51 protein-coding genes (2 of these 51 only partly in view) are annotated in these 57,671 nt (G+C 63.2%); 17 read left to right on the top strand and 34 right to left on the bottom strand.

Translation table 11 applies throughout. The features are described 5' to 3' along the window. From tilS to ruvC, 12 genes are all read right to left on the bottom strand, one after another. Positions 1 to 757, bottom strand: partial view of a tRNA lysidine(34) synthetase TilS gene (tilS, locus tag GOW72_RS09545; RefSeq protein ID WP_244952370.1) — the 5' portion only. The gene continues 452 nt to the left of window position 1, outside the view; only the first 757 of its 1,209 coding nucleotides appear in the window; its start codon is at positions 755 to 757; the stop codon falls past the left edge of the window. Positions 758 to 798: 41 nt separating this feature from the next. Then, positions 799 to 1,629 carry a tol-pal system protein YbgF gene (gene ybgF / locus GOW72_RS09550; protein ID WP_170337885.1) on the bottom strand — a complete coding sequence of 277 codons (831 nt, stop codon included), beginning with the start codon at positions 1,627 to 1,629 and terminating at the stop codon, positions 799 to 801. Between the two features lie 4 nt (positions 1,630 to 1,633). Then, a complete protein-coding gene (gene pal, locus GOW72_RS09555) occupies positions 1,634 to 2,137 on the bottom strand; it encodes a peptidoglycan-associated lipoprotein Pal (RefSeq protein WP_093962774.1) in 504 nt (167 codons plus the stop codon). Positions 2,138 to 2,224: 87 nt separating this feature from the next. After that, the gene (gene tolB, locus GOW72_RS09560) at positions 2,225 to 3,544 is read right to left on the bottom strand and encodes a Tol-Pal system beta propeller repeat protein TolB (RefSeq protein ID WP_093962775.1); all 1,320 of its coding nucleotides are present in this window, start codon (positions 3,542 to 3,544) and stop codon (positions 2,225 to 2,227) included. Continuing rightward, a complete protein-coding gene (locus GOW72_RS09565; RefSeq protein WP_170366664.1) occupies positions 3,541 to 4,632 on the bottom strand; it encodes an energy transducer TonB in 1,092 nt (363 codons plus the stop codon). The genes tolB and GOW72_RS09565 overlap by 4 nt, the downstream gene beginning before the upstream one ends. A gap of 9 nt (positions 4,633 to 4,641) precedes the next feature. Continuing rightward, a complete protein-coding gene (tolR, locus tag GOW72_RS09570; protein WP_093962777.1) occupies positions 4,642 to 5,118 on the bottom strand; it encodes a protein TolR in 477 nt (158 codons plus the stop codon). Between the two features lies 1 nt (position 5,119). Continuing rightward, on the bottom strand, positions 5,120 to 5,815 hold the full coding sequence (gene tolQ / locus GOW72_RS09575; RefSeq protein WP_093962778.1) for a protein TolQ: 696 nt from the start codon (positions 5,813 to 5,815) through the stop codon (positions 5,120 to 5,122). Between the two features lie 108 nt (positions 5,816 to 5,923). Beyond that, positions 5,924 to 6,307 (bottom strand): tol-pal system-associated acyl-CoA thioesterase, encoded by a 384-nt coding sequence (ybgC, locus tag GOW72_RS09580; RefSeq protein WP_170366665.1) that lies wholly within the window; start codon positions 6,305 to 6,307, stop codon positions 5,924 to 5,926. Continuing rightward, a complete protein-coding gene (locus GOW72_RS09585; protein WP_170366667.1) occupies positions 6,304 to 6,927 on the bottom strand; it encodes a hypothetical protein in 624 nt (207 codons plus the stop codon). The genes ybgC and GOW72_RS09585 overlap by 4 nt, the downstream gene beginning before the upstream one ends. 62 nt (positions 6,928 to 6,989) lie before the next feature. Continuing rightward, positions 6,990 to 8,009 carry a Holliday junction branch migration DNA helicase RuvB gene (ruvB, locus tag GOW72_RS09590; protein WP_170366669.1) on the bottom strand — a complete coding sequence of 340 codons (1,020 nt, stop codon included), beginning with the start codon at positions 8,007 to 8,009 and terminating at the stop codon, positions 6,990 to 6,992. A gap of 4 nt (positions 8,010 to 8,013) precedes the next feature. Continuing rightward, positions 8,014 to 8,685: a Holliday junction branch migration protein RuvA gene (gene ruvA / locus GOW72_RS09595; RefSeq protein ID WP_170366670.1), complete on the bottom strand. Its 672-nt coding sequence runs from the start codon at positions 8,683 to 8,685 to the stop codon at positions 8,014 to 8,016. Then, positions 8,682 to 9,179, bottom strand: a complete 498-nt coding sequence (gene ruvC / locus GOW72_RS09600; protein ID WP_149775764.1) for a crossover junction endodeoxyribonuclease RuvC — start codon at positions 9,177 to 9,179, stop codon at positions 8,682 to 8,684. Before ruvC ends, ruvA begins: the two co-directional genes overlap by 4 nt. A gap of 333 nt (positions 9,180 to 9,512) precedes the next feature. Here ruvC and GOW72_RS09605 point away from each other — a divergent pair, with 333 nt between their 5' ends. Beyond that, complete coding sequence (locus GOW72_RS09605) at positions 9,513 to 9,734, top strand: DUF1127 domain-containing protein (RefSeq protein WP_093962786.1); 222 nt, start codon at positions 9,513 to 9,515, stop codon at positions 9,732 to 9,734. Between the two features lie 106 nt (positions 9,735 to 9,840). On the opposite strand, the gene GOW72_RS09610 is transcribed toward GOW72_RS09605, so the two are convergent. The 4 genes from GOW72_RS09610 to GOW72_RS09625 all read right to left on the bottom strand — a co-directional run bounded on the left by GOW72_RS09610 (position 9,841) and on the right by GOW72_RS09625 (position 14,736). Continuing rightward, entirely contained in the window at positions 9,841 to 10,185 is a 345-nt protein-coding gene (locus GOW72_RS09610; protein WP_170366671.1) for a hypothetical protein, read from the bottom strand. Positions 10,186 to 10,283: 98 nt separating this feature from the next. Then, positions 10,284 to 11,162 carry a 50S ribosomal protein L11 methyltransferase gene (locus GOW72_RS09615; RefSeq protein WP_170337869.1) on the bottom strand — a complete coding sequence of 293 codons (879 nt, stop codon included), beginning with the start codon at positions 11,160 to 11,162 and terminating at the stop codon, positions 10,284 to 10,286. A 68-nt stretch (positions 11,163 to 11,230) separates the two neighbouring features. Further along, positions 11,231 to 12,463, bottom strand: coding sequence for an MFS transporter (locus GOW72_RS09620; RefSeq protein WP_170337866.1), 1,233 nt, complete (start codon positions 12,461 to 12,463; stop codon positions 11,231 to 11,233). 77 nt (positions 12,464 to 12,540) lie between these two features. Then, positions 12,541 to 14,736 (bottom strand): primosomal protein N', encoded by a 2,196-nt coding sequence (locus GOW72_RS09625; RefSeq protein WP_170366672.1) that lies wholly within the window; start codon positions 14,734 to 14,736, stop codon positions 12,541 to 12,543. Between the two features lie 91 nt (positions 14,737 to 14,827). On the opposite strand from GOW72_RS09625, the gene fsa reads away from it, so the two are divergent. From fsa to GOW72_RS09645, 4 genes are all read left to right on the top strand, one after another. Then, a complete protein-coding gene (fsa, locus tag GOW72_RS09630; protein WP_170337507.1) occupies positions 14,828 to 15,481 on the top strand; it encodes a fructose-6-phosphate aldolase in 654 nt (217 codons plus the stop codon). Between the two features lie 205 nt (positions 15,482 to 15,686). Next, a complete protein-coding gene (locus GOW72_RS09635) occupies positions 15,687 to 16,394 on the top strand; it encodes a DUF484 family protein (protein WP_170358146.1) in 708 nt (235 codons plus the stop codon). Further along, positions 16,391 to 17,311 (top strand): tyrosine-type recombinase/integrase, encoded by a 921-nt coding sequence (locus GOW72_RS09640; RefSeq protein ID WP_170366673.1) that lies wholly within the window; start codon positions 16,391 to 16,393, stop codon positions 17,309 to 17,311. The genes GOW72_RS09635 and GOW72_RS09640 overlap by 4 nt, the downstream gene beginning before the upstream one ends. Before the next feature lie 92 nt (positions 17,312 to 17,403). Next, positions 17,404 to 18,099: a CDP-alcohol phosphatidyltransferase family protein gene (locus GOW72_RS09645; RefSeq protein ID WP_093962794.1), complete on the top strand. Its 696-nt coding sequence runs from the start codon at positions 17,404 to 17,406 to the stop codon at positions 18,097 to 18,099. Between the two features lie 30 nt (positions 18,100 to 18,129). Here GOW72_RS09645 and GOW72_RS09650 read toward each other — a convergent pair whose 3' ends face one another. From GOW72_RS09650 to GOW72_RS09685, 8 genes are all read right to left on the bottom strand, one after another. Further along, complete coding sequence (locus GOW72_RS09650) at positions 18,130 to 18,597, bottom strand: hypothetical protein (protein ID WP_170337856.1); 468 nt, start codon at positions 18,595 to 18,597, stop codon at positions 18,130 to 18,132. A gap of 76 nt (positions 18,598 to 18,673) precedes the next feature. Next, entirely contained in the window at positions 18,674 to 19,129 is a 456-nt protein-coding gene (locus tag GOW72_RS09655; RefSeq protein WP_170366674.1) for a methylated-DNA--[protein]-cysteine S-methyltransferase, read from the bottom strand. Between the two features lie 83 nt (positions 19,130 to 19,212). After that, positions 19,213 to 22,131: an isoleucine--tRNA ligase gene (gene ileS / locus GOW72_RS09660; RefSeq protein WP_170366675.1), complete on the bottom strand. Its 2,919-nt coding sequence runs from the start codon at positions 22,129 to 22,131 to the stop codon at positions 19,213 to 19,215. 166 nt (positions 22,132 to 22,297) lie between these two features. Continuing rightward, positions 22,298 to 25,024 (bottom strand): DUF2339 domain-containing protein, encoded by a 2,727-nt coding sequence (locus GOW72_RS09665; protein ID WP_170366676.1) that lies wholly within the window; start codon positions 25,022 to 25,024, stop codon positions 22,298 to 22,300. 107 nt (positions 25,025 to 25,131) lie between these two features. After that, entirely contained in the window at positions 25,132 to 25,842 is a 711-nt protein-coding gene (locus GOW72_RS09670) for a VIT1/CCC1 transporter family protein (RefSeq protein WP_170366677.1), read from the bottom strand. Between the two features lie 60 nt (positions 25,843 to 25,902). Continuing rightward, positions 25,903 to 26,892: a YcjF family protein gene (locus tag GOW72_RS09675; RefSeq protein ID WP_170366678.1), complete on the bottom strand. Its 990-nt coding sequence runs from the start codon at positions 26,890 to 26,892 to the stop codon at positions 25,903 to 25,905. Between the two features lie 3 nt (positions 26,893 to 26,895). After that, positions 26,896 to 27,339 (bottom strand): GNAT family N-acetyltransferase, encoded by a 444-nt coding sequence (locus GOW72_RS09680; protein WP_170366679.1) that lies wholly within the window; start codon positions 27,337 to 27,339, stop codon positions 26,896 to 26,898. Continuing rightward, positions 27,336 to 28,748 (bottom strand): YcjX family GTP-binding protein, encoded by a 1,413-nt coding sequence (locus GOW72_RS09685; protein WP_170366680.1) that lies wholly within the window; start codon positions 28,746 to 28,748, stop codon positions 27,336 to 27,338. Before GOW72_RS09685 ends, GOW72_RS09680 begins: the two co-directional genes overlap by 4 nt. Positions 28,749 to 28,860: 112 nt before the next feature. Here GOW72_RS09685 and truA point away from each other — a divergent pair, with 112 nt between their 5' ends. Then, positions 28,861 to 29,628, top strand: a complete 768-nt coding sequence (gene truA, locus GOW72_RS09690) for a tRNA pseudouridine(38-40) synthase TruA (RefSeq protein ID WP_170358129.1) — start codon at positions 28,861 to 28,863, stop codon at positions 29,626 to 29,628. 2 nt (positions 29,629 to 29,630) lie between these two features. Here truA and GOW72_RS09695 read toward each other — a convergent pair whose 3' ends face one another. The 4 genes from GOW72_RS09695 to GOW72_RS09710 form a co-directional block, all read right to left on the bottom strand. Then, positions 29,631 to 30,563 carry a nickel/cobalt transporter gene (locus tag GOW72_RS09695; protein ID WP_170366681.1) on the bottom strand — a complete coding sequence of 311 codons (933 nt, stop codon included), beginning with the start codon at positions 30,561 to 30,563 and terminating at the stop codon, positions 29,631 to 29,633. Then, complete coding sequence (locus tag GOW72_RS09700) at positions 30,548 to 31,195, bottom strand: DUF1007 family protein (protein ID WP_170366682.1); 648 nt, start codon at positions 31,193 to 31,195, stop codon at positions 30,548 to 30,550. The genes GOW72_RS09695 and GOW72_RS09700 overlap by 16 nt, the downstream gene beginning before the upstream one ends. Positions 31,196 to 31,263: 68 nt before the next feature. Beyond that, entirely contained in the window at positions 31,264 to 32,079 is an 816-nt protein-coding gene (locus GOW72_RS09705; RefSeq protein ID WP_244952371.1) for a thioesterase family protein, read from the bottom strand. A 1-nt stretch (position 32,080) separates the two neighbouring features. Next, the gene (locus GOW72_RS09710; protein WP_170366683.1) at positions 32,081 to 33,316 is read right to left on the bottom strand and encodes an acyl-CoA dehydrogenase family protein; all 1,236 of its coding nucleotides are present in this window, start codon (positions 33,314 to 33,316) and stop codon (positions 32,081 to 32,083) included. A 129-nt stretch (positions 33,317 to 33,445) separates the two neighbouring features. Here GOW72_RS09710 and GOW72_RS09715 point away from each other — a divergent pair, with 129 nt between their 5' ends. After that, a complete protein-coding gene (locus GOW72_RS09715; RefSeq protein WP_170366684.1) occupies positions 33,446 to 34,381 on the top strand; it encodes a 2-hydroxyacid dehydrogenase in 936 nt (311 codons plus the stop codon). A 7-nt stretch (positions 34,382 to 34,388) separates the two neighbouring features. Here the strand turns inward: GOW72_RS09715 and GOW72_RS09720 are convergent, their stop codons facing one another. After that, positions 34,389 to 34,745: a hypothetical protein gene (locus tag GOW72_RS09720; RefSeq protein ID WP_170366685.1), complete on the bottom strand. Its 357-nt coding sequence runs from the start codon at positions 34,743 to 34,745 to the stop codon at positions 34,389 to 34,391. Between the two features lie 177 nt (positions 34,746 to 34,922). On the opposite strand from GOW72_RS09720, the gene GOW72_RS09725 reads away from it, so the two are divergent. From GOW72_RS09725 to GOW72_RS09735, 3 genes are all read left to right on the top strand, one after another. Next, positions 34,923 to 35,756 carry a bifunctional allantoicase/(S)-ureidoglycine aminohydrolase gene (locus GOW72_RS09725; protein WP_170358122.1) on the top strand — a complete coding sequence of 278 codons (834 nt, stop codon included), beginning with the start codon at positions 34,923 to 34,925 and terminating at the stop codon, positions 35,754 to 35,756. 111 nt (positions 35,757 to 35,867) lie between these two features. Continuing rightward, positions 35,868 to 36,191 (top strand): hypothetical protein, encoded by a 324-nt coding sequence (locus tag GOW72_RS09730; protein ID WP_244952372.1) that lies wholly within the window; start codon positions 35,868 to 35,870, stop codon positions 36,189 to 36,191. A 54-nt stretch (positions 36,192 to 36,245) separates the two neighbouring features. Further along, the gene (locus GOW72_RS09735; RefSeq protein WP_170366686.1) at positions 36,246 to 37,235 is read left to right on the top strand and encodes a type I glyceraldehyde-3-phosphate dehydrogenase; all 990 of its coding nucleotides are present in this window, start codon (positions 36,246 to 36,248) and stop codon (positions 37,233 to 37,235) included. A gap of 40 nt (positions 37,236 to 37,275) precedes the next feature. On the opposite strand, the gene GOW72_RS09740 is transcribed toward GOW72_RS09735, so the two are convergent. From GOW72_RS09740 to puuE, 3 genes are all read right to left on the bottom strand, one after another. Continuing rightward, positions 37,276 to 38,703, bottom strand: coding sequence for a uracil-xanthine permease family protein (locus tag GOW72_RS09740; RefSeq protein WP_093962810.1), 1,428 nt, complete (start codon positions 38,701 to 38,703; stop codon positions 37,276 to 37,278). Positions 38,704 to 38,769: 66 nt separating this feature from the next. After that, a complete protein-coding gene (locus tag GOW72_RS09745) occupies positions 38,770 to 39,258 on the bottom strand; it encodes an ureidoglycolate lyase (protein ID WP_170366687.1) in 489 nt (162 codons plus the stop codon). Then, positions 39,255 to 40,673 carry an allantoinase PuuE gene (gene puuE, locus GOW72_RS09750; protein ID WP_170366688.1) on the bottom strand — a complete coding sequence of 473 codons (1,419 nt, stop codon included), beginning with the start codon at positions 40,671 to 40,673 and terminating at the stop codon, positions 39,255 to 39,257. Before puuE ends, GOW72_RS09745 begins: the two co-directional genes overlap by 4 nt. Before the next feature lie 202 nt (positions 40,674 to 40,875). Here puuE and uraH point away from each other — a divergent pair, with 202 nt between their 5' ends. Then, on the top strand, positions 40,876 to 41,232 hold the full coding sequence (gene uraH / locus GOW72_RS09755) for a hydroxyisourate hydrolase (protein ID WP_093963044.1): 357 nt from the start codon (positions 40,876 to 40,878) through the stop codon (positions 41,230 to 41,232). A gap of 4 nt (positions 41,233 to 41,236) precedes the next feature. Here the strand turns inward: uraH and GOW72_RS09760 are convergent, their stop codons facing one another. Continuing rightward, the gene (locus GOW72_RS09760) at positions 41,237 to 42,151 is read right to left on the bottom strand and encodes a LysR family transcriptional regulator (RefSeq protein ID WP_093963045.1); all 915 of its coding nucleotides are present in this window, start codon (positions 42,149 to 42,151) and stop codon (positions 41,237 to 41,239) included. Positions 42,152 to 42,246: 95 nt separating this feature from the next. Here GOW72_RS09760 and GOW72_RS09765 point away from each other — a divergent pair, with 95 nt between their 5' ends. The 3 genes from GOW72_RS09765 (at position 42,247) to GOW72_RS09775 (ending at position 49,517) form a co-directional block, all read left to right on the top strand. Beyond that, positions 42,247 to 43,470: a urate hydroxylase PuuD gene (locus GOW72_RS09765; RefSeq protein WP_170366689.1), complete on the top strand. Its 1,224-nt coding sequence runs from the start codon at positions 42,247 to 42,249 to the stop codon at positions 43,468 to 43,470. Between the two features lie 231 nt (positions 43,471 to 43,701). Then, positions 43,702 to 45,429 carry an autotransporter assembly complex protein TamA gene (locus tag GOW72_RS09770; RefSeq protein ID WP_244952373.1) on the top strand — a complete coding sequence of 576 codons (1,728 nt, stop codon included), beginning with the start codon at positions 43,702 to 43,704 and terminating at the stop codon, positions 45,427 to 45,429. 59 nt (positions 45,430 to 45,488) lie between these two features. Beyond that, the gene (locus GOW72_RS09775; RefSeq protein ID WP_342355367.1) at positions 45,489 to 49,517 is read left to right on the top strand and encodes a translocation/assembly module TamB domain-containing protein; all 4,029 of its coding nucleotides are present in this window, start codon (positions 45,489 to 45,491) and stop codon (positions 49,515 to 49,517) included. 20 nt (positions 49,518 to 49,537) lie between these two features. On the opposite strand, the gene dnaE is transcribed toward GOW72_RS09775, so the two are convergent. Continuing rightward, positions 49,538 to 53,038, bottom strand: coding sequence for a DNA polymerase III subunit alpha (gene dnaE, locus GOW72_RS09780; RefSeq protein ID WP_170366692.1), 3,501 nt, complete (start codon positions 53,036 to 53,038; stop codon positions 49,538 to 49,540). A gap of 345 nt (positions 53,039 to 53,383) precedes the next feature. On the opposite strand from dnaE, the gene xdhA reads away from it, so the two are divergent. The 3 genes in view from xdhA to xdhC are tightly spaced (each overlapping or abutting the next) and all read left to right on the top strand, a layout consistent with a single transcriptional unit that may run on beyond the window. Continuing rightward, positions 53,384 to 54,745 (top strand): xanthine dehydrogenase small subunit, encoded by a 1,362-nt coding sequence (gene xdhA / locus GOW72_RS09785; RefSeq protein WP_170366693.1) that lies wholly within the window; start codon positions 53,384 to 53,386, stop codon positions 54,743 to 54,745. After that, on the top strand, positions 54,742 to 57,144 hold the full coding sequence (gene xdhB, locus GOW72_RS09790) for a xanthine dehydrogenase molybdopterin binding subunit (RefSeq protein WP_170366694.1): 2,403 nt from the start codon (positions 54,742 to 54,744) through the stop codon (positions 57,142 to 57,144). Before xdhA ends, xdhB begins: the two co-directional genes overlap by 4 nt. Beyond that, positions 57,144 to 57,671, top strand: partial view of a xanthine dehydrogenase accessory protein XdhC gene (gene xdhC, locus GOW72_RS09795; protein ID WP_170366695.1) — the 5' portion only. Its footprint extends 408 nt past the window's final position; the window shows 528 of its 936 coding nt (coding positions 1–528); its start codon is at positions 57,144 to 57,146; its stop codon lies off the right edge, out of view. The genes xdhB and xdhC overlap by 1 nt, the downstream gene beginning before the upstream one ends.

Here is a 57,671-nt window from a genome sequence, read left to right on the forward strand (position 1 = left end):
GCCGACGCTGTATTTCCTCGGGTAGCGCGGCAAAACCGGCGCGATCCATACGCACCGCACAGGCTTTCTCTTTCGCAACACGGCGGGCGGATTCCTGCGCAAAATGCTCAAGCGCCCGGTTCGCACGCCCGAGGTTCGCGGCAACGCGGGACAAAGTTTCAGCCGTAATCCCCAAGCCGGACAGATGGCCCAACGCCTCGCGGGCCTTGATCCGGTCAAAGCGCAGGTCCTGATTCGAAGGGTCTTCAATCCATCGCACCCCCTCAGCCCGCAAGTAGTCCCGCAAAGCGGTGCGCGTTTCACCCAGCACAGGTCGCCATAGCGTGACCCCGTCCAGATCGCGCGCGAAAGACATGGCCGACAATCCGCGCACGCCAGCGGCGCGCCCAAGACGCATCAACACGGTTTCCGCCTGATCATCTGCGGTGTGGCCCAGAGCGACCACGGGAATGTCCTGCGACACCGCCCAGTCCCGCAGCAGGCCGTAGCGCGCCTGCCGTGCCTGATCCTGCAGGTTTCCCGATCGGTCCCATCCCGTCCATTTCAGAGTGACATGGGACACGCCCAAATGTGCACATGTCTCGGAAACACTGGCGGCCTCGGCGGCCGCATCCGGCCTCAGGCCGTGGTCGACAGTGGCCGCAAACAGCCGAACACCTTCATCCCGGGCGATCCGGACCAAAAGATGCAGCAATGCAAGCGAGTCGCTTCCACCGGACACGGCCACGCCCAGTCGCGACGGAAGCGTTTCGGGCAACAGTGCCCTGACGCGCTTCGGAAGGGTGCCGTCAGGTGAGCTCAAGAACAGCTCAGCGACGCCATTTCCTCGGTTGCCGTGGCCACAAAGGCCGACGACGGGAACCGGACGCCGACTTCTCCAAGCGTGATACAAGCCTGGTCAACCTGGCCCAACCGGCCCAATGCTGCCCCAAGTTCGTACAACGCCTCGGGGGCCACCGGCCCTTCGGAATCGCCAGTAAAGCTGGCAAGGAAAGCCCGGGCCGCTTCGCGGGTATCACCCAGCCCTTCCAGGGCCTGCCCTCGCCTCAGGTTGGCTTCGGGGGCCAGCGGGCTGCCGGGATACGCGCTGTCAAATTGCGCAAAAAGATCGGCCGCCGTCTGGAAATCTCCGTCCGCAAGGGCTTGCGACGCGGCATCAAAATCGGCTTGTTCACCTACGGCCAGTTCGACCTGATCGCCGTCGGCGGCATCGCCGGGCGTCGTCACCGGAGCGGTGATGGCCGCTGTGTCGCTATCTCCACCCAATGTCGGTGTGTCTTCGCCAGTGAACTCGCAACCGGGTTCCAGTTCGCAGAGACGGAACTCCAGATCTCCGATCCGGTTGGTTCCGTCCGTCACGACATTCTGAACACGCTGATTCAGCTGCTCGGTCTGCCGAGTCAGCCTCTGCAACTCGGCCTCGATGGCGTCAACGCGTTCCAGAATCGAACTGCCGGACAGGTTCGGCGCGGGCGAGCCTGTCGTGGAAAACTCGCGCTTGAGCCGTTGGATCTCGACATGCAGCACCGTCAGTTCCTGGCGAATATCGGCCAGAGTCTGCTGATCCTGCGCTTGCGCGCCGCTGGCAAGGGTCAAAGCCGCCGCCAGAACCAATCCCGCAATTCTCATCCTGTTACCCCGTTGTGGAACCGGTCAGCACGGTGACCGCGCGGCGGTTCTTGGAATAGCATTCCTCGGTGCTACAGATTTCGATCGGGCGCTCCTTGCCATAGCTGATCGTCTGCAGACGGTTTCCGGCCACACCGCGGGAAATCAGGTATTCCCGCGCGGCATTTGCCCTGCGGGCGCCCAGCGCAAGGTTGTATTCCCGCGTGCCCTGTTCATCCGCGTGACCTTCGATCGTGGCGACGTAGTCGGTATTGGCCAACAGCCACTGGGCCTGCCCCTGAAGGATCGTCTGCGCCTCGGGCGAGAGCGTGGACTGATCCACGGCAAACAGGACCCGGTCACCGATCGCCTGCTGGAAATAGGCGGGCGAACGTGGGTCGCTGGGAGAACCCGGGACGATTGCGCCGTTGCCGCCGGCACCACCGCCCAAAGCCGAGGGATCGTTGTTGGTACATGCGGCCACCAGCGCCAGCGCGCCCAGAGCCGCAAACTTGCTCAATACGTTCATTTCTGTTGCCTCTTGTCCCGTTTGTTTATTGACGTCTGTCTATCACAGCCAGCCTGCCTTGTGAACTTCGGCGCGACCGGCGGTCTCTTAATTCAACAGTGGCCCCCAGGACGGGTCACTGCCACCGTCCGGGGTGCGTACGGGGCGCAGGTTTCGGCCCGAAATGTCGACCGAGTACAGGGTCGAACGCCCGCTGGCGCCCTGGGTTTCCCGCGCAAACATTATGACCCGGCCATTGGGCGACCATGTGGGCCCCTCGTCCAGGAACGAGGCGGTCAACAGCCGCTCCTCGCTACCGTCCAGTCGCATCACGCCGATATGGAACCGGCCCTTGTTCTGCTTGGTAAAGGCCACCAGATCTCCGCGTGGTGACCAGACGGGCGTCCCATAGCGCCCTTGGCCAAAGCTGATGCGGGTTGCCTCACCGCCATTTGCCGGCATGATATACAACTGAGGGCTGCCTGACCGGTCGCTCTCGAACACGATCCGCGATCCGTCAGGCGAATAGCTGGGCGCGGTTTCAATTGCGGGCGTATTGGTCAGGCGCACGCTTTGCCCGGATGCCAGATCCATTTTCCACAGATCCGTATTGCCGCCCTGCGTCAGCGAGTAGACGATCGAGCGTCCATCAGGCGAAAAGCGCGGCGAGAAACTCATCGTACCTTCCTGAGTCTGCAATTCCTGCCGCTTGACCCGGCCAACATCCAGAACGTAAATCCGTGGCCGGCCGCTTTCATAGCTGGTGTAGAGCAGCCGATCGCCCGTTGGCGAAAAGCGCGGGGCCAGAACGATCGCGGCACTGTCGGTCAGGTACTGAACATTCGCCCCGTCATAGTCCATGATGGCCAGCCGCTTGCGGCGCTGATCCTTTGGGCCGGTTTCCGAGACAAAAGCCACGCGGCTGTCGAAATAGCCTCCCTCACCGGTAATGCGGCTGTAGACCTGATCAGCCACCTTGTGCGCCATTCGGCGCCAGCCCTCGGTTGTACCAGCAAATTGCAGGCCGTTGCCCAATTCCTGACCCGAGAATACATCCCAGACCCGGAACCGGACGGACAGGGTATTGCCCGAGACATTCACCGCGCCGGTGACCAGCGCATCGGCATTGATCGCCTTCCAATCCGCAAATTGGACCGGCGCTTCGAAACTGCTGACACGGCTGATGAATGCATCCGGCGAAATCTCACGGAACAGGCCGGTTCCGGTCAGGTCCTCGGCGATGACGCGGCTGATGTCAGCCGCAAACTGGCTGGCCGCCGGACTGTCCGGTACAAAGCTGGGCACCGCAAATGGCAAAGGTTCGATAATGCCTTCATCCAATTCCAGCCGAAGTGGGCCGGTTTGCGCAGACACGGGGGCCGACAGAAGGGTCAGGCCAACGAAGAGGCTGGTCAGAAGTTTCATCATTTGATCCGCATCCTCTCGGGATTGAAGGTGATCTCAATATCCTTCCAATGCTCGTATTTGTCAGCAGGAAGGTCATATCCTTTTGCTCCGCAGCGCAAAATCGCACGCCGGGCGGCCTCGTATGCCTGTTTTGCGGCCCCGTCCGAGCCGCCGGAGCTATCCAGAAGCTGCAGGCTGCCGGGAACGATCGAGCCGTCGCGGTTCAGTGAGAAACCGACCACCACAACGGTCTTGAGCGCATCGGTCGACAACGAGCCCACATTCCAGCACCGCGAAACAGCCAGACGCATCGCATCCTTTTCACCGCCGGTGAGAGGCGGGCCGGACGGCTCGGACGCACCGCCCAAGGCCTCGGCCAACGCGTCATTGATCGCGGCCTCGTCCGGTTCCGCAGCCTGTTCGGCCGGCTCAGCGGTCGCGGTCTGTTCGGTTTCCGCAGGCTTGGGCCGATTGGGCCGGACCCGGGGACGCGGCGAGCTTTGTGGCGACAGGTCCTTGGCTTCTTCCGCCTCGGTCACGATCTGGTCGGTGGCTTCCTCGGGCGCGGTCTGGTCTTGCTGCTCCTGCTGGATCTCAGCACCTTCATCCAGCGAAACCGCCGGTGTTTCGATATCGTCCGGCTTTGCGTCCAGTGGCGGAGGAGCGATGGGTTCGGGGGCGACCTTGTCCGCCGGGCGCGGCTGGGACTCGGGCAGCGCTGGCAAAACCGCAACCTCGGGTTCCGGTTCATCCAGTACCGGAGGCTGCTCGATCACTTCGGGTTCAGGTGGAGTCTCAACTGCCTCGGGTTGCGGCTCGGGCTCCGGTTCAGGTGGCGTGACCGGCTCGGGGCGCGGCTGTTCTTCGGCAGACGGCTCCGGCACTTCGGGCGCCGGGGGTTGTACGATCGGATCTTCCAATGCGTTGGGGGGCGTCGGAACTTCGGGCGCATCGCTTTGCGCCGTCAGGGCAGCGAATTGCTCAGCCGAAACCACCGACACCTCCTGCACAGCAAAAGGCAGCGGCTCGGACCGGAACGTGCCGCCGAACAGGGCCCATCCGATCAATGTCACATGGGCAATCGCCGAAATCTTGGTGCCGGTATCCACCGCGCAGCCTCACTCTCCGCCCGCGTCCAGCGCCGGCCCGCCAGTATCGGTGACAAGGCCCACATTCGAAAACCCGCCGGCATTCAACGCACCCATGACCTGCATGACCTGCGCATAAGGAATGGCGCCATCGGCCCGCAGGTAGACGCGGTCGCTGCTGCGCTCGGCAGCAATGGCGCGCAACTTGCCGATCAACTCGTCGCGGGTCACCTCGGTGGTCTGGATCTGAACCCGCCCGTCGGCTGTTAGCGTGACGGTCAACGGTTCCTCGTTGTCGCCCGGCAGAGCACTGGCGGCGGTTTTGGGCAGATCAACCTCGACCCCCACGGTCATCAGCGGGGCCGCGACCATGAAAATGATCAGCAGCACCAGCATCACGTCGACAAAGGGTGTGACGTTGATTTCACCCATCGGCTGCGCACGCCCACGCCGCCGTCCGCGGCGTCGTCCGTTGCCGCCAGACGATTGCTGGATCGCCGCACCCATGTCAGCTGTCCAACTGGCGAGACAGAATGGTTGCGAATTCGTCGGCAAAAGCCTCGTATCCGCCAACGATGCGATCGCTGTCCGCGCTAAGTTTGTTGTAGAAGATTACGGCCGGAATTGCGGCCAGCAGGCCAAGACCGGTCGCCAGCAAAGCTTCGGCGATGCCCGGTGCCACGACGGCCAGGTTTGTGTTCTGCTGTTCGGCGATTTCGATGAAGGCGTTCATGATGCCCCAAACCGTACCGAACAGGCCGATGAAGGGCGCAGTCGAACCCACGGTCGCAAGGATCGAAAGACCCTTTTGCAAACCCTCGGCCTCTTTGGCGATGGCCACATCCATAGAACGATCGATCCGGGCCTGCGCGCCGGCTATGAGTCCACCGTCGGCGCGGTGCGAGCGGCGCCACTCGATCATGCCGGCTGCGAAGATCTTTTCGGAACTGCCATCCGGCTGCGTTCCGATCTGTTCAAACAACTCGTCCAGCGGGTTGCCCGACCAGAACGCCTCGTCGAACACCTGCGCTTCGCGTCGCGCGCTGCGATAGGTGATGAGCTTTTGAATGATGATCGACCATGACCAGAAGGATGCGACCACAAGGATCAGCATCACCACTTTCACGATGAATGTCGCACGGGCGAACAGCCCCCACATGGAGAAATCGATCTCCTGCGCCAGCGCCAGCGTTTCAGCTTCCATGAACCTGCTCTTTGTTTTGCCTGACAGCCGTTGATTGGCCTTGTTTTGCCAAACGCTAGCGTAGTTAGGGGCAAATTGCCAACAGAACCACAGGGGCTGAGCAAATTGTTACAGCAATGCGCGAATCTCTGCCGGGAGCCGGATCGGCCGGCCATCCTGATTGACGCAAACGGCCGTCACGGTCGCGCGGAAGACTTCGGTCTCGCCGCGCCGGATGAGTTGAGCCATGGTCAGTCGCACGCCGGAGATCGCGACGACCTCGGTTTCGACCTGCAACTCGTCGTCGAACCGCGCAGACGCCAGATAGTCGGCCTCGACCCTCCGCACGACCCAGATGATACCAGCCTCGCGCATTGCGTTCTGGTCATTGCCCAGGTTGCGCACCCAATCCGACCGGGCGCGCTCGATATAGCGCAAATAGTTGGCGTGATAGACCACGCCTCCCATGTCGGTGTCCTCGTAATAGACGCGAATGGGAAAGACGTGTTTCATTGCGGACGCTCCATCCGGGCAAACAGGCGCAGAGCGTGCGACGGATCCTGCGCCACCGCCGGCAGAACCGGATCATAGGCGGCGCGGATCAGCCCGGCAATGTCAGGCCGAAGGATCGTTGTGTCGCCCGCCACGGCCAGGGGCGAGCGGTCGCGGAACGCCGTGTCGGACCACAGCAGAATGGTCTGAACGACCTGCGACAGGGCCAGGGTTTCAGCCGGCACCTTCGATAACTCGCGGTCCATCCGCAGAAGGACGAAGGCCGCCCGGATCGCGCCGTCTTCGTCGAAGCGGAAAATCCGGTACTGGTTCGCACCGGCGTCCTCCAGCCGTGCAACCAGCGGGACAAGGTCGGGAATCAGACGATCCAGGTCGGGAACCTCGGGCAACTCGCTCCACTCGCGAAAGAAGAACACCATGCAGTTGGCGCCCAGTTCGGGGTCGGTCTCGGCCATCTTGTGGTCGGCCAGCGCAACGACCGCCTCGAACGCGCCTTTGACCGTGGCCAGGGTTTCATCCGTGACCCCGAACACGATCGGCACGATGGGCCGTCCCCAACGTGCAAACAGGAACGCGCCATCGGATCGGGTAAACAACGCCTGGATCTCTTCGGGTGTCACGCCCTGCCCTTCGTCTTTGGAAAATTCTCTCGCCCCAGCCTTAAAGTCTGAGGCCGGCGGCTTCAACCAAACAGGTCGCTCTGTCCCTTGGGCGCGGGCATGCCGAGATGCGTCCAGGCCTTCTGCGCCAGCATCCGGCCGCGCGGCGTGCGTTGGATCAGGCCTTGTTGCAGCAGATATGGCTCGATCACTTCCTCCAGCGAGTCGCGGCTCTCGGACAAGGCGGCCGACAAGGTCTCGATCCCTACCGGGCCACCGCCATAATTTTCGGCGATCAGTTTCAGATAGCGGCGGTCGGCGCCGTCCAAGCCCAGATTATCGACGCCCAACCGCGTCAGCGCGCCATCGGCCAATTCGCGCGTGATGCGGCCGTCGCCCTCGACGATGGCGAAATCCACGACCCGCCGCAGCAGCCGCCCGGCGATACGGGGAGTGCCCCGCGACCGGCGCGCGATCTCGCGCGCACCGTCGTCATCGGCCGGCGCGCCCAGCTTGCGGGCATTGCGGGTGACGATCTCGTGCAATTCTTCCACGGTGTAGAATTGCAGCCGGGTGGGAATGCCGAACCGGTCGCGCAGAGGGGTGGTCAGCAGGCCCATCCGCGTGGTCGCCCCGACCAGGGTAAAGGGCTGCAGCTCGATCCGCACGGTGCGGGCCGCGGGGCCCTCGCCGATCACCAGATCCAGCTCGAAATCCTCCATCGCCGGGTACAGCACCTCTTCCACCGCCGGATTCAAGCGGTGAATCTCGTCGATGAACAGCACGTCGCGCTCTTCGAGGTTGGTCAGGATCGCCGCAAGGTCCCCGGCCTTGGCCAGAACCGGCCCAGAGGTCATGCGGAAGTTCACCCCAAGCTCGCGCGCCATGATCTGCGCCAGCGTCGTCTTGCCCAAGCCCGGAGGGCCGTGGAACAGCGTGTGGTCCATCGCCTCGTTCCGCTGGCGGGCCGACTGGATGAAGATGCGCAGATTGGCCCGCGCCTCGGCCTGGCCGATGAATTCGTCCAGCCCCTGCGGGCGCAAGGCGCGGTCGTTGTCCTCGGGCAGAGGCTGCGGGCGCAGGGTCGGGTCGGCATCAACCATTCATTCAGCCTTTCGGAGCCAGCAGTTTCAACGCCGCGCGGATCAATTCGGCCTCGCCGGCATCGGGCAGGTTGGCGGCGGCCTCTGCCACGGCCGAAGCGGCCTCGGACGGGCCATAGCCCAGGTTCGACAGCGCCGACAATGCACCGGCCGACGCCGCACCCGCACCGGGTTTCGGGGCCCGAATCGGGGCTGGCGCCGGGTCTGCGGGTTCAACCACCTCGGCCACGGGGCCGTCCATCGCCTCGGTCACCGTGCCGCCCATCGCCATGACGCCGGGCGCCTTGTCTTTCAGGTCCAGCACGATGCGCTGCGCGGTCTTGGGCCCGACGCCCTTGGCCGCCTTTACCGCGCCCCAATCGCCCAGCGCGATGGCCCGGCTGACCCCGTCCGGCCCCAGCGCGCCCAGAATGGCCAGCGACACCTTGGCCCCCACCCCCTGAACCGAGCAGAGCAGCCGGTGCCATTCTTTCTCGACCAGAGACAGAAAGCCATAAAGCTGCATCAGGTCCTCGCGCACCACCAGATCGGTGTACAGCGAGACCGCCTCGCCCACCCCAGGCAGGGCCGCCATGGTGCGGTCCGAGCAATAGACGATGTAGCCGACCCCGCGCACGTCGATCAGAAGGTGATCCGCCGCGCGGTAGTCGATGCGTCCGGTCAGTTTGCCGATCATGTGGCCACCTGCTTGATGCGCGCCTGCGGTGTCGCACCGTAGAACGCATGACAGATCGCGATCGCCAGCGCATCCGCGGCGTCGGCCCCCTTGGGCTGGCATCCCGGCAGTTGAAGTTTGACCATGTGCAGAATCTGTTCCTTCTCGGCGTGCCCCACGCCCACCACGGTTTTCTTGACCCGGTTGGGCGCGTATTCGCCCACCGGCAACCCAGCCTGAGCCAAGGTCAGCAACGCCACTCCGCGCGCCTGACCCAGCTTCAGCGTCCCGGCGCCGTCCTTGTTGACAAAGGTCTGTTCGATGGCTGCCTGGTCGGGCTGATGTTCGGCGATCACCTCGACGATCTGGTTGTGCAGCGACAAAAGCCGCTCGCCCAGATCATCCCCGTCGGATTTGCACAGGCCGTTGGCAACATGGCTCAGTCGGCTGCCATGTGATTCGATGACGCCCCACCCCAGGGTTCGCAGCCCCGGATCAATGCCCAGAATTCGCATGTTGTGCCTCGGCCTGCTCGGGTTTTCATTGTCTTTTCTCTCGATTAGCACGAAGCGTGAACATTTTCCAAGAAAATTGATCCGGCACCCAAATGCGACACGCCTGTTCCGTCCGCGACAACTCGGACGCATTGCGACCCTAGAAAGTCTGAAACCGACACATTCCCAAAGCAGTTTTCACCAATAATTTAAGGGACTTTCATCATTTTCGAAGCATTGCAAAAACTGCATAGGACACATGCAGTTTCAGCACTTGCAAGGTCAATCCGACATCACTAACTGGCCCGGGAATTCGACATTCAAACGTCAACACTGAACAGAAGGAAGCAGGATATGGCTGCAATTGACACAACCCGCGCCTCGATTGGCTCGTTTGGCCTTGTCGGCCGTATCGGCGCCTTTCTGGCATCCGTCGTGAACGCCGTTGTCGCCTGGAACGACGCACGCGTGACGCGCAATGCATTGAACGGTCTGAGCAACCGTGAACTGGAAGATATCGGCCTGTGCCGCGGTGACATCGACGAGGTCGCTGCTGGCCGCCGCCGTCTGTACTGAAACCACCCGCTCTCGCCCCTATCCTCCCTCGGGGCAGCACAGAAACACCGCGGACCGAGAGGTACGCGGTGTTTTTGTCTTTTGAAGGCTCTTTAGGAGAGAGAGTTCAGTAGAGAATCTTGTTCAGCTGTGTCGAAATGGCCTGCGACAATGGATCGATCTGCATGATCCACGCGCCCGCCTGTTCAACCGATGTCCCTTCGTTCAGGGCATCCACCCGATACTGGTATCCGGTCGGGCCGAGATTGGATAGCAGGAACGCTTTGAAAGCAAAAAATCCGCACAGGCACAGCAACAGAACCTTGGCCGGAACCGCCGAGCGTACCCGCTGGGGTTTCATGACGACCAGACCATCTTTGCGCATGGTCGCGCGATAGCCACGGCTCATCTTGTTGTGTTTCTTTGTCAGCCGATGAACGCGCTGATCGAATTCAAGTTGTTTTCCTGTCATGGCAGCCTCCAAAAACCGCCCCCCAAATTCATTGGATGACGGTAGAAAGAGAATGCGTCAAAACCGTGGCAAAAATCCACAAAACTCCTGCAAATGGTCTAATTTGCGCCCTGTTTGGTTAAGACTAGCGTCGTCCATTCACCAATCATTGACCGATCCATCGTATTGAACCCGTTTTGTGCATAAACCGATTCCACTTCGTCGGCCTGCTCGTTGAGGATTCCCGACAGGATCGCATGTCCGCCTCCGCGCAGATTCTGCGCGATCTCCGGCGCAAGGGCCACCAGCGGGCCCTTCAGAATGTTGGCAAAAATCAGATCGTAAGGCGCCACCGCCTGGAGGTCAGGATGGTCAAATCCGGCAGCCTCGACACAAAGGACGGCCCCGGCCATGCCGTTGGCCTTCAGGTTGGCCTCGGCTACGTCGACGGCGACCTGATCAATGTCGCTGGCCAGGATGTCACCTTCCCAGACCCGCGCCGCCGCCATCGCCAGCACCGCCGTACCGCAGCCGATATCGGCGACCTTGCTGGCCTCGAACCCAGTCTCAATCAGCTTGTCCAGCGCCTTCAGACATCCCAGCGTCGTTCCGTGGTGCCCAGTACCAAAGGCCATCGCCGCTTCGATCAGCAGCGGAATGCGCCCCTCGGGCAGCTTGTCGGCATCGTGGCTGCCATAGACGAAAAACCGCCCGGCCTCGACCGGGGCCAGCTCGCGCCGGACATGGGCGACCCAGTCGGTTTCCGGCAGTTCCGACACCACGAAGGGCTTGGCTTCGAAGGCCGCCGCCAGCAGGGCCAGGGCGGCCTCGTCGGGGCTTTCGGTGAAATAGCCGCCGACCTCCCACAGGCCCGAGCCGTCCTCGACCTCGAAGACGCCCACGCCGGTGGGTTCGGGATCCAGACGCTCCATCGCTTCGCCCAGGCTTTCGGCCGCGGCTTTGCCTTTCAGGGTGGTCAGGGCGGTGAATGTGGGCATGGGAACCTCCTGCAGAAACCGCCTTTGCGCCTAGGGCCGTCAGCCGCCGAGGTCAAGCGTCCCGGGTGTCATTCGGCCGGCGCGGGGGCGTATTTCGAAAAGATGGTCTCGTTCCCCGGCTCGGGGTGACGCGGGATCAGCAGCGACAGCGCCAGAGAGATCAGCGCCATGCCCGCCGCCAGGCCGAACACCGCCCCGGGCGACACGACCCACAGCAGCCCCAGAAGCGCCGGCAGGAACACCGCCGCGATGTGGTTGATGGTAAAGGCCACCGCCGCGGTCGGGGCAATATCCGCCGGATCGGCGATTTTCTGGAAATAGGTCTTGAGCGCCAGAGCCAGCGCGAACAGCACGTGGTCGATGACGTAGAGAATGGCCGCCAGCAGCACGCCCCAGCCAAACCAGTAGATGCCGCCATACGCCGCAAATACGATGGCAAGGCCCAGATACTCGAAGATCAGCGTACGCCGCTCGCCAAACACCGCGACGGCCTTGCCCAGCAAAGGGGCGGCGGCCATGTTGATGATCAGGTTGATGAGGTACAGGCTGGTCAAGTGATGCACTTCGAAGCCGAAGCGCTCGACCATCATGAACCCGGCGAACACGACAAAGATCTGCCGCCGCGCGCCCGCCATGAACTGCAGCGCGTAATACAGCCAGTAGCGGCGGCGCAGCACGATCTTCTTGGTCTGCGGTGTCGGCGCATCGAATTGCGGATAGGCGATCAGGCAGAACAGCGCCAGCACCGCGGTCAGCCCACCAGCCGCCATGAAGACCGTGTTGTAGGACAGATCGAACCGATCCCAGGTCAGCACGATCAGCCCATAGACCACCAGCGTCGAGGCCGACCCCATCGCCACCAGCCAGCCCAGCACCTGCGGGGCGCGGTCCTTGGGCAGCCATTGCAGCTGAAGCGACTGGTTCACCGTTTCGTAGTAATGAAACCCGATCGAGCTGAACAGGGTCACGAACAGCAGCCCGCCGAGGCTGGGAAACCAGGCCGTCACCGCCGTGGCGACGCCCAGCAGCATCAGCGAAATCATGGCCAGCACCTGCTCGCGCACGAAAATTATCACCGCGATCACGCCCACGGCCAGAAAGCCCGGGATTTCTCGCACCGTGTGTAGCAGGCCGATGTCTGCCCCGTCGAAATCCGCGACTTCGATCACGAAGTTGTTCAGCAGTGCGCTCCATGCGTTGAAGGCGATGGGCATGGTCAGCGCCATCACGAACAGCAACGTGACGGGGCGGCGCCAGAACGGCAGGCTCTGGGCCTGGGACAGGGGCATCGGTTTCAGCATGAGAGTTCTCTACGCCCAATCCGCCCGGCTGGCGAGAGGAAATCCCCCGTGCACATGGGGTCTGCGCTGATGCAGAGTCAGTAGAAGCTCTGCGGGTCGATATCGACGGTCAGGCGGATGTCTCCCTTCAGGCGCAGAGGTGCGATCCAGCGGGCGATGGCGTCCTGGATCGGTGCCCCCTTGGGCGCCTTGACCAGCAGCCTTACCCGGTGCCGCCCGCGGATACGGGCAATCGGTGCCGGGGCAGGCCCAAAGACCTGTGCCCCGATCTGCCGCAGCGGCGCGTCATTGCGCGCCAATACGTTGCCGATGTCAAAGACGGGCCCGACCTCGGGGCCGGACAGCACGATCCCCGCCATCCGGCCATAAGGCGGCACCCCGGCCGCCTGACGCCCGGCGGCCTCGGCACGCCAGAACCCTTCCTCATCCCCCGACAGGATCGCGCGGATCACCGGGTGTTCGGGCTGAAAAGTCTGCAGCAGCGCCGTCCCCGGCTTGTCGGCCCGCCCGGCCCGGCCCGCCACCTGCCGCATCAGTTGAAAGGTCCGCTCGGCAGCGCGCAGGTCGGACCCGTGCAGGCCCAGATCCGAGTCGATCACCCCGACCAGCGTCAGGTTCGGGAAATTGTGCCCCTTGGCCACCAGCTGCGTGCCGATGACGATATCTGCGTCACCCTCGGCAATCTCTTCGATCTTGGCCTTCAGCGCCCGGGCCGAGCCGAACAGGTCGGAACTGAGCATGGCGATGCGGGCGTCGGGAAAGGTCGCCTCGGCCTCTTCGGCCAGACGTTCGATGCCGGGGCCGACCGGGGCCAGCTTGCCCTCGACCCCGCAGGCGGGGCAGGCTTCGGGCATGGGCTTGGTCTCGCCGCACTGGTGGCACATCAGACGTTTGAGGAACCGGTGTTCGACCATGCGCGCATCGCAGTGGTCGCAGGCGATCTGTTCGCCGCAGGCCCGGCACAGCGTCACCGGCGCATATCCCCGGCGGTTGATGAACAGCAGCGACTGTTCGCCCTTCTCGATCCGCGCCTGCACCGCTTGGCGCAGACTGGGGGAAATCCAGGTGCCCGGCTGCATCTTCTCGGCACGCATGTCGATGGTCTTCATGTCCGGCAACACCGCCGCCCCAAAGCGCGAGGTCAGGTCCAACCGGTCGTACTTGCCGGCTTCGGCATTGGCCCAGCTTTCCAGCGAGGGCGTGGCGCTGGCCAAGATCACCCGCGACCCGCAGATCGCCGCCCGCAGAACCGCCATGTCGCGCGCATTGTAATGCACGCCGTCTTCCTGCTTGTACGAGGTGTCGTGTTCCTCATCCACCACGATCAGGCCCAGATCGCGGAACGGCAGAAACAGCGCCGACCGCGCGCCCACCACCATCTGCGCATCGCCCTGCCCGACCATGCGCCAGACACGGCGGCGTTCAGTCATCGTGGCACCGGAATGCCATTCGGCCGGGCGCGCGCCGAACCGCTCCTCGACCCGTGTCAGAAACTCGGCAGTCAGGGCAATCTCGGGCAGCAGCACCAACGCCTGCCGGCTCATGCGCAGCGCTTCGGCCACCGCTTCAAGGTAAACCTCGGTCTTGCCCGACCCGGTCACGCCCTTCAGCAGCGTTGTGCCATAGGTTCCGCTGCGCAGTGCGGCCCGCAACGTGTCGGCGGCAGCGGTCTGATCGGGGGTCAGCGCCTTGCCGGGCCGGTCCGGGTCCAGCGTCGGATAAGGCAGGTCGCGCGGGCTGTCCTCCTCGCGCACGGCGCCCTGCTTGACCAGACCTTTGACGACCGACGAGGTGACCCCGGCCATCTCGGCCAGTTCTTTCAGGGTAAAGGCCAGCCCGCCATAGTCACGCAGCACCTCCAGCACTCGGGCCCGGGCATCGGTCATGCGGTCAGGCGTGCCGCTGCCCAGCCGATAGATCTTGCGCATCGACAGCGGGTCGCCCAGCCCGGGCGCGCGGGTGGCCAGCCGCAGCATGGCCGGCATCGGCGTCAGCGTGTAGTCAGCCGCGCGCTGCAGGAACAGGCGCATCTCTTCGCGCATGGGCGCCACGTCCAGCACCCGGATGACCGAGCGGATCTTGCTGCGGTCGAAATCTCCGCGCCCCGCGCCCCAGACCACACCCAGAACCTTGCGCGGGCCCAGCGGCACCTCGACGAAGGCCCCCAGGAAACACCCCTCCTCGGGCGCCTTGTAATCCAACGTCCGGTCCAGCGGCTGGGTCGTCAGAACCGCCACCAGCTCACCTTGGTCGAAATGCACCGGGTCGCTCAATGCGCGCCTTTCTTCAGCAGGGGTTTCAGCACGGGTCTCTTTGAGGTAAAGGCATCCGCGAGCAAGGCCAACCCATCAAAGGACTGCCCCGATGAAATTCTTCGTAGACACAGCCGAAATCGACGCCATCGCCGAATTGAACGATCTGGGCATGGTGGACGGTGTCACCACCAACCCCTCGCTGATCCTGAAATCGGGTCGCGACATTCTGGAAGTGACCAAGGAAATCTGCGACCTGGTCGATGGCCCGGTTTCCGCCGAAGTCGTCGCCACCGAAGCCGAGGACATGATCGCCGAAGGCCGCAAGCTGGCGCAGATCGCACCGAACATCGCCGTCAAGGTGCCGCTGACCTGGGCCGGTCTGAAAACCTGCAAGACGCTCAGCGACGAAGGCCAGATGGTCAACGTCACCCTGTGCTTCTCGGTCAATCAGGCACTTCTGGCAGCCAAGGCCGGCGCGACCTTCATTTCGCCCTTCATCGGACGGCTGGACGACATCAACCTCGACGGTATGGACCTGATCGCCGACATCCGTCAGGTCTATGACAATTACGGGTTCGAAACCGAAATCCTCGCCGCCTCGATCCGCAGCGTGAACCATGTGGCCGACAGCGCCCGCATTGGCGCCGACGTGATCACCGCCCCGCCTGCCGTGATCAAGAAGCTGGCCGACCACCCGCTGACCGACAAGGGGCTCGAAGCCTTCCTGTCGGATTGGGCCAAGACCGGTCAGAAGATTCTGTGATCCGCTGATCCCAAGTACAACCGCGCGGCCCCGTCCGGGGCCGCGCCTGGCCCAACTGCAGGGGGCCTGATCTTTGATCAAATGCCTGCAGGCGGGAGCCCCGCCCCCACACACGGCGTCTAATCCACCTAAACGTGCATTTTTTCCAAGGCATTTCCGGGCACCCGTGCTATAACGCCCCCAACAAAAAAAGACCGGACAGGATATGAGCAGCAATCCCAAACTCGAGGACAACCTCCGCGCCGCGATTCTGGCCGAGCCGGACGCCGTGCTGGACGATAAGGATCTGATGCAGGCGCTGGTCGCCGCGAACGAACGCGCCCGCGGAGACAACATCATCGACCTGCGCGGAATCGCCATGCAACGGCTTGAGGCGCGGCTGGACCGGCTGGAGGATACACATCGCTCGGTCATCGCAGCCGCCTACGAGAACCTAGCCGGAACCAACCAGGTTCACCGCGCCATCCTGCGCCTACTCGAGCCAACGGAATTCGAGGATTTCCTGCGCGTGCTGGGTACGGAAGTTGCCGAAATCCTCCGCGTCGACCGCATCACGCTGGTCCTGGAAACGACGATGGTCCAGCAGGACCCAAGCATCGACCGGCTGGACGGTGTTCTGGCCGTGGCGGAACCGGGTTTCGTGCAATCCTACATGGACAACGCACCAAACCACCCCGCGCGCGAGGTTGTCCTGCGCGAAATTCGCCAGCCCAACCGCAGAGTGCACGGGGATCAGCTGGACCAGCTGCAATCTGAGGCATGTATGCAGCTGGATCTCGGCAAAGGACGTCTGCCGGGCATGATTGTCATGGGCGCGCGCGACCCAAGGCACTTCTCGCCTCAATTGGGCACTGACCTGCTGGCCTTTTTTGCAGGCGTATTCGAACGGTCGATGCGCCACTGGCTGTCGTGAGCCTGATCTCTCCAGCCTGCCGCGATGCGTTGCAGTTGTGGCTGGAGGGGTTGACCGCTTTGGCGGGCCGTTCGGAAAACACCATCAACGCCTATCGCGGGGATGTCTCGGATTTCCTGTCTTTCATGACTTTGCATCACAGCGAACGGCAGGGGCTGGCGGCGCTCGAGCGCATCACCGTTTCGGACATGCGGGCCTGGATGGCACAGCAACGCGAATCCGGCGTCGGGGCGCGGTCACTGGCGCGAAAACTGTCCGCCGTCAAAAGCTTCTATCGCTGGCTGGCCGAACGCGAGGGGTTCGAGCCCACCGCCGTACTGTCCACCCGCGCCCCGAAATACACCAAGAAACTGCCGCGCCCGCTGGCCGAAGACGCCGCCCGCGCCATGATCGAGACGGTCGAGCTGCAATCCGGATCAGATTGGGTTGCCGCCCGCGATGTTGCCGTCGTGACCCTGCTGTATGGCTGCGGCCTTCGCATTTCCGAAGCCCTGTCCCTGACCGGCGCGGATGCCCCCCTGCCCAACACGCTGAGAATTGTCGGCAAGGGTGACAAGGAAAGGATCGTTCCGGTCATCCCCGCCGCGCGCCAGGCGGTCGACCGATACCTTGAGTTGTGCCCACATCCCCAAAGCCCGACCGCACCATTGTTCCGCGGCGTACGAGGCAAAGCCCTGAGTCCGCGGGCAATTCAGGGCGTCATGGCCAAAGCGCGTATGCAATTGGGTCTTCCGGCAACGGCCACTCCACACGCGATGCGGCACAGCTTTGCCACCCATCTTCTGTCGGCCGGCGGAGACCTCCGGGCCATTCAGGAACTGCTGGGTCACGCGTCCCTTTCGACCACACAGGCCTATACCGCCGTCGAGACTGCGCGCCTCATGGAGGTGTACAACCGCGCGCACCCCAAAGCCTGAGACGCTGCGGAATTGCAGCAACCACATTTCGGCGCCGATACCGGGGGCTTTTTGCTTTGCATCTCGGGCGCGCATCGTACATGACACGGGTCATGACACTCAGATTCAAAGCCTTAGCCGTTCACCTGTTCACCGCGACCGGAGCCGTATTTGCGATGCTGGCCATGCTGGCCGCGGTCGAGGAAAAGTGGAGCCTGATGTTTCTGTGGCTGGTCGTTTCGTTCATCGTCGACGGAATCGACGGCCCCTTGGCCCGGCACTATCACGTCAAAAAGAACGCACCCGAGTTCGACGGTGTTCTGCTGGATCTGATCATCGACTATCTGACCTACGTCTTCATTCCGGCCTATGCGCTGTTCAAATCCGGGCTGATGGACGGCTGGACCGGCTGGTTCGCGATCATCGTCATCACATTCGCCAGCGCGATGTATTTCGCTGACACGCGGATGAAGACCAAGGACAATTCCTTTTCCGGTTTTCCGGGCTGCTGGAACATGGTCGTGGTGGTGATCTTTGCGCTGAAGCCCGACTTCTGGTTCAGCCTCGTCCTTGTGGCGTTGCTGGCCGTTGCAATGTTTCTGCCCCTGAAATTCATTCACCCCGTGCGCACCGAACGCTGGCGCAACCTGTCCCTGCCCATGGCCTTCGCCTGGACTTTTTTTGCCGGATGGGCCGCTTGGGTGGATTTTCACCCGCAAAGCTGGGCGCATTGGGGTCTGGTGGTGACCAGCCTGTATCTGGTCTCGGCGGGGATCGCCCAGCAAATCATGCCGCCGAGCCGCGATTGAGACGCGGCCCGAACGGGCGAAAATCACAGATCAGAGAATTTCCCGAATCTCGAACTCGGTGCCATTATGGGTGAAGACGTCGCCCTTGCGCATTCCGGCCATGGCCAGATAGATCGGGCTTTGGGTTGAAATCCCCATATATGTTTCGCCATCCACGTCGAACTTGGTGGTCGACACGCAGACGACGAAATGCCGATCGCCCAGCCAGACTACGGCGCCCGGCTGCACTGTATCCGTCAGGCTGAAATCGGTGTTTTCGATCACGTCAATCTTGGCATGATGCGCATGCACCGGCCCGTCAAACGCGGCGGCCAGATCTGCGCTTTCGCGCGATGCCGCGATATCATCCTTGTCGTGGCCTTCCCGGTCATCCAATTGGGACTCTTTCTGAAAGGCATCGTGGTGCGCCTGCGCCGTCGCCAACTCCTGTGCCTCCAACGCCATCAATTGGTCAATGATGGCCTTCTTCCGGGCGGCGGGGTCAATTTTCGCAGTCATGAATTGCAGTCCTTCGGGTTCGAAAACTGTCTCAGGTTGGGACGCTTTGCGAAAGATTGCAACCGGATTCCGGCGGTCAGATCAGCAGACTGGCAGCCCCCTCGTGACGCAACAGGGCAACCTTGCCCTCAACCCCGCCCTGCCCCGAGAACCCGCCAAGGCCGCTTGCCGCCAGAACGCGGTGACAGGGAATGATCACCGGAATCGGGTTGGCGCCACAGGCCTGCCCGACAGCTTGCGCCGGACATCCAAGATCCTGCGCGATATCACCGTAAGTCCGCGTGTCACCGAAAGGAATCGCGGACATCAAGCCGCAGACCTGTTTCTGGAATTCGGACCCAACGACACGCAGTGGCAAGTCGAACTTTTGCAACCGGCCCTCGGCATAGGCCCTGATCTGTGATGCCGCTTCGATCAGCAGCGGGGTCGTCTCACCCGTTGTGTGACCGTCCCACACCAGACTGGTGATGGCACCGTCCTCTTCTTCGATCCCGAGGCATCCGAACTGGGTTTCCACTGCAATCATCGGCATGGGCGCAGAGTTTCAGATCGGCGGGTGCGTCGCAAGCCGCAAGAAAAACCCCCGCGCGATGGCGGGGGTTTCAGGGATCATTTTCAGCTCAGCGCCGTATCGCATCGGCCACAGACGCCGGGGTGGGCGTGGCGTCCCACATCCGGCAGGATCTTCCAGCAGCGCTGGCACTTGGCCCCTTCGGCCTTTTCGAACACGACACCGACGCCCTCGATCTCGGGCAGGCGGAACGCCTCGGCCGGGGCGGGGTCGGCGGTGACGGTCAGGCCCGAGGTGATGCACAGGTCATCTACGTCGAAGGTCGCCAGCAGGTCGCGGGTTTCCGCATCCTCGACATGCACGATCGGCGCGGCTTCGAGGCTGGAGCCGATGACCTTGTCGCGGCGCTGCACTTCCAGCGCGGCGGTCACCGCACGGCGTACACGGCGGATCTTGGCCATGTTCGCCTCGAGCCCGGTGTCGCGCCAATCGGCAGGCGTGTCGGGGAAGTCGACCAGATGCACCGAGCCGTCCTCGCCCGGGAACCGCTCGAGCCAGACCTCTTCCATCGTGAAGACCAGAATCGGCGCCAGCCAGGTAGTCAGACGGTGGAACAGGATGTCCAGCACCGTGCGCGCGGCCCGGCGGCGCGGGGTGTCCCCGTCGCAATACAGCGCATCCTTGCGCACGTCGAAATAGAAGGCCGACAGGTCGACCGTGGCAAAGTTGAACACCGCGCTGAACACGCCCTGGAAGTCGAACGCGGCATAGCCCTTGCGGACCTGCTCGTCCAACTCGGCCAGGCGGCTGAGCACCCAGCGTTCCAGACGCGGCATCTCGGCCGGGTCGATCCGGTCGGCCTCGGTGAAGTCGGCCAGCGAACCCAGCATGAAGCGCATCGTATTGCGCAGCCGGCGATAGCTGTCGGCGACACCTTTCAGGATTTCCGGCCCGATCCGCTGGTCGGCGGTATAGTCGGTCTGAGCCACCCAAAGGCGCAGGATGTCGGCACCGTATTGCTTGACGACCTCTTCCGGTACGATGGTATTGCCGAGCGATTTGGACATCTTGTTGCCCTTCTCGTCCAGCGTGAACCCGTGCGTGACCACGTTGCGATACGGCGCGCGGCCGATCGTGCCGCAGGCCTGCAACATCGAGGAATGGAACCATCCACGGTGCTGGTCGGTGCCCTCCATGTAGACATCGGCAATGCCGTCGACGGTGCCATCTTCACGGTCGCGCAGAACGAACGCATGGGTCGAGCCCGAGTCGAACCACACGTCCAGAACGTCGAACACCTGGTCATAATCGTCGGGGTTCACGATGCCATCCAGCACCTGCTGTTTGAAGCCGTCGGTGTACCAGACATCGGCGCCGTATTCTTCGAACGCGGCCTTGATGCGGGTGTTCACGTCCGGGTTGCGCAGCAGATAGTCCTGGTCGGTGGGCAGAGCGCCCTTCTTGGTGAAGCACGTGAGTGGCACACCCCAGGCACGCTGGCGCGACAGAACCCAGTCGGGGCGCGCCTCGATCATCGAATACAGGCGGTTGCGGCCCGAGGGCGGCGTCCATTTTACCAACTCGTCGATCGAGCGCAGGGCGCGTTCGCGGATAGTGCCGCCCATTTCGTCCATGCCATCGTCCAGCTTGCGGTCGACGGACACGAACCATTGCGGTGTGTTGCGATAGATGATCGGCGCCTTGGACCGCCAAGAATGCGGATAGCTGTGCTTGATCTTGCCACGCGCCAGCAGCCCGCCGACCTCGGCCAGCTTGTCGATCACAGCCTTGTTCGCATCGCCCTCGCCGCCCTTGCGCGACAGGATGTACTTGCCGCCGAAGAACGGCATGTCAGCGCGGAAGCTGCCGTCGTCCATCACGTTGTAGGTGATGACCTGCTCGAGCATGCCCAGATCGCGGTACAGCTCGAATTCCTCCATCCCGTGCGAGGGCGCGCAATGAACGAAGCCGGTGCCTTCGGTATCGGTCACGAAATCGGCCGCGCGGAAATCGCGGATGTCATCCCATTCACCGTTGGACCCTTCGGCCCCTGCCAGCGGGTGCTGCAGCTGGATCTTGGCCAGATCGTCCTGCGTGACGTCGCACAGGCGGCGGTACATGGTGTCGTCCAGCCGCGCCCGCGCAAACACGTCGGCGGCCAGATTGTCGGCCAGCAGGTACCGGTCACCGATCCGGGCCCAGCAATCCTCGGGGCGGCCGGTCACTTCGTACAGCCCGTACGAGATGTCCTTGCCATACACCACGGCCTTGTTCGACGGCATGGTCCAGGGCGTCGTGGTCCAGATCACCACATAGGCGTTGTCCAGCGTGGTGTCGCCGGTGTTCACCACCTTGAACTTCACCCAGATGGTGAAGCTTTCCTTGTCGTGATACTCGACTTCGGCCTCGGCCAGGGCGGTCTTTTCGATCGGCGACCACATCACCGGTTTCGAGCCCTGATACAGCGTGCCGTTCATCAGGAACTTCATGAACTCGTCCGCGATCACCGCCTCGGCGTGATAGTCCATGGTGACGTAGGGATCGGCCCAGTTGCCGGTGATGCCCAGACGCTTGAACTCCTCGCGCTGGATGTCGATCCAGCCTTCGGCGAACTTGCGGCACTCCTGGCGGAAGTCGATGACCGGAACCTCGTCCTTGTTCTTGCCTTTCTTACGGTACTGTTCCTCGATCTTCCATTCGATCGGCAGGCCGTGACAGTCCCAGCCGGGCACATAGCGCGCGTCGAAGCCCATCATCTGATGCGACCTTACGATCATGTCCTTGATCGTCTTGTTCAGCGCGTGGCCGATATGCAGGTGCCCGTTGGCGTAGGGCGGGCCGTCATGCAGCGTGAAGGGCTTGCGACCCTGTTTGTCGCGCAGGCGGTCATAGACGCCGATCTTCTCCCAGCGGTCCAGCCATGCGGGCTCGCGCTTGGGCAGGCCGGCGCGCATGGGGAATTCGGTTCGGGGCAGGTTCAGCGTGTCTTTGTAGTCGGGTGTCTGGGTCGTGTCGGCGCACATGGAGAGGCGTCCCTTGGATGATCTTGGCTTGTTTGGATCGAAGCGGTCGGTGCGATGAACTCAAGCACCTTTGCCCGGCGTCTCGGAAACTCAGAGCGCCGGGGAAATAATTCGAATGATAATGGCCAAAACGTCTTGCATGGCCGGGCTTATAGGCCGGTTGCGCCTATTGGTCCAGAGCTTCCGGCCCCTGCGGCGAATGGCGCAGCTTGGCCCAGCGGTTCAGCCATGCCAGACCCGCCAGCGCCAGCCCCAAGGCCAGCAACGAAAACACACGGATCAGACCGCCCAGCCCCGAGATGTCGATCAGGAACACCTTGGCCACCGCCAGCCCGATCACCGCCAGCCCGGCCTTGCGCATCAGATTCGACCGACGCGCCAGCGACTGATAGAACAGCGCCGCGCCGATCACCAGCAGGACGAGCGTGTAAGTGTATAGCTCGGGCTGGGATACACCGTTGCCTTCAAACATCCCTGCCGCGCCCTGCCAGAAATGCCGGATGGTCAGGCCCAGCCACAAGGCGCCCAGCGCAATGGACACCCCCTGACAGGCCAGCCGCAACTGCGCCGACATCTTGGGGGTCCGCCACGCGGACAGGCCGATGACGAGGGCCGGCAGCAGATAGGCAATGGCAAGCGTGTTCAAGACTGGAGGCCCCAGAACAGGATCTGCCCCAAAACGCAAAACAGGGTTGGCCACTGTCGCAGCCAGCGCCAGCCACAACAGGCCATGCGCGGCGAAGAATACGCCCAATGCGACCCGCGCCCAGTTCAGTCGCCCGCCCAGCGCAAAGCGCTGCACCTGCGCAAAGGCCAGCAGCAGCCAAATGGCCGACAGCAGGCCCAGCCCCCAATGGCTGTCGTCGGCACCGCCCTCGCCGAGCCCTTCCAACCAGCGCAGCAGCAGCAGAGACAAAAGAACGCCGCCCGTCGCCCAAGCCGCGCTGTCCAACATGATATTGGCGACCGGGCGGTCCAGGGGGCGCAGCATCCACCATGCGGCAAGATAGCCTGCAACCGCAGCCCCATAGACCAGCGCCATTTCCGGAACCGGCGCGTGCAGCGCCCAGTCCAGACCCGGGTTCAGGATCAGCCGGAACGTGACGGTGACGACTCCGGCCCAGATGAACCAGCTCATCGGTGGCAGGTTGAACCGCCGGTCCAGCGCCGCCGCCGCGATGATCGTGACCACGAAAGCGATGGTCAGCGCCGCCGAGCTGAGCACGATCACGCAGCCGAAGGTCAGGCAGGACAAGGCCGACAGCGTGGCCAAAGCCGGACGCATCCGGGCCTCGCTGTCCACGCGCGCGAAGCGCTCGGCCAGTACCACCATCAGCGCCGCAAGCGCGACCGCATGCAGGGCCCAGGGGTAGGCTCCGATCACGCTGGCCGGGCGCCAGCCAAGCTCAAGCGCGATGGCCAGCGCCGGGGCGTACAGCGCGGCGGCACCGGCCCAGACCAGCGGGTACCGCCCACCCCGGAACGACCGCCATGCCGCCAGAAGAGAGATCACCGCGCCCAACGCAACCAGCCAGGTCACGGCCAACGGAAAAGCGGCCTCGGGCGTTTCGGAATAGGTCTGCCAGAACCCACGCGCCACCTCGCCACCGTCAAATCCATGCGTGAACACGAAACCACCCAGCCCCAGGGCAGGCAGCGCGGTCATGTCCTGTAGGGCCGGTGCGTCTTTGGCCCAGATCAGCAGGGCGAAAGTCAGGCCCGCCAGCAGGATCACAGCCAGCCAGAACTCACCGCTCGTATCCGCCCATTGCAGCGCCAGAATGGCCGAGCTTGCCAGAACCGCGCCAAAGGCCAGGCGCGTTGGAAATTCGGGCCACGGACCACTGGCTTTTCTGACTAGGAGTTCGCTGAACATCGCGCCGTCGTGATCGGGCCAGATCCGGCGCACGGGAATGGCAATGGCGATCACGGCAACGGCGGCCACGTAGACGAGGAAAGCCGGTTCCGTGATCGGCGAACCCGTCACCAGCAAAAGGCCCGCCAAATAGGCGCCCACCAGCGACAGCACCGACACCCAGGCCCAGCGCCGCACCGTGTCGATCCCAAGCCCCAGCCCGGTGATCACGAAGAAATATCCGTACAGCCAAGACGGGTCAGCCGAATCGCCACCCACGACGAAAGGTGCAGCAAAGGCTCCGATCAACCCGATCGCCGCCAGCAGCGGGCCGTGGAACCAGCCCAGAACCAGCCCGACAAGAGCGATGGCGATCATGCCCGCCAAGGCCGCCTCGGGGCCGATCAGGTCATAGAGCTGGCGCGCCGCCAGAACGCCGCCAAACAGCGTGACCAGCCCCGCGCCGGAAAACACCGAAGGCAGATAGGCAGTCGCCGAGGACTCGTCATCGCCGTATCGGCGCCGGACGACCTCGCCGGCCACGATCAGCAGCGCGCCGAAACCCAAGGCCGCCAACACGCGCGCGGTGGGCGGCAGCAACCCGTTTTCGACCCCGTATTGCACCAGAAAAATCCCCGCCAGCGCCAGCGACAGGGCGGATACGGCATAGAACCAGTTCTCGCGCAGCCACGCGCCCAGATCGTCGAACCGTTCGGCGCGGAACACAACCGCGGCCGGAGGCGAAGCACTCTCAGTAACAGTTGCCGATTCTTCAGCGTCAGGCCGTTGGTCCGGCGTCGGTGGGCTTTCCTGTTTCGGCGGGCCCCAAGGGGCCGGTCGCGGTTCAGGCGTCGGTGCTTCGATTGGCGCGGACTGCGTCTGTGGTGGCCGCTCCGCGTCCGGTTGCGGCCCGGCAACCAACCGACTCTCCAACTGCTCGACCCGCCGCCGCAGACGGGCATGGCCGACCAGCAAGACGACAATAGATACCGGCATCGCCAAAACGACCAGGCCAACAAGAACAAGCAGAGATTCCAAACCGCACCTCCGGGCAACTCTGCATTACAGGCTATCCTGTGCAGGCGCGGTAAGACAGTCGGGAAATCCCGAATGGTTTCAGCCTGTTGCGATCTGACGCCAGTGATCTAGGGATGGAACATGGACCCGACGAGATAGGCAATTGCCGCCGCCGCACCACCGATCGCCAGCGTCTCAAGCCCCGAGCGCCACCAGGGCGCCAGCGACCACCGGCTTTTCATCGCGCCGATGGCAAAGAACACGCCCAGTGTCATCAGGACCGAGGCTGGAAACGCGCCCTCGACACCCAACAGGAACGGCACGAGCGGAACCATGCCGGCCACGACAAAGGCCGCGAAGGTGGCCGCGGCGGCCTTGAGCGGATGCGGATCGACGCTGCCCAGCCCGTATTCGCCCTCGATCATCAGGTTGATCCAGGTATCCTGATCGGCGGTGATCGCATCGGTTGCCTGTTCCAACACCCGGCCCGACAAGCCCTTGCGGGACAGGATCTCCAGCACCTCGCCGCGCTCGCCGTCGGGGTAGAGGCGGATGTGGCGCTCTTCGATGGCGCGGATCCGTCGGATATTGTCCAGCTCGGCCTTGGTCCCCGAGTAGTTGCCCGCCGCCATCGAGAACCCGTCGGCCAGCACGTTGGCCAGGCCCAAGGCCACGATGACGAAGGGCGACAGCCCGGCCCCGGCCACGCCCGCCACGATGGCCAGCGTGGTCACCGAACCGTCGATCCCGCCATAGACCACGTCACGCAGGAACCCGCGCCCGGGTGGGGCGTCGATCCGGTCTGCGATTTCCTGTTGGCTGTGGCCGTGATCCGCCATGGCTGGTCTCCCTTCCGGGAGATTGTGCCCTGCGCAGCGGCCCGTTGGCTTTGCGGCAGATCAACCCTTGGAAAACAGCCCGCTCAGCGCGCGCGAGATCATGCCGCGGGTCGACGGCCTGTGGCGGTCTGAGAAGGGCAGCGGTCGGCAGACCTCCATCGCGGCCACGCCGACGCGGGCGCTGAGGGCGCCGTTGACCAGCCCTTCGCCAAAGCGGCGCGACAGCTTGCTGAGGACCGACCCGCCCAGAACCGGTTCGAGCAGGTCGTCACCCACGGCCACCGCGCCCGTGGCCACTAGGTGAACGAACACTGCTCGGGTCAATCGCCAGCCCCCCAGGAATCCGGCCCGCCCGCCATAGATTTCGGCAATCCGGCGGATCATCCGCAAAGAGGCCAGCAGCGCCGTCGCCACATCGGCCAGCGCCAACGGCACCAGCGCCGTCACCGTCGCGACCTGGCGCGCGGCGGCCTCGACCTCGCGGCTGGCGGCGGCGTCCAGCGGGGCCAGCAATTCGTCCTCGACCAGTCCTAGCAGCCCCGAGGCGTCGAACTGTTCCTCGATCCGGCCGCCCAGACGGCCGCGGCCCCAGCGCGTATCCTCGCGCCCGCGATAGAACGCGATCAGGCGCTGCGTCACGGCCCGGGCCTGCGCCAGATCGGCATCGGCCAGCGCTGCATCGGCAGCGCGGCGCATCCCGTCCACCCGCGACAGCCGGCCCAGCGCGGCCAGTTCGCGCAGCGCGATCAGCAGGGCCACCAGCACCAGCGCGCAGATCAGGCCGGTCACGATCCAGCCCAGCACGGGAACGCTGGCGATCAACGAGGCGGCAAAGTTCCATGCGGCGACAGAGACCGCCGCCCCCACGACGGCAACCGCCAGCCCCCAGAACCACCGGCCCAGAACCGACGGCTTGCGCGCGGCCAGCCGGGCCGCGGCCTGCATCGCCTGCCCCTGAGGTGGCGCGATATCCGGCACCGGCGCGGCCTTCGACACGTCGGCGGCAGGGGCATCCTCGTCAAGCTCGATCAGAACCGGACCCTTGGCCATGCGTCACTCCTTTTTCCGCCAGACGAACCGAATGTCCGGCAGCTGTTCATCATTGTCGGCGCCTTCGCTGCGGGCCACTTCGACAAAGCCGTGCCGTTCGTAGAACCGGCACGCGCCCGTGTTGGCCTGAAACGCATACAGCGCCAGTTCTCGGCGACCTGCCTTGGCGCTGTCCAGCAGTTCTGTGCCGATCCCCTGATTCCGCGCAGGGGGACTCAGGTACAGGCAATGAACCTCGGTTCCGTCCATGGCCAAAAAGCCTGCGACCTTGCCGCCCTGTTCGGCAACCGTGACCCATCCTTTGTCGATCATCTGCCCACAAAAAGCGATGGCTTCAGCCCCCGAATGCAGCTCGGGCATCCAGTCGTTTTCGCGTGCAAAGCCGTGCAGGATCTCTCCGACCGCCCCAGCGTCGAGGCTGCGCGCGGGCCTGAGGGTGACGGTCACAGCCGGTCTCCGATCAGAAACTGCGCGGCGCGGTCCAGCCGGATATGCGGCGGGCCGTCACCGGGGCGCAGCGAAAGATGCGCCGGGGCAAAGGTCATGAACCCGTACTCCTCGCCCAGCCAGGTGTCGGCCCCCTTACGCGCAGGATTAAGCAGATGGGCGGGGTCTTCGGGCAGCTCTCCGGGGTAGAAGGCCGCCTGTTTTCCATTCTCCAAACTACCGCGCACGCAGGGCAGTTCGACGCCGTTGTGATTGCGGATCTCTTCGGTCGTCACGCGCAGCGCGGCGATGGACATGGCGGCGGTTTCGGCCCCGGCGAACCTGGCGCGGTCGCGCGCCTCGCGGGTCAGGGCCTCCATGATCGCGGTCAGGCGCGGGTGCTGCAGGTGGTGCAGGTGATCGGCCTTGTTGGCCGCGAACAGGATGCGTTCGACCCGCTTGCCCAGCAACATCTGGCTGAGCCACGCATTGCGGCCGGGCCGGAAGGCCGACAGGATGTCGCCCATGGCGCGGCGCATGTCCTCGACCGCCTGCGGACCCTTGTGAATCGCGCCCAGCGCATCCACCAGCACCACCTGCCGGTCGATCCGGGCGAAATGATCCCGGAAAAAGGGCTTCACCACCTGCGATTTGTAGGCCTCGAACCGGCGCTCCATCTCGCGGTGCAGGCTGCGGCGGCGCGCGGCGCTCTCGACCGGCAACGGCGCAAAGGTCAGCACCGGCGACCCGGCCAGATCGCCCGGCAGCAGGAACCGGCCCGGCGTGCAGTCATAAAACCCCGCATCCCGCGCGGCAGTCAGATAGTCGGCAAAGCCCCGCGCCAGGGCCTGCGCGGTGGGTTCATCATGGGGGTCGGCCGGATCAACGGATTTGATCTGGGCCAGGAAATCGGCCGCGGCCGGACGCTGCGCGATCCGCTCCAACGTTTCGCGCGACCAGTCGTCATAGTTTTTTTCGAGCAGTGCCAGATCCAGCAGCCATTCGCCGGGATAGTCGACGATGTCCAGATGCACGGTGCGTGGCCCCTGCAGGCCAGCCAGCAGCCCGGCAGGGCGGACCTTGAACGACAGGCGCAGCTCGGACACGGCGCGGGTGCTGTCGGGCCAATGGGGCTGAGGCCCGGTCAGTGCCGACAGGTGCGATTCATAATCGAACCGGGGCACTGTGTCGTCGGGCTGCGGCTGCAGGTAGGCGGCGTTGATGCGCCCCTCCTGTTGGGCGACCAGGCCGGGCATCCGCCCCCGGTCCAGCAGGTTGGCCACCAGCGACGTGATGAACACCGTCTTGCCCGACCGCGCAAGACCGGTGACGCCCAGCCGCACGACCGGTTCGAAAAACGTCTCGGATACGCGGTCGCCGACGGATTCGACGCCGCGCACAAGACTGTCTGCCAGTGATGAGATGACCAAACCGCCGCCCCGCATTTCTTGTTTGTCCCAAGATAGGTAGCCGCTGCCCCGGTTGCCAGCGCTTTTGCCGCCTGCCCTTGCCCGGGCGCCTCCGGCAGGGTACCAGCAGCCCATGCCCAGATACGCGTTGAAAGTCGAATACCAAGGTGAGCCGTTTGCCGGATGGCAGCGGCAGAAGGATCTGCCCTCGGTCCAGGGCGCCATCGAGGCGGCGTTGTCGAAACTACAGCCCGGGTCACACACGATCGCGGCCGCCGGGCGCACGGATGCGGGCGTTCACGCGCTGGGGCAAGTGGCCCATTGCGACCTGGAAAAGGATTGGGACCCGTTCCGCCTGTCCGAGGCGCTGAACTATCACCTCAAGCCGTTGCCGGTGGCGATTCTCAAGGCCGCGCGGGTGGCGGATGACTGGCATGCGCGGTTCTCGGCCATCGAGCGGCAGTACCTGTTCCGCATACTGATCCGCCGTGCGCCCGCGACCCATGACAAGGGCCAGGTCTGGCAGATCGGGCATCCGCTGGATGTCGCCGCGATGCAAGCTGGGGCCGACATGTTGATCGGGCGGCACGATTTCACCACCTTCCGGTCCTCGATCTGCCAGGCGGCCAGCCCAGTCAAGACGCTGGACGAGCTGCGCGTCGAACAGGTTCCGGGCTTTTCCGGCCCCGAGGTGCATTTCCACGTCCGCGCCCGGTCCTTCCTGCACAACCAGGTGCGCAGTTTCGTCGGCACGCTCGAACGGGTCGGCGCGGGCGCCTGGACACCGCAGGACGTGCGCGATGCGCTCGAGGCCGCCGACCGCGCGGCCTGCGGGCCGGTCTGCCCTCCGCAAGGTTTGTACCTGGCGCGGGTGGGCTACCCCGATCCTGTTTTCGACTGACGTCAGAGCGCGCGCAGCAGCAATCCACCGGCGATCACCGCGATCAGCAGCCCGGCCACCAGTTCGATCGTGGGCGCCAGCACGGCCGCGAACCGCGTAGCCGAGGCCGAGGCCAAGAGCCCTCCCCGCAACCCGAACGACGTCCAGCCAACCAGGGTGGTGACGGTCGCGGTGCCCAGCGCCATGGCAAAGGCCCCGGCGATACCGACCATCGCGATGCCCATCTGCCAGGTCAGGATCAGCACGAACAAAGCTCCGGTACACGGTCGCGCGGCGATGCCGGCGATCAGGATCAGCGCCTCGCGCAGGCTGCCGACCTGGGCCACCTCTTCCGCGGTGGGGCCGTGACGATGCCCGCAATCGGAACAGACCTCACCGTCGTGGTGGTGATGCCCGTGATCATGATGATGGTGATGGTCATGCGGGGCACTGTCCGCACGACCGCGCCGGGCGAAACTGCGCAGCGACCGCAGAACCAGCCACAGCCCGATGGCCGCGATCGCGCCATAGCTGACCGGGGCCATGATCTGCTCGGTGGCGCCGACCAGGCTTTGCCGCGACATCTGGAACACCAGAACGCCTGCATAAACCAGAACGATGGCCGTCACGGCCTGCCCCAGCGAGGAAAGCACGCTGATCGCCGACAGGCGCAGAAATGCGACATTGCGGCCCAGCCCGTACCCTCCGATCAGCACCTTACCATGCCCCGGCCCCACCGCATGGAAGAACCCATAGGCAAAACAGACGGCCAGCAGCGTGGCCACGGCCTCGGGCTGTTCGGCCCGCGCGGCCCGAAGGGCTCGGGCGATCTGGTTCTGAAATTCCCGCTGCTCGCCCGCAGCCCAGGACGCTAGGCTGTCAAAACCTCCGCTGCCCCAGAACCACAGCAGCAGCGCAATCGCCAGACCAACCGGCAGGATCAGGTAGCGGGACATGAAACGCGGATCTCGGTGGCAAAACGTTCACCGACCAGGGGGATGTCGTTCTCCTCGAGGTCATAGTCGGCGTCCAGGGTCAGCAGAAAGGCCTGCATCTGGGCCAGCTCGCCGTCGATATCCGGCTCGAACCTGTCGATCCGGCAGGTGTCAGGCCCGGAAACAGTGACCGGGCGCGTCACCTCGTAGGCGGTATAGAATGTCTCGTCATAGGGTTTGGCAGACAGCGCAAGGGCGGGTACTGGCTCGCCCTCGACCTTGCGCAGATGGGTGGTCACGATGCGGCCATCCTCGGTCGTGGCGCGCGGTTCCAGCGGGCCGGACAAGACAACCGGCTGATCGGAGGCCACGATGACCAGATCGCCGTTGTATCCTTCGACCCACTGCGCGTCGAAACCGGCGAGGCGCTGCTCCTCCGCCTCGGACAACACGCCGTCGCCGTCCTGATCCAACCTCATGTCTTCAAGCACCAGCAGCGAGTAGAACTCGTCATAGGCCCAAGTGACGCGGACATGCGTCAGGTTGCCCGACGCGTCCACGATGAATTCCAACCCGGTGTCGATGAAGACATGCGGGTGCGCCACCGCGGAAAACGGCAGGCAACAGGCGAGCAAGGTGGGTATCCAACGCATGAACGCGAAGATAGGGTGCCCGACCGGCGCTGGCAACGCGGTTCGGCGGTAAGCACGGATTTTGCCGCTCATTTCGGCGGAAACAGGACCAGCGTCTGCAGCGCCGTGCCGATCGGGCCTTGGGTATCGTACAGAACCGACTGCGACATCCCGATGCCGCTGGGCTGCCAGTGTGACACGGACTCCGAGGCGAGCCAGTCGGACATCGGCTCGCGGTGGACCTGCACCGTCAGGTCGGTGTTCATGAACCCCATTTCCGAGGTCGGCGCATTCCACGAAATTCCGTTGCCGCAATCGGCCAGCGGGCACAGCGACTGGATCGGTGAGGGGGTTTCACCCTCGAGCAGAGGCGGGGTGCGCATCCAGATGGTTTTCGGCCCCGCCCCCTGGTTGCCGCCCCTGGGATAGGCCACCTCGGAATGATGGGCAAAGCCGGGCAGGTCATGCCGCATTTCGCCGATGGGAAACGGGCCGTCTTCGATCTGCGACAGGTCGGGGCCTTGGATCGCCACATTCGGCACCGGCCCCAGATCCCGGCGCGCCAGATGCATCGTGGTGGCGGTCGCGCACAGCGTATCGTCCAGGTCATGCACCGTGACGCGCGTGGTGGCCAGCGTCTTGGTGTGGCGCACGGTCTCGGCGGCCACGCGAAGACCGGACAGAGGCAGCGGGCGCAGCAGATCGACGGTCAGGCGGGTCAGCATCTTGTCGGGGCCGACCTCGATCTCGGCCGCGCGCACGATCAGGCCCGCAACCGGGCCGGCATGACAGTGGTCAGCCGACCACGGCCCGCGCGCCGGGTCATTGCCGACAAAGGCCCCATCGGGCGCGACCCGGAAATAGGCGGTCTCACCCACCACTGGCCGCATAGCCGCGTCCTGCATGTCAGATCTTTTCCTGGGTATGCTTTTTCAGTTCGGCCCGCGCCACCTGACGGCGATGCACCGCATCCGGGCCATCGGCCAGCCGCAGCGTGCGCACATGCGTCCAGGCGGTGGCCAGCGGCGTATCCTGGCTGACGCCCTGCCCGCCGAACATCTGCACTGCCTCGTCGATCACCTTCAGCGCAACGCGCGGCGCGACCACCTTGATCTGGCTGATCCACGGGGCCGCCGCGCGCGCATCGCCCTGATCCATGTACCACGCGGCCTTCAGACACAGCAGGCGGGCCATCTCGATCTCCATCCGGCACTCGGCGATGATGTCGAAATTGGCACCCAGTTGCGCCAGCTTCTTGCCGAAGGCTTCGCGCTGCAGGGCGCGTTTGCACATCTGCTCCAGCGCCATCTCGGCCTGGCCGATCGCGCGCATGCAGTGATGGATACGACCGGGCCCGAGGCGCCCCTGCGCGATTTCGAACCCGCGGCCCTCGCCCAGCAGGATGTTCTCGGCCGGCACCCGGACATCGGTAAACCGAATATGCATGTGCCCGTGCGGCGCGTCGTCATGGCCGTACACTTCCATCGGGCGCAGGATCTCGATCCCGGGCGTGTCGGCGGGCACCACGATCATCGACTGGCGCTTGTGCTTGGGCAGGTCGTCGCCGCCGGTCTTGACCATCACGATGTAGACCTTGCAGCGCGGATCGCCCGCGCCGGACGACCACCATTTCTCGCCATCCAGAACATAGTCATCCCCGTCCCGCACGCAGGACATCGAGATATTCGTGGCATCCGACGAGGCCACATCCGGCTCGGTCATCAGATAGGCCGAGCGGATCTCGCCCTCGAGCAGCGGCTTGAGCCATTGTTCTTTCATCTTATCGGTACCGTAGCGCTCGAACACCTCCATGTTGCCGGTGTCGGGGGCGGAACAGTTGAACACCTCGGCGCCCAACGGGGTCTTGCCCATCTCTTCGGCGAAATAGGCGTATTCGACCGTGGTCAGACCAAACCCCTTGTCGCTGTCGGTCAGCCAGAAATTCCACAGACCGGCCGCCTTGGCCTTGGCCTTCAACCCTTCCAGGATCTCGGCCTGGCGTTCGGTATACTGCCAGCGGTCACCTTTGTTGATCTCGGCTTGGTATTCGTCTTCCAGGGGCATGATCTCGTTGCGGATCATGTCGCGGACGCGCTCCAGCAGCGTCCGGTTCTCCTCGCGCAAGACGAATGACATGTTCATGAAGAATCCTCCGTAGATCCCGGAACCGGGCTTTACCTTTGCGCCGAGGATGGCTTAGCTGCGGCAACTGTGTCCAGCCGCGTGACGGCACGTCACTTGCAATCAATTTGAAACGGAAGAGGGGCGCAGATGGCGTTGTTGATCGATACCGGGCTGTCTGACTGGATGAGCGATGCCGAGATTGCCGAAGAAGTACGGCAACATGCACCAACGGCCGATGTGCGCACGCCAAGCACCATTGGTGACCCGGCCGAGGTCACCATGGTGGCGGTTGTCGGCCTGCGGGACGATCACGCGACCCGCCTACCCAATCTGCAGCTGGTGCAAAAGTTGGGCGCCGGAGTCGAGACAATCGTGTCGAACCCCGCCCTGCCCGCGCATGTCCGCGTGGCCCGCCTGAAACCGGACGCCCCGGCGCAAGGCATCGCAGAGTGGTTTCTGGCCTATATCCTGTACGCTCACCGGAACATGGGCTTTCACGCGGACGCTCAGCGGCGGGCCGAGTGGCGGCCGAAAGCGCCGGTGCTGACATCTGACACCGTAGTCGGAGTTCTGGGGCTGGGCCATATCGGCAGCCGTACCGCCCGCATGCTGCGCGATGTCGGGTTCCAGGTCATCGGCTGGAGCCGGTCGCCCAAGCAAATCGAAGATGTGACCTGTCTGCACGGGCAGGATGCTTTGCCGAGAATGCTGCGCGGTTGCGACCATGTCTGCGCGATCCTGCCCTCAACCCCCGAAACCATCGGCTTGTTTGACGCAGAAATGCTCGGCGCGATGAAGGACGGCAGACAGTTGTTGAATGCGGGACGTGGCGACCTGATCGACGAGGAAGCCTTGATCGAGGCACTTGACCGGGGTCGTCCTGGGCACGCGGTTCTCGATGTGACCGCACAAGAGCCGTTGCCCAAAGACAGCCCCTTATGGCGGCACCCGGCGGTCACGATCACACCGCATGTGTCGGGATGGCATCTGGGTGATGCGTTGGCGGATGTTGCCCAGAACTTTCTGCGGCTGAGCGCAGGTCAGCCCCTGCTGCACGAGGTTGACCGCAGCCGCGGTTACTGAGCCGCGATTACGGCGTCAGAATCCAATTGCCGCTGGCATCCTTGCACTGACGGGTGCGGATTTCCGGGTTGGGCGCCGCCCCGGACGACTGCACAAAGTGCTGGAAGTGAACGCAGTTGTCCTTCACGTCCCGTATCCTGACCGTGCCTTTGGTGCCCGTTTTCTCGTTGACCCAGTTGCGCTCCTGCCCGACGCTTGGGGTCCCGCCTGCCAGCATCGAAGACGTCGTCGCGTCCAGAACCTGATAGTCTTCCGGGCTCAGCCCCATTTCGGCGATGATCCGGGACAGAGGCTTGGCATCGACCGCCCCCACGACACCCGACAAAAACAGCGCAAACAGGGCAGCAGGCAACCGGACAGTCATGCGAAACTCGCTTTCGTGAAAATTGATCTGCACCAAGAATATACATCCATGCAATCAGGGCCAAGCCCCAGCGGCCGGACCTTCAAATAATGCCGAACAAACCTATCGGACTGCCGGCGCTATCGGCCCGCCGCTGATGCGACCATAGTAATCGCAAACCAAGCTTGAGGCACAGGAATGGCTCATCAAAATTACTACGCGCCCACCGGCGGGCTTCCGGACCAGACTCAGCTGCTGACCGACCGCGCCATGTTCACTGACGCCTATGCCGTCATCCCGAAAGGCACGATGCGCGACATCGTGACCAGCTTTCTGCCGTTTTGGGAACAGACCCGACTGTGGGTCCTTTCGCGCCCCCTCAGCGGGTTTGCCGAGACGTTTTCGCAATACATCATGGAGGTCCAGCCGGGCGGCGGCAGCGATACGCCCGAGACGGACCCGAAGGCTCAAGGCGTGGTCTTCGTCGTCGAAGGGTCGGTTACCCTGACCCTTGCGGGGCAGGTCCACGAGCTGGACACAGGGGGCTATGCCTACATTCCGCCCGGGTCCGATTGGACCTTGCACAACCGCTCTGACGCCGTGGCCCGGTTCCATTGGGTACGCAAGGCCTATGAGGCCGTACCCGGATTGCCGGCCCCCGATCCGATCATCACCAACGAACGCGACGTCGCCCCAACCCCAATGCCCGGCACCGAAGGTCGGTGGGCCACCACGCGCTTCGCGGATCCAAGTGATCTGCGCCATGACATGCATGTGAACATTGTCACGTTTGAACCAGGCGGGGTCATCCCCTTTGCCGAAACACATGTCATGGAGCACGGGCTTTATGTGCTTGAGGGCAAGGCCGTCTATCGACTGAACCAGGATTGGGTCGAGGTCGAGGCCGGTGACTACATGTGGTTGCGCGCGTTCTGTCCTCAAGCCTGCTACGCGGGCGGGCCGGGGCGATTCCGGTATCTGCTCTACAAGGACGTCAATCGGCACATGCCGTTGAAACTGTCCACACGATGACCAGCAAAAGGTTCTGAAAACGGGCTTTTGCGTCGGCAGGGGTTCACAGGGACGGCGGAATTTGCTGAAATCAGAGGTGATTTCGTTTTGTTCATTCGTGGAGATTGGTCGATGAAACTGCGCGCCCCTCTGACGGCACTGGCCATGATCGGCTTCATGGTCGCCGTCGACACCGCCCCGGTCGTGGCGAAGGAAGCGACCAAAACCGTATCCGTCATGAGCCGCACATGGGCTGTGACGCAGGTTGCGGATGCCCCTGTCGTGTATCGTGCGACCCGCGACAACAACAACCTCAACCCGTTCGGCCCGCCGCCGCGCCTGCGCACGGTTCAGGCCATTGCGGCCATCCAGCAGGCAACCGGGTGCAAGGTGATCCGGTCAAGCATGTACCAGAATATTTCGGGCCAGTTCTTCTCGCAGGTCAGCTGCGGATAGCGGCGACGCCATACGGGCATTGAGGTCGGTCAAACGGCCTGCCATAGCTTGCGCATGAAACTCGCAATCAACGGATTCGGCCGCATCGGCCGCACGATCCTGCGGCAGGTCATGGCCCTGCCAGCGGGTTCGGATGTTCAAGTGGTGCTGATCAACGACATCGCACCGCTTGAGACCTGTGCCTATCTGTTCAAGTACGACAGCACGTTCGGCCCCTATGCCGGTTCGGTCGAAACCAGCGCCGGGGCCTTGCAGGTAGATGGACATTCGATTCCACTGAGCCACAGCGACGACCTTGCCGATGTCGATCTGTCCGGCGTGGACGTGATGCTGGATTGCACGGGTATCGCGCGCAGTTCGGATGTCGCAATCCGGGGCCTGCAGGCAGGGGCTGGCAAGGTGCTGATTTCCGGCCCGTCCCCGGCCGCCGAAACAACGATCGTTCTGGGTGCCAACGAAGACATGCTGGGCAGTGCCCGGATTGTGTCGAACGCGTCCTGCACCACCAACGCGCTGGCGCCGCTGGCCAAGGTGATCGACGAGATCGGAGGCATCGCCTCAGCGCACATGACCACGATTCACTGCTACACAAACAGCCAGCCGATGGTGGACGCCCCGCGCGGCGACCTGGCGCGGTCGCGGGCCGGGGCCTTGTCGATGGTACCCACAACGTCAAGCGCGACCCATCTGATCGACGAGGTTCTGCCCCATCTGGCCGGACGTATTTCCGGTGCGGCGGTGCGGGTGCCCACTGCCAGCGTCTCGGCCATCGATCTGGTCGCGACCCTGCAAAATGGAATGGATCCGGAGCTGTTCTCTGCCGAATTGAGCCGCGCCGTCGAGGCATCAAAGGTGCTCGGCTGGACCGACTTGCCGCTGGTCTCGTCCGATCTGCGTGCGCGACCGGAATCGCTGGTGATTGCCGGACCGGAAACACGTGTTGTCGGGCAAAATCAGGTCCGGGTTTTCGGATGGTATGACAATGAGTGGGGTTTTTCGGCCCGTATGCTCGATGTCGCCGGTATGATGGCTCAGACGGAATAGCCCGCAGCGCGCTTGGCGCTGCAGGGCTGAGTTACAGGTTTCAGTCGTGCGGCAAACTGCCAGCGCCGTGACCGGCCATTCCGCCCGAGACCTCTTCGGTCGATTCCTCGGCCAGTTCATGCGGCAGAATGAGGTTCAGCACGATGGCGATCAGCGCTGCGGGCAGCAGTCCGCTTGTCATCAGGATTCGGATTGTGTCCGGCAAGTGCTGAACCGCGCCGGGCTCCAGCTGCAAGCCGAGCCCGATCGACAGCGAGATGGCGAAGATCACCATGTTGCGCCGGTTCCAGTCCACGTCGGACAACATCGAAATGCCGGCAGCCACCACCATGCCGAACATGACGATCACACCGCCCCCCAGAACTTCGATCGGAACAGTGCGTATGATGGCGCCGACCTTGGGAACAAGTCCGCATAGGATCAGGAACAGCGCACCAATCGTGACGACATGGCGGCTCATGACACCGGTCATCGCGATCAGGCCGACATTCTGACTGAACGAGGTATTCGGCAAACCGCCAAAGATACCAGCGACAGCCGTGCCAACACCATCTGCGTAGGTCGCTCCCGCGATCTCTTTGTCCGTGGCCTCGCGACCCGCGCCACCTTTGGTAATGCCCGAAACGTCACCGACGGTTTCGACCGCTGACACGAAAGCCATGAGGCAGAACCCGATCACCGCCGCCAGCGAGAATTCGAACCCATATTTGAAGGGCACCGGCAGCGCGAAACCAGCGGCCCGCGACCAGCTTGTTCCAATGGCTTCGAACGTCACCATTCCGACCATCAGGGCGTAGACATAGCCGACAGCCAATCCGACCAGAACCGCAGACACCGACAGCATTCCGCGGGCAAAGAACTTGAGGCCCAGCGTGACGATCACGACGACCAGTGCCGCAGACCAGTTGAGCAGCGATCCGTATTCCGGCGTACCGATCGCAGGGACACCACCCGCCGCATATTGGATGCCGACCTTGACCAGTGCCAATCCGATCATCGTCACAACAAGGCCGGTGACCAATGGCGGCAGAGCGAAGCGGATCTTGCCAATGAACATCCCAAGGCAGGCGTGAAAGATACCGCCGATCAGAACGCCTCCGAACAGCGCGGCAAGGGCTTCAACGCCCTTGCCAGCCACCAATGGGATCATGATGGGCAGGAACGCAAAGCTTGTTCCCTGAACGATGGGCAATGCCGCACCAACCGGGCCCAGCGTGATGGTCTGCAACAAGGTCGCCAGCCCTGCAAACAGCATCGACATCTGGATCAGATACAGCAGCTCGGGAAAATCGGGCGAGTTCGACCCGAAGCCAAACCCGGCCGCACCGGCCACGATGATGGCGGGGGTCACGTTTGACACAAACATTGCCAAAACGTGCTGAATGCCAAGTGGTATCGCCTTGTGCAGCGCGGGCGTGTAATTCGGATCCCGAAGCTGATCGGGTGTTCCTATCGAAGTTTCGGCCATGATCTCAACTGTCTCCCTGTTTTCTCATGGGGGTCTTGCCGCTTCTCCGACGGCTTCAAAATTGGGTTAGCGTTCAACCACCTCGTAAGGGGAGTCGAACCAGTGCTCCTCGAGGTTTGCACCCGAACCGATACGGTCGACTACAGCGAACAGGCCAGGCGCGTGCAGCGGCGTCAGCACGCCATGCCACGTGCCCCGATGGTAGTTCACGGCCTGTCCCGGCTGCGTCACGAAGGCCTGTGGCCGGCCCGGAACGCCATCCTCATCCGGCGCGACGATCACCAGGAACGGCTGGTGGGACATGGGAATGAAGGCCTGGCTGCCCTGAGGGTGACGTTCGACCATGTCCAGTTGATAGGGCAATGCCCGCGGATTGGCATCGAACAGGCTGATCCCCGCGCGCCCATCCGCGAAATCCAGAACCGCCCGGTCATGGTATCGCCCGCACTGACCCTGGTTGATGATCTTGTCCGGCGTGCCCGAAACCTCAAGCGCATCGCCGAACGGTGCAAAGGCTTGGGCCGTCAGCGGCGCGATAGGAATGATCCGCGTCATGAGGGCAGCACGTCGCGCAGCCGGAACTCGGCGATGCGCTCGACCTGACGGCAAGCCTCGGCGAGTTCGGTCTCGCGGTCATTCTCGATGCGCCGCTGGAACGCATGCAGGATCGAGGCCTTGTCGTGGTCGCGCACCGCGATGATGAAGGGAAAGCCGAATTTTTCGGTGTAACGCGTGTTCAAATCGGTGAAGGCGTCGCGCTCGGCGTCGGTCAAGGCGTCCAACCCGGCCGAGGCCTGTTCCGAGGTGCTTTCGGCCGTCAGGCGTTTGGCCTGCGCCAGCTTGCCCGCCAGATCCGGATGCGCGGTCAGAACGCCCAGGCGTTCCTCGGGCGAGGCCGAACGGAACACCCGTGCCAGCGCGTTGTGTAGCCCGCCCGCCGTATCATGAGCGGGGCCCAGTTCCAGCGCCCAGGCGCGCTCGGCGATCCAGGGTGAATGTTCGAAAATACCGCCATAGGCCGCCACGAAGGCGTCGCGGTCCATCTGCGAGGGGCGCGGGCGGTCCTGCGGCGGATGATGCGCGGCCCAGTGTTCGGCAATCTGCAACCGGGTCGCGAACCATACATCGGAGTAGCCGCGCGCATAGTCCAGGAACCGCTTCAGCGCCATCACTCGGCCCGGCCGGCCGATCAGGCGGCAATGCAGGCCGATCGACAACATCTTGGGCGCGCCCGCCTGCCCCTCGGCATAGAGCGCATCGAAGCTGTCGCGGAGATACGCAAAGAACTGATCGCCCGAGTTGAACCCCTGCGGCGTGGCAAAGCGCATGTCGTTGCAGTCCAACGTATAGGGCACGATCAGCTGGTCGCGCCCACCGGTATGCATCCAATAAGGCAGATCGTCGGCGTAGGTGTCGGCCACATAGGCAAACCCGCCTTCCTCGGCCACTAGCCGCACGGTGTTGTCCGAGCACCGCCCCGTGTACCAGCCGCGCGGACGGTCTCCGACCACCTCGGTATGCAGGCGGATCGCCTCGGCGATCTGGGCGCGCTCTTCGTCTTCGGGCATGTCCTTGTGTTCGACCCATTTCAGGCCGTGGCTGGCGATCTCCCACCCGGCGGATTTCATCGCCGCCACCTGATCGGGCGAGCGCGCCAGCGCGGTGGCCACGCCATAGACGGTCACCGGCAGGTCGGCCATCAGGCGATGCAGCCGCCAGAACCCGGCGCGGGCGCCGTATTCATAGATGGATTCCATGTTCCAATGACGCTGGCCGGGCCAAGGCGCGGCACCCACGATTTCGGACAGAAATGCCTCGGACTCAGCGTCGCCATGCAAAACGCAGTTTTCGCCGCCCTCTTCATAGTTCAGCACGATCTGCACTGCCAGCTTGGCCCCGCCCGGCCACTGGGCTTCTGGCGGGTTGGCTCCGTATCCAATCATGTCGCGGGGGTATCGGGGGGGCTGCATTCTGCTTTCCGTCTTCAATTTCAGGCTTCCATTCGGTTTATCCCATAAAACCGTGATGGATTATCAAATCAATCCGAACGCTGTTTCCGGTTGTTTCGGCGTTCCCTGCGCCATGGCCTTTGCCGCAAGGTGGGCAATGCAAACCGGATTGCCTAAAATGGCATCCGAAGACGAAACGTGCAGACAACAGCAGGAGCAACTCGTGGCAGGCTATCTGACGACCCATGTTCTGGACACGGCGCGGGGATGTCCGGCCGAGGGGCTGAAAATCGCGTTGTACCGCGTGTCCGGCAATTCGCACCGGAAACTGGTTGAGATGGAAACCAATGCGGACGGGCGCACCGACAGTCCGATCCTGCCGGAAAAGACTTTCAAGACCGGTATCTACGAGTTGATCTTCTTTGCGGGCGACTACCTGCGGGCCTCCGGGCAAGCCGTTGAAGACCCTCTTTTCCTTGATCAAATACCGATCCGGTTTGGCATGTCCGACCCCGAGGCGCATTACCATGTGCCGCTTTTGCTGTCGCCATTCGGGTATTCGACCTACCGCGGCAGCTGACCCCTCAGACCTGCGACGTCCGCACCACATCGCCGATCCGCGAGATCATGAAATCCATGAACAGTCGCGCTTTGGGGTCCTGATGACGCCGATGCGTGTAGAGACACGCCATCTGGACCGAAACCGGTGGCGTGTCGACGGCAACGGGCACCAATCGCCCGGCCTTGAGATGCTCGGCCACTTCAAAAACAGGTTTCATCGCGATCCCCTGCCCAGCCAGCGCCCAATCAGTCAGAACATCGCCATCGTCGCACTCGAACCGCCCGGACACCGCAAACCGTTTCGGTCCTTCGGCTGTCTGCAGTAGCCATTGGAACTCGGTCGCCCCGGGGAATCGCAGGTTCAGACATTCGTGCCGGTCCGAGATCAGGTCCGCCCCGGTCCGGGGCATGCCCCGGCGCGCAACATAGTCTGGCGCAGCACACAAGACGCGCTGGCAATCCGCGATTTTGCGGATCCGCAAAGTGCTGTCTTCGGGTTGACCGATGAAGAACGCCAGATCCAGCCCTTCGGTCGTGAGATCAACAGACCTGTCCGTCAGACGCAGCCGCACGTCAATCTCGGGGTAGTCGGCAAGAAATTCAGGGACTTGAGGCGCTAACAGCCGTCGCCCGACCCCCAGTGGAGCCGCAACAAAAAGCGATCCCCGGGGCGCTTCGGTCAGGTGCACGACCTGCGCCTCGGCCTCGTTCACGGCATCCAGAACCGCAACCGCACCGGGGTAGAACGCCCGGCCCTGCTCGGTCGGGCTGAGGTTTCGGGTGGTACGCTGGAACAATCGCACACCCAAATGATCTTCGAGCTGGGAAATCCGCGCCGAAGTCACCGCTGGCGAGATTCGCAGATCGCGTCCGGCCGCGGACATGCTGCCAAGATCATAGACCCGGACAAAGGTACGGATATTGTCGAGATAGGACATCTTTTCGTTTTTTTTGATACAGTTTGACAATATACGGGAATACCGAAGAAAACCCCGTTTGCCTAGTGTGTCGGCAAGCAATCGGAGAGCTTTGCATGTATGAATTCGCCGTGTTCTGGGACTGGATGGCATTTGCGGTGCGGTGGCTGCATGTCATCACGGCAATCGCCTGGATCGGATCGTCGTTCTATTTCATCGCGCTGGATCTTGGCCTGAACCGCGACATCCCCGGTCCTGCTGATGGCGAGGAATGGCAGGTGCATGGCGGCGGCTTCTACCATATCCAGAAATACCTCGTGGCGCCCGAGCGGATGCCCGACCACCTGACCTGGTTCAAATGGGAAAGCTATGCAACCTGGCTCAGCGGCGCGGCACTGCTGATGATCGTCTACTGGGTGGGCGGCGAGCTGTATCTGATCGACGCACAGAAGGCCGATCTGGCGCTGTGGCAGGGCATCCTGATCTCGGCGGCATCGCTGACCGTGGGCTGGCTGATCTATGATTTCCTGTGCAAATCGGGTCTGGGTGAGCGTCCGACCCTGTTGATGCTGCTGCTGTTCGTTCTGCTGGTGGCGATGGGCTGGGGATACAACCAGATCTTCACCGGCCGCGCGATGATGCTGCATCTGGGCGCCTTCACCGCCACGATCATGACGGCCAATGTGTTTTTCATCATCATGCCCAACCAACGGATCGTGGTGGATGACCTGAAAAATGGCCGCACCCCGGACCCAAAATACGGCAAGATCGCCAAGCTGCGCTCGACCCACAACAACTATCTGACTTTGCCGGTGGTCTTCCTGATGCTGTCGAACCATTACCCGCTGGCCTTTGCGACCGAATACAACTGGATCATCGCGGCGCTGGTGTTCCTGATGGGCGTCACCATCCGGCACTATTTCAACACACGCCACGCCCGGGCCGGCAACCCGACCTGGACCTGGCTTGTGACGGCCCTGCTGTTCATCGCCATCATGTGGCTGTCCACTGCGCCGATGTACAAACCGCTGGAAGAGGCCGAGGCGCAGCCCCTGACACAGTTCGAGGAGCGCTTTGTGCAGGCCAGCGGCTTTGAAGAAGCCCATGACGTAGTCTTGGGGCGCTGTTCGATGTGCCACGCGCGCGAGCCCGTCTGGGACGGAATCCTCTGGGCCCCCAAGGGTGTTCTTCTGGAGACCGAAGGTGACATCGCGCGCAATGCCGAGCAAATCTATCTGCAGGCTGGAGTCAGCCACGCGATGCCGCCGGCCAACGTCACCTATATGGAACCCGAAGACCGCGAGGCCATTATCCGCTGGTTCCGAAACGCGGGCCTGTAGCGGCAGCTTTTCCACAACTTCGCATGGGAACGGGAAATCCGCGTTTATTTCTTTGCCTGAGCGGTTTGAGATGGTCTAACTATTCTCCAAGGGATCGTGACGCCGCGACAAGCGGCGCAAATTAATGCGGCCCGGGACAGGTGGAGCCATTTGATGCAGGCGAGCAGGCGTAGGGGCGGTCTGAAGAACTGGTGCGCGGGTGTGTTTTTTGCCCTCGCCCCGACCTGTGCGATGGCACTGGAAACATCGCTTGCAGCGCCAGGTTTGTCGGACGACCTGAAAAAGCAGATTGAGGAAACGTCCTCGGTCATGACTGCCGACAACCGGGGTCTGGACACGCCGCTTGAAGTTCTGTCCGCCGCATTGTCGGATTACCGAACGATCGTGCAAATCCTCTATGATGCCGGATATTTCGGCCCGTCGGTCAGCATCAAACTGGACGGAAAGGAAGCGGCAGATCTCAGTTCGCTGAGCGTTCCTGCACAGATCAATCGGGCAACGATCACCATTCGCCCCGGCAAAGCGTACAATTTCGGAACCGCAGTCGTTCAGCCTCTGGCCCCCGATACCGAGTTGCCCGAAGAGTTTGCCTCCGGCAAGCTGGCCACGACCGGCGCCATTCAACAGGCGACTTCGGCCGGGATTCAGGCCTGGAAGGACGCGGGCCACGCCAAAGCGAAACTGCGCGATCAACAGATCATCGCCCGGCACGCACAGGCCCAGCTGGACGCCCGGATCGACCTGGACCAAGGACCGCGCCTGAAGTTCGGCAAGATGTATATCGAAGGCGGCACCGATGTCCGCCACAGTTCGATCGAGAAAATCGCCGGTTTCCCGTCGGGCGAGGTCTACTCGCCCGAAAAGCTGCAAAAGGTCGGCACACGGCTGCGGCGGACCGGTACGTTCAGCACCGTCTCGATCCAGGAACGGGACACGCCGAACCCGGACGGCACGCTGGATTTCGACGCCACCTTCGAGGACTTGCCCAAACGCCGCTTGACGTTTGGGGTCGAACTGGCCTCGCGCGATGGCTTGGACGTGACCGCGACCTGGACCCACCGCAACGTGTTCCGCCGCGCTCAACGGCTGCGCTTTGAGGCCGCCATCCGAAACATCGGCGGGTCTGAGGATATCGACGGGCGGTTGGGTCTGCGTCTGGATCAGCCCGACCGACTGGGCCCCGACGACAACACCTTCTGGAGCGCGCTGCTCGAGCGCCGAAATACCGACAATTACAGCGTGTCGGTTGCCTCGCTGACCTATGGTGCGCGGCGGACGTTCTCGGACGAGTTGTATGCCGAGGCGGCTGTGGGCTTTTCCATCTCAAACGCTGACGACGCCTATGGTGACGGCCGCAAGTTCCGATATTTCATCATTCCGTTCCGGTCCGAGTGGGACAAACGCGACAGCAAGGTCAGCGCCACCCGCGGGTATTACCTGGACAGCCAATTCATGCCCTTTGTCGGCATCTCGGGCACGGATACCGGGCTGCGCCTGTTTTTCGACGGTCGCGCCTATACCAGCCTGGGCACTGGCGGTCGGATCGTACTGGCTGGTCGGGTGCAACTTGGATCGATCCTCGGCCCCCCGGCAGATGGTGTCACACCGGATTTCCTGTTCTTCTCCGGCGGCGCGGGCACCGTTCGCGGTCAGCCCTATGAAAGCCTTGGTGTCCCCGTCGGCACGGGCATTGCCGGCGGCAAGTCCTTTCTTGGCCTGTCGGGCGAGGTGCGCGGCAAGGTCACTGAAAAGCTGTCTCTTGTTGGGTTTTACGACTACGGTATCGTGGACACGTCCTCGTTCATCGGCAGTGGCGCCGAGTACCACGCGGGCGCGGGCCTTGGCGTTCGGTACGATCTGGGCGGCTTCGGCCCGCTGAGGCTGGACCTGGCGGTGCCTGTGCAAGGTGACACGGGCAACGGGCTGCAGTTCTATATCGGGATCGGGCAAGCATTTTGAGGCGTTACCTTTCATATCCTCTGGCAGTCGGGGCAACCGCCTTTGCCCTTTCGGGCCCCGTGGCCGCGCAAGAAGAAGAGAGCGGCGGTCTGCTGACCGATTTCCTGCAGAACACGTTATCCGGGGACAACCGCAATATCCGGGTCATCGGGCTGGAGGGCGCGCTGAGCTCTCGCGCACGCATCCAGGAGATCACGGTGGCCGACGACGAAGGGGTCTGGCTGACCATCAAGAACGCCGAGCTGGATTGGAACCGGCTGGCCCTGATCCGCGGCCGGTTTTCCGTGAACGCCCTGACCGCCGAAGAAATCGACATCGCACGCGCGCCCGGCAAGACCACCACGGACGAACCGGCCGCCACCGCCGAGACCAAACCCTTTCAACTGCCCGAACTGCCCGTGGCGATCGAGATCGGTGAACTGCGCATTGACGAGTTGTCTCTGGGCGAACCGCTGATCGGCGTTGCAGCAGACCTTTCAGTGGACGGAAACCTGAATCTGGCCGATGGCGCGCTGGACACCAAGCTGGACATCAACCGGTTGGACCGGGCCGGCGATCAGATAAATCTTGTGGCCGGTTTCCAGAACGAAAGCCGGCAAATCGACCTGGACTTGACCGTCTCCGAGGCGTCAGGTGGGCTGATTTCGACCGCATTGAATATACCGGACAGCCCGCCCATCGGCCTGACGGCCAAAGGGTCCGGTCCGATCACCGACTTCACGGCGGATATCGGGCTGAGCAGTGACAATGTCGACCATGTCTCGGGCCAGGTGCGTCTGCGCGGGATCGAGAAGACCGAAGGGGCGGCAGACGAAGGCATTGCCTTTACCGCCGACCTGGGCGGCGACCTGACCCCATTTCTGGCCGCCAACATGGATACCTTCTTCGGTACGGATACACGCCTGTATGTCGATGGCCGTACCGGAGCCGAAGGTGCGCTGGAGATTACCGAGGCGGACATCACGTCCGAAGCTTTGAAACTGGAAGCGCAGCTCAGCCTTGGAACAGGCGGAGCGCTGCAACTGGCAGCCGTCCAGGCACGGATCTCGCCACCGGCTGGGGACGACGTGGTCCTGCCATTCGGTGGAGGAGACACATCCGTCAAGGCCGCACAGCTCTCTGCCCTGTTCGACCACGAGAACGGCAATCATTGGGACCTGAGCCTGACGACCGACAACGTTGTCACACCCCAAGTCCAGATTGCGCACACGCGGTTGACCGCACAGGGCACCCTGACTCAGATCGGCGGTCTGGACCTGACCGGAGACCTTCAAGCCTCTCTGGATGGTTTGGACTTGGCTGACCCTGCTCTGAACACAGCGGTGGGCGATCGCATTACCCTGGATGGCCTGTTCGAATACGGACGGGACAAATCGCTCCGACTATCGGGTTTCGAACTTGGGGGAACCGACTATTCAGCGACCGCCGATGCCGTCGTCAGCGGGCTTGAAAGCGGTCTGAAGATTGACGGATCGGCAACGGTGCAGGCGTCCGATCTGTCTCGTTTCTCTGAGGTCGCCAAATTGGATCTGGGCGGCCGGGCATCGGTCCGGGTCGAGGGGGCGGGCTCGCCGTTGGAGGGCAGTTTTGACGGCAAGCTGGCCGTTTCCGGACAAAACCTGTCCACTGGTCGGGACGACATCGACCCCATCATCGCGGGCGAGACGGACATCACGCTGGACGCCAAGCGGGATGCAAACGGCATCCTGATCCGCGCTTTCACCATCGACGGCGAAACGCTGAACGCACAGGCGGATGGCGCGGTCACCACTCCGAACGGCAATCTGACCATCGACGGCCAGGCCCGGGTGAATGCCTCGGACCTCTCTGTATTCTCCGGCCTCGCCAAGCGCGACCTTGCGGGGGCCGTTCAGGCCCAGGTGGATGGCAAAGGCACCGTGCAGACCCTTGAGTTTGATGGCACTGCGCAGGTGACGACTACAGACCTGCAAACCGGGCTGGATCAGGTGGATCCGCTTGTGACCGGCCGCGTTGTCCTGAACTTCGACGGGGCCCGCACCGGTGACCGGATCGAAATCCGCAAGGCGACCGTTGACGCAGCCACGCTGAGTGCCCAAGTCGCGGCAACCATCGACGATCCGACCGGAAACCTGGCCTTTGACGGTCAGGCGCAGGTCAATGCCCCCGACCTGTCCGTCTTTTCCGGACTGGCAGGCCGTACGTTGGCGGGCGCGGTCACGGCGGATGTGACCGGTCGAGGGGCCCGTGGCAGCAAAGTCTTCGACGTGCAGGGCAAAATCAATGCAGAGGACATCTTGACCGGAATCGATGCCGTGGATGCGCTGATCCCCGGACAGACGACGCTGACAGTCGACGCATCGAACGGCGACGAAGGGTTGAACATTCGCAACTTCCGGCTTGCAGGGACCGCCTTGTCCGCCAACGCATCCGGCATCTTGAGCCGCGAAAGCGGCGGGCTGAGCTTCTCCGCCGCGTTGGACGACCTCGCCCGGGTTTCACAGACCCTGACAGGACCGCTGAAGGTGAACGGGAATGTGGCCCCCACATCCAGCGGGGTCGAGGGCACGGTCAGAGTGACCGGCCCGGAGACGTCCTACGCCAATCTGGTAGGCAGCGTGAATACGGATGGCTCGGCCGACCTGGACTTTGACGCCAAGTTCGATCGGGTCGAACGTTTTGCGCCCGAATTTCCGGGCAGCTTGACGGCGAAAGGCAATGCAACGCGCCAGAACGGCGTGTGGACCATTGATGCCAATGCCGCCGGACCGGCCGAGATCAGCAGTGCCGTCAAAGGAACCTACGACGAAGCCTCGGGCAATGCCGACATTTCTGCACAGGGCGGCGTCAATCTGGGCATTGCAAACATCTTCATCACGCCCAACAAGATCGACGGATCGGCCCGGTTCGACCTGGCGTTGAAGGGCAAGCCGGCGCTGGATTCGCTGAGTGGTCAGATCACCACCTCAGGGACGTCGATGGCGATCCCCAGCGTTGGGCAGACCATCACCGATATCGGTGGAACGGTAGACCTTGCCAACAGCCGCGCAACGATTTCGATGCGCGGCGGCATGCGCGCCGGAGGCGGATTTACGGTCAGTGGCCCGGTCGACCTGACACCGCCGTTCAACGCGCAGATCACAACTGCAATCAACAATCTCGTCCTGACCGACAATCTTCTGTACGAGACCACGTTGAACGGCCAAGTCGCTATGACGGGCGCCCTGGCAGGGAACAGTTCGCTGGCCGGGCAGATCACGTTTGGCGAGACCAATATCAACCTGGCCGCGGCATCTGGCGCGGTGGGGGCCGCGCCGATCCCCAAGATCGAACACGTGAACGAAAGCAATGCCAGCTACGTCACTCGGGAACGGGCGCAGCTGGTAGAAAACGAGAAAACGTCACAATCGGACTCTCGCATCTCTCTCGACATCAGCCTGTTGGCCCCCAAGGCGGTTTTCGTACGGGGCCGCGGTGTGAATGCTGAATTGGGCGGTGCGATCTTCATCAAGGGCACCACCAAATCCGTCATCCCATCGGGCCAGATCGAACTGATCCGCGGTAATCTGGACATCCTTGGCCGGAGGCTGGCGCTGACCAAGGGCGTGGTCAGCCTGCAGGGCGACCTGACGCCGTATATCGAGTTCGAATCCTCGGCCAGCACTTCGGATGGAACCGCAACGTTGGAAATCGCGGGCCCTCTGGATTCTCCGACAGTCGATGTGTTCTCGGACCCCGAACGCCCCGCCGAAGAGGCGCTGGCCATGCTGCTGTTCGGCAACCGCTTTTCCGAACTGTCCCCGTTTGTCATCGCCCAGATGGCCGCGTCGCTGGCCCAACTGAGCGGTGCCGGTGGCGATGCCACCAAGGGCGTTCGGGACGCCACGGGCGTAGATACCGTCGACGTCGGCGCGACCGAGGGCGGCGGCGGGCGTCTGGGCGCCGGCGCTTATCTGAGCGACAACCTGTACACCGATTTCACCGTGAACACCGAAGGCGACACCGAGGTGAACCTGAACCTGGACGTCAGCGACAGCGTGACGGTGCGCGGCACCGTAGATGGGCGCGGCGATACCGGCATCGGGATTTTCTTCGAGCGTGACTACTAGGGTTGGGCGGGACCGCCACCCTAGACCTCTTCGACGGACAAGACCCCATCCAGTGATTTGATGGCACCCTTGATCTGGGGATTGATCGGGAATTCCTGCCCCAGGTCCATCTCGACCTCTCCCGGCAAGCCCGGATCCAGCAGACACAAATGGATCGGCCCTTTCGAGGCGTTTTTGGCCGCCCCCGCAGCATCCGCAAGAACGCTGGCGACCGTCGACAGCGCCTGTGATTGGTCCAAAAAGATACGAAGCCCGGTCGCGCCGGCCTCGGCCACGACTGAATCCGCCGGCCCGACCGAGCGCGCCAGCAGCTTCAGCTGGTCAGCCTCCATCGTGGCTTCGGCCGTCAGCACGACCTGCGCGCCGGTTTCCAGATATTCGCGTGATTTCTCTAGGGTTTCCGAGAACAGCGTCACCTCGTACGCCCCCGTCGGGTCGGACAGCTGTGCAAAGGCGAACCGGTTGCCTTTGGCCGATTTCCGTTCCTGTCGCCCGGCGACCACACCGGCCATCTTGGCGATCAACGGACCCGAGCGTGCCTTTTCGGTAACCTCGTCCAGCGTCATCACCTGCTTGCGCTTGAGCGCGGGCATATAGTCGTCCAGCGGGTGCCCGGAGAGGTAGAAGCCGATCGCCTTGAATTCCTCGCTCAGCCGTTCGGCGGGCAGCCAGTCGGGCGATTTCGACAGGCGCGGTTCGGGCAGGTCGTCGCCCGCCTCGCCGAAAAGCGACACCTGGTTCGAGTTCTTCTGTTCGTGGATCGCCGCCGAATATTGCACCAGCTGTTCGAGGCTTTCAAAAACCCGGCGACGGTTCTTGTCCAACTGGTCGAAGGCCCCCGCGCGCGCCAACATCTCGAGCGGGCGCTTGCCGACCTTCTTCAGTTCGACCCTGCGGGCGAAGTCAAAGAGGTTGACGAAAGGCTTGTCGCCCCTGCCCTGCACCACGAGGTTCATCGCCTCGACGCCCACGTTCTTGAGCGCGCCCAGCGCATAGACCAGCTTGCCATCCACCACATCAAACGTTGCCTGCGACCGGTTTATGCAAGGCGGCACGTAGGGCAGTTCCAAACCCTTGCGGACCTCTTCGAAATAGATCGCCAGCTTGTCGGTCAGATGGATATCGCAGTTCATGACACCGGCCATGAATTCGACCGGGTGGTTCGCCTTCAGCCAGCCGGTCTGATAGCTGACCACCGCGTAGGCCGCCGCGTGAGATTTGTTGAAGCCGTAGTTGGCGAATTTCTCCAGCAGGTCGAACACCTCGGACGCCTTCTTGGCATCTACCCCGTTCGCGGCTGCCCCGGCCTCGAATTTCGGGCGCTCGGCGTCCATCGCCTCTTTGATTTTTTTACCCATCGCGCGGCGCAGCAGGTCGGCGCCGCCGAGGCTGTAGCCCGCCATGACCTGCGCGATCTGCATCACCTGCTCCTGGTAGACGATGATGCCTTGCGTTTCTTCCAGAATGTGGTCGATCAGCGGGTGGACCGAGGTGATCTTGCGCTGGCCATTCTTGACCTCGCAATAGGTCGGGATGTTCTCCATCGGGCCGGGACGGTAGAGCGCGACCAGCGCCACGATGTCCTCGATGCAGGTGGGTTTCATGCGCTTGAGCGCATCCATCATGCCCGAGCTTTCAACCTGGAACACCGCCACGGTCTTGGCCGCGGAATAGAGCTTGTAGGTGGCCGGGTCATCCAGCGGGATGGCGTTGATCTGGTTCTCGGCCCCCTCGGCCGGCTCATAAAGCTGCCGACCGTCGGCCGCCACGTGCAATGGCCGTCCGGACTTGAAGATCAGGTCCATGGCGTTCTGGATGACCGTCAGAGTCTTGAGGCCCAGAAAGTCGAATTTCACCAGGCCGGCCTGTTCGACCCACTTCATATTGAACTGGGTGGCAGGCATGTCCGAGCGGGGGTCCTGATAGAGCGGCACCAGCTCGTCCAGCGGCCGGTCGCCGATCACCACGCCGGCGGCGTGGGTCGAAGCGTTGCGCAGCAGCCCCTCGACCTGCTGGCCGTAAGTCAGAAGGCGGTCGACCACCTCTTCGTTGCGGGCTTCTTCGCGCAGACGCGGTTCGTCTTTCAGGGCCTTCTCGATCGACACCGGCTTGACGCCTTCGACCGGGATCATCTTGGACAGGCGATCCACCTGGCCGTAAGGCATCTGCAGCACCCGCCCGATGTCGCGCACCGCGGCCTTGGACAAGAGCGCGCCGAAGGTGATGATCTGGCCAACCTTGTCGCGGCCGTATTTCTGCTGAACATACCGGATCACCTCTTCGCGGCGGTCCATGCAGAAGTCGATGTCAAAGTCGGGCATCGACACCCGTTCGGGGTTCAGGAAGCGTTCGAACAGCAGGCTGTAACGCAACGGGTCAAGGTCGGTAATCGTCAGCGCATAGGCCACCAGCGAACCCGCGCCCGAGCCACGGCCCGGACCGACGGGGATGTCATGATCCTTGGCCCATTTGATGAAGTCCGCAACGATCAGGAAGTAACCGGGGAACCCCATGCCCTCGATGATGTCCAATTCGAAATCCAGACGCTTCTGGTATTCCTCGGGTGGGACAGCGTGCGGGATCACCGCCAGTCGGGCCTGCAGACCCTCGTTGGCCTGGCGGCGCAGCTCCTCGACCTCGTCATCGGCGAATTTCGGCAGGATCGGATCCCGTTTGTAGGCCATGAAGGCGCAACGTTTGGCAATCTCGACCGTGTTTTCGATCGCTTCGGGCAGATCGGCAAAGAGCGTGGCCATTTCCTGCGGCGATTTGAAGTAATGCTGCGCGGTCAGGCGGCGACGACCTTCCTGCTGGTCGACATAGGCACCCTCGGCAATGCAGATCAGCGCATCATGCGCCTCATACATATCCGAGGTCGGGAAATAGACGTCATTCGTGGCCACCAGAGGCAGGTTCTTGGCATAGGCCATTTCCACATGGCCGCGCTCGGTCAGGCGCTCGGCCTCGGGCTGGCCATCCTCGCCGGGATGACGTTGCAGTTCGATATAAAGCCGATCGGGGAACATCGCGGCCAACCGATCTACCAGCAACTCGGCCGCCGGACGCTGGCCCTGCTGCAACAGGCGGCCAACGGGGCCGTCCGGTCCGCCGGTCAAGCAGACCAGCCCATCGGAATGCGCAGCCAACTCCTCAAGCGTGACCTGCGGCAACTGCCCGCCCTTGTCCACATACAGGCACGAGCTGAGCTTCATCAGATGCTCGTACCCCGTCTCAGACTGTGCCAGCAGTACAATCGGCGCAGGGGGCTTGGGTTTTTCCCCCGGCTGCGCCTGAACATACGCCAGATCAACCTGGCAGCCCATGATCGGCTGCACACCCGCACCGCTTGCGGTGACCGAGAATTCCAGCGCCGCGAACATGTTGTTGGTGTCTGTCACCGCAACTGCGGGCATGTCCATCTGCTCGCACAGCGTTGGCAGTTTCTTCAGGCGCACCGCCCCCTCAAGAAGGGAGTATTCGGTGTGAACTCGGAGGTGGATGAATCGAGGAGTACTGCTCATACGAGGCAGGCTATCGCACTCGCGACCCGGGAAAAAGCCGGAACAGTTAGGGCTGATTGCTGAAAAAATAGTCGCGCATTATTCGGAGATTCCAGAAGGTGCTTCAGTCGACGCCGCCGGAGTTACACCAAAATCTCTTTCAATTCAGATGCCTAGATAATAATGACGTGGTGCATATCAAGGCATGGGATCGGGAATGGTACATTCGGCAGGCAGTTTTTCTTGCCAGCGCGCACAGGCTGTTTCTAACATCTTCAGGCAAGCTACAAGCCCGCTTCTTTCTCTACGTCGCATCGAGACAGGAGCACCCATGGGCGCAACCGGGTAAGGCGACGGGTTTCAAGAATGAACATCACGTTTCTTCTGAACGGAGAGACAGTGGAGCTGGCGGATGTCGATCCGACGGCCACATTGCTGGATTGGCTGCGCGAGGATCGCGGTCTGACCGGCACGAAGGAAGGCTGCAACGAGGGCGATTGCGGGGCCTGCACCGTCATGGTGACGGATGAGGCCGGCTCCAAGGCGCTGAATTCCTGCATTCTTTTTCTGCCTCAACTGCACGGCAAGGCAGTGCGCACGGTCGAGGGGGCGAGCGGGCCCGACGGCGAGCCCCATCCCGTGCAGCAGGCGATGGTGGACCTTCATGGCTCGCAATGTGGATTCTGCACGCCCGGTTTCGTGATGTCGATGGTGGCCAGCCACGCCAACGGCACGACGGATCATGACACGCAACTGGCCGGCAACCTGTGCCGCTGCACCGGCTATGCGCCGATCATCCGCGCGGCAAAAGCCGTTGAAGACCAGCCGGTGCCGGTCTGGGTCAAGGACAAGCCGGTTGCAGCCAAGCCGGCCTCACCCCTTCTGCCGAAGTCCTCCGACGAACTGGCCAAGGTCTTTGCCGCCCATCCCGGTGCAACTTTGATCGCGGGTGCCACCGATGTCGGCCTTTGGGTCACCAAGCAGCTGCGGAACCTTGACCCGGTGATCTTTCTGGGCGGCTGCGACGATCTGAAGGAGATCTCGATCACCGAAGACGAGGTGCGCATCGGCGCGATGGTGGACATGAACCGCATGGGCGCGGCGATGGCCGATCTGCATCCGTCCTATGCCGAGACGATCCGGCGCTATGCCAGCGTGCAGGTGCGCCACGCGGCTACGGTGGGCGGCAATATCGCGAACGGCTCGCCCATCGGGGACAACCCGCCCGCGCTGATCGCGCTGGGGGCCACGCTGCACCTGCGCAAGGGCGACGAGCGCCGGTCGATCCCTATCGAAGATTTCTTCATCGACTATGGAAAGCAGGATCGCGCGCCCGGCGAGTTCGTGGAAGCGGTCAGCTTTCTGCGTCAACCCGACCGGCTGAAATGCTACAAGCTGAGCAAACGGTTCGATCAGGATATCTCGGCCGTATGCGGCTGTTTCAACATTACCGTTTCTGACGGCGTCGTCTCGCAAGCCCGGATCGCCTTTGGCGGAATGGCCGGTGTGCCTAAACGCGCGACTCGGGTTGAGGCCGCGCTGACCGGTCGCCCGTGGACGGCGGAAACCGTTCAAAGCGCTTTGCCGGCCTTTGCCGAGGACTATTCCCCGATGAGCGACATGCGTGCCTCGGCCCGCTACCGGCTGGAGACCGCAAAGGCCATGCTCGAACGCTATTTCCTAGAAGATCAGGGCGAGCTGACCAATGTGCTGGAGGTGTCGGCATGAGCGTGACCAAGCCGCTGCCCCATGACGCCGCACCCCTGCATGTGTCCGGCGCCGCCCGTTATGTTGACGACATTCCGACGCCCAAGGGCACTTTGCATCTGGCGTTCGGCCTGAGCCCGATCGCCAAGGGCCGGATCACGGCGATGGACCTGTCAGATGTCCGCGCGGCCCCGGGGGTCGTGATGGTGATGACCGCCGAGGACCTGCCCTTTGCCAATGACGTCTCGCCCTCGATCCATGACGAGCCGCTGCTGGCGGACGGGACGGTGAACTATGTGGGCCAGCCCGTGTTTCTGGTCGTGGCCACCAGCCACTTGGCGGCGCGCAAGGCCGCCCGGCTGGGCAGGATCGACTATACCGAGGAAACGCCGATCCTGACGATCGAAGAGGCTCTGGCCGCAGACAGCCGGTTCGAGGACGGCCCCCGCATCTATGCCAAGGGCGATGCGGAAGCCGCCATCGCGCAGGCGTCGCATGTGATCGAAGGCACGTTCGAGATCGGCGGGCAGGAGCATTTCTATCTGGAAGGTCAGGCCGCGTTGGCGGTGCCGAATGAAGGCAGCGACATGCTGGTGCATTCCTCGACCCAGCACCCGACCGAGATTCAACACAAGGTGGCCGACGCTTTGGGCGTTCCCATGCACGCGGTACGGGTCGAAACCCGGCGGATGGGCGGCGGGTTCGGTGGCAAGGAAAGCCAGGGTAACGCGCTGGCCGTAGCCTGCGCAGTTGCGGCACGGGCAACCGGTCGAGCCTGCAAAATGCGCTATGACCGGGATGATGACATGGTCATCACCGGCAAGCGCCACGCCTTCCGCATCAGCTACAAAGCCGGCTTTGACGAAAACGGCCACATTCAGGGTGTTTCCTTCCTGCACTACGCCATCTGCGGTTGGGCGCAGGACCTGTCGCTGCCGGTCGCCGACCGCGCGATGCTGCATTCCGACAATGCGTACCTTCTGCCCAACGCGCGGATCGAGAGCCATCGGCTGAAGACCAACACGCAATCGGCCACGGCCTATCGCGGCTTTGGTGGACCGCAGGGCATGGTGGGGATCGAGCGGGTGATGGATCACGCGGCGCATGTGCTGGGGCTGGACCCGGTCGAGCTGCGGCGGCGGAACTACTATGAACCTGCACATGCAGGTGTTGAAGAACCGGTGCAGGACAAGCCGCTGGGCCACCCGGATCCGCATGAAGACCTGACCAGCCGCGGCGCGATCGAAACCGGCCGCTCGGTGGTGCGCCCCGTGCCCGCGGGTGGGAACACCACCCCCTACGGTATGGAAGTCACCGATTTCGAGCTGCATCCCATGACCGAAGCCTTGCTGGAGTCCTGCGATTACGCAACCCGCAAGGCGGCGGTCGAGAAGTGGAATGCCGAAAACCGCGTGATCAAGAAGGGCATCGCCTTTTCACCGGTCAAGTTCGGGATTTCCTTCACGCTGACCCATCTGAATCAGGCCGGGGCGCTGGTGCATGTCTATCAGGACGGCTCGGTCCACCTGAACCATGGCGGCACCGAGATGGGTCAGGGCCTGTTCCAGAAAGTGGCGCAGGTGGCGGCCGCGCGGTTCGGCATTCCGCTGGAGATGGTGAAGATCACCGCGACCGATACCGCCAAAGTGCCCAACACCTCGGCCACGGCGGCCTCGTCCGGCAGCGATCTGAACGGGATGGCGGTCAAGGCCGCCTGCGACACGATCCGCGACCGGATGGCCGCCTATCTGGCCGAGCGGCATCAGACCGATCCATCGGCGGTCGTCTTTGCCGATGGCCGGGTCAGTGTGGGCGAGGAAAGCTACAGCTTTGCCGAAGCCGCGGCGCTGGCCTATCAGGGGCGTGTCAGCCTGTCGGCAACCGGGTTCTACAAGACCCCCAAGATCGAGTGGGACCGGATCGCCGGACGCGGGCGCCCGTTCTTCTATTTCGCCTATGGAGCTTCGGTGACCGAAGTCGCCGTAGACACTCTGACCGGCGAGAACCGCATCCTTCGGACGGATATCCTGCATGATGCGGGTGCTTCGCTGAACCCTGCGCTGGATATCGGGCAGGTCGAGGGCGGCTATGTGCAAGGTGCGGGCTGGCTGACGACCGAGGAACTGGTCTGGGACGACAAAGGCCGGCTGCGCACCCATGCGCCATCGACCTACAAGATCCCCGCCTGTTCGGACCGACCGGGTGTGTTCAACGTTGCGCTTTGGGATGGTCAGAACCGCGAAGACACCATCTATCGCTCAAAAGCAGTGGGCGAGCCGCCTTTCATGCTGGGCATCTCGGCCTGGCTGGCGTTGTCGAACGCGGTTGCGGCCTGCGGCGACGGGTATCCTGCGATCAATGCCCCGGCCACCGCCGAAGAGGTCTGGACCGCCATTCAACGCATGCGTGGAGGTACCTGATGGGATTTGACCGGGAGACTTTGAGGGAGGCGGTCAAGACGCATGGCAAGGTGACCCGCGTGGTCATTGCCGCAATCCGAGGCTCGTCCCCGCGCGAGGTCGGCGCCGCGATGCTGGTCTGGAAGGGCGGGCAATCCGGCACGATCGGGGGCGGCACGCTGGAGTATCAGGCGACTGAGGCCGCCCGGGTCCAGCAAAGCCCAACCTGCCTGTCCCGCCATGCGCTGGGTCCCGACCTCGGGCAATGCTGTGGCGGTGCCGTAACGCTGCTGAGCGAGGTCTATGACCTGAAATCCATCGAGGCCCTGGACGATACCGTCATCGCACGCCCGACTGCCGGTGGTGACATGCCATTGTCGGTCAAGCGGCTGCTGGCAACCGCACGCGCACAGGGTATCGCGCCTGACCCACAATTGCTTGACGGCTGGATGATCGAGCCGGTGCACACACCGACCCGCCAATTGTGGATCTGGGGGGCCGGTCATGTCGGACGGGCGCTTGTGGATGTGCTGTCGCCTCTCCCCGAT

It is taken from the genome of Ruegeria arenilitoris (assembly GCF_013032855.1).
Classification (GTDB): Bacteria; Pseudomonadota; Alphaproteobacteria; order Rhodobacterales; family Rhodobacteraceae; genus Ruegeria; species Ruegeria arenilitoris.

Excerpts from the sequence above, each read along its gene's own strand:
- ybgF (WP_170337885.1), bottom strand. The coding sequence starts at position 1,629 with ATGAGAATTGCGGGATTGGTTCTGGCGGCGGCTTTGACCCTTGCCAGC.
- pal (WP_093962774.1), bottom strand. The coding sequence starts at position 2,137 with ATGAACGTATTGAGCAAGTTTGCGGCTCTGGGCGCGCTGGCGCTGGTG.
- tolB (WP_093962775.1), bottom strand. The coding sequence starts at position 3,544 with ATGATGAAACTTCTGACCAGCCTCTTCGTTGGCCTGACCCTTCTGTCG.
- tolR (WP_093962777.1), bottom strand. The coding sequence starts at position 5,118 with ATGGGTGCGGCGATCCAGCAATCGTCTGGCGGCAACGGACGACGCCGC.
- tolQ (WP_093962778.1), bottom strand. The coding sequence starts at position 5,815 with ATGGAAGCTGAAACGCTGGCGCTGGCGCAGGAGATCGATTTCTCCATG.
- ybgC (WP_170366665.1), bottom strand. The coding sequence starts at position 6,307 with ATGAAACACGTCTTTCCCATTCGCGTCTATTACGAGGACACCGACATG.
- ruvB (WP_170366669.1), bottom strand. The coding sequence starts at position 8,009 with ATGGTTGATGCCGACCCGACCCTGCGCCCGCAGCCTCTGCCCGAGGAC.
- ruvA (WP_170366670.1), bottom strand. The coding sequence starts at position 8,685 with ATGATCGGCAAACTGACCGGACGCATCGACTACCGCGCGGCGGATCAC.
- ruvC (WP_149775764.1), bottom strand. The coding sequence starts at position 9,179 with ATGCGAATTCTGGGCATTGATCCGGGGCTGCGAACCCTGGGGTGGGGC.
- GOW72_RS09605 (WP_093962786.1), top strand. The coding sequence starts at position 9,513 with ATGGCTGCAATTGACACAACCCGCGCCTCGATTGGCTCGTTTGGCCTT.
- GOW72_RS09610 (WP_170366671.1), bottom strand. The coding sequence starts at position 10,185 with ATGACAGGAAAACAACTTGAATTCGATCAGCGCGTTCATCGGCTGACA.
- GOW72_RS09615 (WP_170337869.1), bottom strand. The coding sequence starts at position 11,162 with ATGCCCACATTCACCGCCCTGACCACCCTGAAAGGCAAAGCCGCGGCC.
- GOW72_RS09620 (WP_170337866.1), bottom strand. The coding sequence starts at position 12,463 with ATGCTGAAACCGATGCCCCTGTCCCAGGCCCAGAGCCTGCCGTTCTGG.
- fsa (WP_170337507.1), top strand. The coding sequence starts at position 14,828 with ATGAAATTCTTCGTAGACACAGCCGAAATCGACGCCATCGCCGAATTG.
- GOW72_RS09635 (WP_170358146.1), top strand. The coding sequence starts at position 15,687 with ATGAGCAGCAATCCCAAACTCGAGGACAACCTCCGCGCCGCGATTCTG.
- GOW72_RS09645 (WP_093962794.1), top strand. The coding sequence starts at position 17,404 with ATGACACTCAGATTCAAAGCCTTAGCCGTTCACCTGTTCACCGCGACC.
- GOW72_RS09650 (WP_170337856.1), bottom strand. The coding sequence starts at position 18,597 with ATGACTGCGAAAATTGACCCCGCCGCCCGGAAGAAGGCCATCATTGAC.
- GOW72_RS09655 (WP_170366674.1), bottom strand. The coding sequence starts at position 19,129 with ATGCCGATGATTGCAGTGGAAACCCAGTTCGGATGCCTCGGGATCGAA.
- ileS (WP_170366675.1), bottom strand. The coding sequence starts at position 22,131 with ATGTGCGCCGACACGACCCAGACACCCGACTACAAAGACACGCTGAAC.
- GOW72_RS09670 (WP_170366677.1), bottom strand. The coding sequence starts at position 25,842 with ATGGCGGATCACGGCCACAGCCAACAGGAAATCGCAGACCGGATCGAC.
- GOW72_RS09675 (WP_170366678.1), bottom strand. The coding sequence starts at position 26,892 with ATGGCCAAGGGTCCGGTTCTGATCGAGCTTGACGAGGATGCCCCTGCC.
- truA (WP_170358129.1), top strand. The coding sequence starts at position 28,861 with ATGCCCAGATACGCGTTGAAAGTCGAATACCAAGGTGAGCCGTTTGCC.
- GOW72_RS09695 (WP_170366681.1), bottom strand. The coding sequence starts at position 30,563 with ATGTCCCGCTACCTGATCCTGCCGGTTGGTCTGGCGATTGCGCTGCTG.
- GOW72_RS09700 (WP_170366682.1), bottom strand. The coding sequence starts at position 31,195 with ATGCGTTGGATACCCACCTTGCTCGCCTGTTGCCTGCCGTTTTCCGCG.
- GOW72_RS09705 (WP_244952371.1), bottom strand. The coding sequence starts at position 32,079 with ATGCAGGACGCGGCTATGCGGCCAGTGGTGGGTGAGACCGCCTATTTC.
- GOW72_RS09710 (WP_170366683.1), bottom strand. The coding sequence starts at position 33,316 with ATGAACATGTCATTCGTCTTGCGCGAGGAGAACCGGACGCTGCTGGAG.
- GOW72_RS09715 (WP_170366684.1), top strand. The coding sequence starts at position 33,446 with ATGGCGTTGTTGATCGATACCGGGCTGTCTGACTGGATGAGCGATGCC.
- GOW72_RS09720 (WP_170366685.1), bottom strand. The coding sequence starts at position 34,745 with ATGACTGTCCGGTTGCCTGCTGCCCTGTTTGCGCTGTTTTTGTCGGGT.
- GOW72_RS09725 (WP_170358122.1), top strand. The coding sequence starts at position 34,923 with ATGGCTCATCAAAATTACTACGCGCCCACCGGCGGGCTTCCGGACCAG.
- GOW72_RS09730 (WP_244952372.1), top strand. The coding sequence starts at position 35,868 with ATGAAACTGCGCGCCCCTCTGACGGCACTGGCCATGATCGGCTTCATG.
- GOW72_RS09735 (WP_170366686.1), top strand. The coding sequence starts at position 36,246 with ATGAAACTCGCAATCAACGGATTCGGCCGCATCGGCCGCACGATCCTG.
- GOW72_RS09740 (WP_093962810.1), bottom strand. The coding sequence starts at position 38,703 with ATGGCCGAAACTTCGATAGGAACACCCGATCAGCTTCGGGATCCGAAT.
- GOW72_RS09745 (WP_170366687.1), bottom strand. The coding sequence starts at position 39,258 with ATGACGCGGATCATTCCTATCGCGCCGCTGACGGCCCAAGCCTTTGCA.
- puuE (WP_170366688.1), bottom strand. The coding sequence starts at position 40,673 with ATGCAGCCCCCCCGATACCCCCGCGACATGATTGGATACGGAGCCAAC.
- GOW72_RS09760 (WP_093963045.1), bottom strand. The coding sequence starts at position 42,151 with ATGTCCTATCTCGACAATATCCGTACCTTTGTCCGGGTCTATGATCTT.
- GOW72_RS09765 (WP_170366689.1), top strand. The coding sequence starts at position 42,247 with ATGTATGAATTCGCCGTGTTCTGGGACTGGATGGCATTTGCGGTGCGG.
- GOW72_RS09770 (WP_244952373.1), top strand. The coding sequence starts at position 43,702 with ATGGCACTGGAAACATCGCTTGCAGCGCCAGGTTTGTCGGACGACCTG.
- dnaE (WP_170366692.1), bottom strand. The coding sequence starts at position 53,038 with ATGAGCAGTACTCCTCGATTCATCCACCTCCGAGTTCACACCGAATAC.
- xdhA (WP_170366693.1), top strand. The coding sequence starts at position 53,384 with ATGAACATCACGTTTCTTCTGAACGGAGAGACAGTGGAGCTGGCGGAT.
- xdhB (WP_170366694.1), top strand. The coding sequence starts at position 54,742 with ATGAGCGTGACCAAGCCGCTGCCCCATGACGCCGCACCCCTGCATGTG.